This is a genomic window from Bacteroidota bacterium (assembly GCA_037133915.1).
Taxonomy (GTDB): Bacteria; Bacteroidota; Bacteroidia; order Bacteroidales; family CAIWKO01; genus JBAXND01.
Genome location: JBAXND010000010.1, coordinates 1 through 57,671, shown reverse-complemented (window position 1 = coordinate 57,671; position 57,671 = coordinate 1). Strand labels below are relative to the sequence as shown.

Genomic DNA, 57,671 nt, shown 5'->3' with positions numbered 1-57,671 from the left:
GCCAAACTGGCATTGAAAATACTGAAAGACGGCACGGATAATTTTCAGTTTCTGAAACCTTCGTCAGACACTACCGACAAATCATTTCAGTTTGACCTTACAAAACTTATTCTGAATGAAGTGGCTGTATCGTATCTGGATCAGAAGAACAGCCAGGATTACCGCGTACTTGCCCACAAGCTGATGCTGAAAGGCCATTTTTCCGAAAAGGATTATACACTGAATATCGAAGGGCGGCTTTTTGTGAACCGCATCCGTTCGCACCGCATCAATTATTTCAGCAACAAGGAAACGAGTGTTGATGTTACGCTTTATGTGAACAGCAATATGGGCCGCTACACGTTCAAGGAAGGTGGACTTGCCTTTGGTAATATGAAACTGGATGTTACGGGCGATATTATAAGCAATAAAACTGCCGACAGTCTGAATCTGAAAATTGAAGGCAAAAATCTGGAATTGCGGACGCTCATCGAAGAACTTCCATCGCAATATGGGGAATATTTTAAAGAATACAATTGTAAGGGAAAGTGCTATTTCACTGCCTCGATTATTGGTTCGGTAAAAGGGCAGGACAGACCTCAGGTAAGTGTTTTGTTTGGCGTTGAGAATGGAGATTTTTCGCAAAAAGCAAGCAATATGAGGCTGGCAGGAGTTAAATTTAATGCTTCCTATAGCAATGGCTCAAAGCGTGATGCATCTACTTCGGTACTTAAATTTTCCGATTTTTCTGCAAGCCTGAAAGAAGGTTCCGTTTCGGGTAGTTTTGCCATGACAAATTTCAATCATCCTGAAGTCCAGCTTAAAGCGGTTGCGAATCTGAATCTGGCGGATATCCAGGAATTCCTTAAGATTGATACGGTGAATTCTGCCAGTGGAAAATTGACTCTCGACGTTGATTTTAATGGAGTGATGAATAGCAGCAGCTTTACGATGGCCGATTTTGTATCGAGTAAAACCGCCGGAAAACTTACACTTGAAAACTGCACCATAGAATTCAAAGGCAGCAAACACAGTTTTTCGAATCTGAACGGCACGTTTGATTTTACAAATAACGACCTGGGAACAGAAAATTTTACCGGTAATTTTTCACAGTCGGATTTCGCAATTAAAGGATATTTCAGAAATCTGTTGCCTTTTTTAGTGTTGCAAAAGGAGCATTTGCAAATAAATGCTTCGCTGACATCCTCGAATCTGGATATGGATAATTTACTTCAGTATCGGATGTCGGAAATGGATACGGTGTATAAACTTTCATTAGCCGAACAACTGGATTTTAAACTCGATTTGAATATCCGTAAATTCAATTTCCGCAAATTTAATGCATCGAATATTTCGGGAACGGTAATTATGAAAGACAGGCAGTTTGTGGCCCAGAATTTATCGCTGAACGCGATGGATGGACGGATAAGCGCATCAGGTCTGGTGGATGCTTCTCAGCCCGAAAAACTATTGATAAGCTGTGACGCGAATATTAAGAGAGTCAACATCAGCAAGCTGTTTTATCAGTTCGGAAATTTTGGAATGACGAGCTTTAAAGATGAAAATATAAACGGTACGCTTACCGCAGACATACAGTTTGCATCGGTGTGGAGCAATACGTTTGAGGTGGATAAAAATACAATTTATGCACATGCCGGAATAAAAATCGAAAATGGCGAACTTATCGGTTATGCACCTGTGATGGGGCTTACGAAATTTCTGAAAGGCCGCGACCTTACGCACATAAAATTCGCAACACTTACCAATCAGATTGAAATAAAAGATAAAGTGATTTCCATTCCTGCGATGGAAATACAATCGGATGTGATTGATTTCAGCGCTTATGGAACGCACACATTTGATAATCACATCGACTATCATCTGAGTATGCTAATCGCCGATCTTAAAAATCCTTCCAAGAATAATAAAGATGACGGGAGTGAATATGGACAGATTATAGACGACGGTCTGCATAAGGAAAAATATTTTTTCCGCATAACGGGAACTGTTGAAAAACCTGAGTATATAGCAATCGATAAAGATGCGTACAAGCAAAACATAGCCGATAAAGTTCAACAGGAAAAACAAAATCTGAAATCTATACTGAACAAAGAATTTGGATGGTTCAAAAAGGATGCAGATTCAACCGGCAATAAGAAAAAGGATAAATACGACTTCAACATACAGTTTGATGATGAAGAAAAATCGGCCGATTCGACCGGTCTGCCCAAAAAAGAAACGGGTAAGGGAATAGAAAAGCAAAAACCAAAAAAACAAACCCGGAAGAAGGTAATCGTTACTGGCGGAATTGACTGATATTCATCACAATATCGTTTAATGCTGTATTTTTATTTTGCTTTTGGCGAAAAAAGACGACCTTTGCACGTCTTTTTTTTAATATACTAACTGATATGCAGGAAGATATCAATTCGCGGCTTACAAAAGTTTTCCATAAGGTATTCAAGGATGATACGATTGTCCTGGTTGATGAGATGACTGCCAAAGATGTTGAAAAATGGGATTCTCTTACCCATCTCGTACTTATTTCCGATACCGAAGAAGAGTTCGGTATCAAATTCAAACTCAAGGAACTTATCGCTATGAAGAATGTGGGCGATTTTTTGCGTTCTATTGAAAGCAAATTAAACGCACACTGATTTCTCTGTAAAGAATACCATGAAATACAAAGCAGTTGAAGTGCTGATGATTCTGCTCCTGGCAGAACTTCTGTTGGTTGGTTACGCCTTCCTTGGAAGCACTGACTATGTCCCCTTTCTCAAGGAGAACATTCGCTTTATGGAACCGTCGAAACTGGCTCAATTTAAATTGGCTGACGAAAATGCCGCTGCCGACAGCCTTCTTCAGAATTATCTTTCGGATACGGCATCGGGCGATATCATTAAGCGGACACAATTATCGGTTATCGGTCCGAAAAAGAAAAATCTGTTTCTTGTAAATCCTGCTGTTGGCAACGGCACGGCACTCGATAACTTTTTCAGAGCACTGATGGAAGAAAAGGACAGCACCGTGGTTCGCATAGCGCATTACGGCGATTCACAGCTTGAAGGCGACCGCATGACCTGCCTGATACGCGATAAGTTTCATCAAAAATTCGGTGGCTCCGGCATTGGCTACGTACCCTGCAAAGACCTCGAACCGATAAGTTATACACGTAAAAGCAGTGGTAACTGGTCGCGGTACACTGTGTTTCACGATAGATACAGTAACAGCTATTACGGCATTTCGGGCATGGTGTTTCGCTTTGGTAAAAAAGCCGTGTATCAGCCCGACGATTCATCGTCGGCAAAAGAAGGCGAGCCGAAATTCGAAGGCGGATCATTTTATAGCGGAAGCGTGAGCGTGAAGATGTCGCCGAAATACACATACAACAGTATTTCTGTAATGTACGGACGCACGCATGATTACACGGTTATGAATTATTACGATGTCGGGACCGGCGATCGATTTGCTTCAGATACGCTTCCTCCGGCGGAGGTTGCAACACTGCATAAACATAAATTCAGCAGTCCCGTTTTAAATGTAAAAATTGAATTCATTGCCGATAATGGGCCCGACTTTTACGGATTGTATTTTGATGCGAACACCGGGCTGCAAACAGATAATTATGCCATCCGCGGCCACAGCGGCGACGGGCTGATGCTTATCAATGATGACCATTTGGCGCGTATGATAAAAGAACTGAATACACGTTTGGTGATTTTCCAGTATGGAGCGAATGTAGTTCCGTATATTCATTCAGACGAAGCCTGTACATGGCTGACTGGCGTGTATTACGACCTGTTTATGAAATTCAAAAAAGCGGACCCGAATCTGAGTATATTGGTGATTGGCGCCGGCGATATGGCACATGGAGGCGAAGGCGGATGCAGCTCATATACCTGGCTGCCGAAAATTACGGAAGCACAGAAAGTCGCTGCACTGAAAGCCGGATGTGCTTATTGGGATTTATTTGGTATGATGGGAGGACTTAATTCTATTTTGGTCTGGACCAATAAAAAGCTTGCCGTTACGAACGGTCATTTTTCTGCAAAAGGGCAGGAGATTATCGCGAATGAGTTGGTTGACGCGCTTTTGGTCGAGTACAATACTTATTTACACAAGACACGCAACAAAAAATGAGGTCTAAAAAACGGAACCGGAAATATTTTATACTGCTGCTGATTCCTTTGGTAGTAGGGCTTCTGGCATTCCGTCATGCACTATTCCCCGTTCAGGGAAAGCCTGTTGTAGATAAAGATTCCCTCACCAGTCCAAGTTATGTGCAAACGCTTATTCGCTATCAGCGCTATTATCCGTTCATCCGTTACGACCGCAATTATATTGAATGGTCTGATTTTTCTGCAATTCAGAGTTTCTTTACAAAAATATCGCAGACGCCCAACCGTAAATTAAAAATACTGCATATAGGCGACAGCCACCTGCAGTCTGATTTTCCGACGGGGTACATCCGCGAACGCATGCAGGAACTTTTTGGATATGGTGGTCGCGGTCTGGTGTTTCCTTACAAAGCTGCAGGCACTCATCCTGCCTATGATTACAGAACATTTTGTAACGGCAACTGGGATTATACACGCAATATTCAGCGTGAAGCGGTTTTAGATATGGGTGTGATTGGTGCAACCATACGCACCTCAGATTCAACAGCCGGTTTCAAAATTGTATTCAGGGAAGGCTTTATCAGACCGGGGTTTACAGTTATTAAATTATTCTGCAAGCAGGATTCGCTGAGTTATGATATTCGCCTGAAAACAGGCGGTTCCTCATCGCCCATACTCCTTTCCTGCAACAATTATGCATCCAAAAAAGCATACATAGAAATTAAACTGTCAAAGCCGTCGGATACGCTGGAATTCATCATTAATAAAACAGAAAAGAAGCAAAACTTTTTTGAATGCTATGGTATACAGGTCGAAAGCAATGAAGATAAAGGCGTGCTGTATAATTCCATTGGTATCAATGGTGCCGGTTATAAAAGTATTCTTAAGCAGCGATTGTTTGGAAAACAGCTTCCATCGGTCGATCCCGACTTAGTAGTGATTGACCTTGGTGCCAACGATTTCTATGCAGGAGGCTTCAATGCCGCCGATCTTGAAAAAGATCTTTCTGCCATCATTGATACTATAAAAAGAGCCTGCCCCGCCGCATGCATCATTGTTTCAAACTCTCAGGATATTTTTTACAAGCGCCGCCGCAGCATCCCGCAGTGCAAGGATTTTATGGAGTTAACCAAACGTGTGGCGATGGCGAAAAAATGCGCATTCTATGATTATTATGATGTTGCAGGCGGAAGTAATTCGATGACACTTTGGTGCAAAGCGGGATTGGGACGTAATGATAAAATTCATCTTTCGGCACCCGGCTATTATGTTCGCGGAGAACTGCTGCTGAATGCCATGCTGAACTCGTATCGTCTGTCGTTGGCGCGTTTCCGAAACGATAGCCTGGATGCGCAAAAATATATAATTGATACTACGTCGCTGAAAAAGTATTTTGTTGACGAAATAAACATCAAACAGGAAAAGAACGAAAAAGAGCCAAAAGCCGTCTACAATGAGCCGGAACAGGAAACAGAAAGCGGAGACAAAATTTATTATACCATTCGCTCAGGCGATAATCTGGGCAGTATTGCCGAAAAATACGGCACTACGGTAAGTAATCTTCAATACTGGAACGGACTGCGCGGAACAAAAATTGTGGCCGGAGAAACCATTGTAATCTATAAAAAAGGGGCAGGCGCCGATAAGCTGCAAAACAAAACTACGGTAGAGCAGAAGCAGTATGTAAAGCCAAAGCAGGACGCCATTGTTCCTAATACTGTGCAGAGTTCACGTAAAGGAAATTATAAAGTTACTTCAGGTGATTCGCTTTGGTCAATTGCAAAAAAGTACGGGACAACCGTTGAAGCAATCAAGAAAGCAAATAAACTGAGCAGTGACAAACTGAGTATTGGGCAAACGCTAATTATTCCCTGATTCTTTGAAAAATATTTGTTCAGCTATTTAAGGGCGCAAAATGAAAAGTAACAAATGAATGATTTTTTAACATCTTTATTATACCATGCACAATCACCGCTCATCTTCAATTCGGTGTTGTTCATACTTTTGTTCACGCTGTTTTATGTGGGATATGTGTTCGTTTATAATGATGTCCGCAAACGCAATACGCTGTTATTGATTTTCTCGCTGTACTTTTATTATAAGATAAGTGGGCTTTATGTGATATTACTTGTGTTGATGGGCACATCCGATTTTTTTATCGGCAAAGCCATGTTCAGCAGCACAGTCGATTCTAAACGAAAACTGCTGCTATTTTTGTCGCTGTTTATAAATATCGGGTCACTGATATTTTTTAAGTATACCAACTTTTTTCTGAATTCATTGTTTGGCGCGGCAGGACAGGGCGAATCGCCCATACTGTTGAACCTTATAATGCCCCTGGGAATTTCATTTTACGTTTTCAAAACACTATCTTATATTTTAGATATTTACCGTGAACGAGCGGAAGAATATGAAAAGAGCTGGCTCAATTATCTGTTGTTTGTTTCATTTTTTCCGAATATTCTCGCAGGTCCCATTTCAAAATCGCGCGACTTACTGCCGCAGTTCAGACAGAAGAATGAACTCACCAATGAGCTCATTGGCGCCGGATTATTCCTGATACTGGTTGGAGCATTCAAAAAAATATTCATCGCCGATTTTCTGGGCGCAAACCTTGTTGACCGCGTATTTGATTCGCCGGAATATTTCACCGGTTTTGAAGGACTGATGGCAACTTATGGCTATACGGCTCAGATTTATTTTGATTTTTCCGGTTATACCGATATCGTGATAGGGCTGGCCTGCCTGATGGGATTCAGGGTAGAGCCCAACTTCAATAAACCATTTCTTGCAACCAATGTTGTGGATTTCTGGCGCCGCTGGCATATGACGCTTTCCGGATGGCTCAATGAATACGTGTTTTACCCGTTATCATACAATTTAAGAAGCTACAAAAAGCGCGGTATCGTAATCGGCGTTCTTATCACATTTTTTATTTCCGGATTGTGGCACGGACCGGCATGGACTTATATTCTGTGGGGCATCAGCCATGGCATTGCCATTGCATGGACCATGACAACCGGCGACGCTTTTGCAAAGCTTGGTAAAACAATTCCAAAATGGTTGTACCGCTTTCTGAGCATCATTATTACCTTCCATTTTCTTACGTTCTCAATGATATTATTCCGCGCACCGGATTTGAACGGTGCATGGAAAATGTACACACTCATATTCACAAAATTTGATATCAGTGTGGCGGCACAATGGGCACAACTATACATGAAGCCATTGATAATTCTGATACTTGCCTACGTGCTTCATTACCTTCCCATGAAATGGATTAACTTTTTCAAAGGCGTTTATGTGAAGATGCACTGGACCGTGAAGGCGCTCATCGTAGTACTGGCAATTCTGTTCATTTATCAGGCATACAGCTCCGATGCACAACCCTTCATTTATCTGGAGTTCTAATTTTTTTCCGAGATATAATTTTCTGACATTGAATTATTATGTCATTCATTTTTTCTCACGCAAAGGCGCAAAGGCGCAAAGAATTCTCATGTCCCTTTTTTACCCATGACAATTAACTCATGTCCGTTTTTTGCTGTTTTTTGGACATGAACCAAATTCAGTCATTGAGCCTGCCCGTCCGTTCAGGCGGGCCTGTCGAAATGCCGAATTGCTGAATTTTCAAATTGACAAATTGTTCACTGTTCACTGATTTTACGCAAAGGCGCAAAGAATCCTCATGTCCCTTTTTTACCCATGAAAGCCAATAATTCTAAAGATTGATTTGTTATTTTGCGGAAACCACCAGAATTGACGGTGCGTAGTTAATCCAGTCTTCGTTTCGTTGTTTTGCCTTATTCCAGTATTGCATGCTTACAATGATCAACTCTGTACCTTCCGGAACGGTACTATCATTGATGCTGGCTACTACGCGGCGGATGCGTGTTGCATTATGTTCATTACGGATTCCCCACAGACCGGAATCTTTTTCCAGTAAATTATGTTTATCCAGAATTACTAATTCATTTTGTGGATCGGACATGAAGTGCGCCAGAATGGCTGAGATATACTGTTCGCTCAGGTCGTCTATAATTAAACTTGCTTTATGAATATTGTTGAATCCACGGTCAATAAGAACAGCTACCGGGCATACAATATCTTCGGCCAAAAATCGCACCTTACCGCCGGTTTCTTCGTGAGAGAATAATTGTCGCGAGCTTCCTACAAGCATGAGGTTGAACTTGCCGCTGTTGGCAAACTGTATAATCTCACGACTGACATCGTTCGTTGAGCGATATTCTGTTTTTATCTCCGTATCCAGACTGCGCGCGGTTTCTACGATGGGTCGGAATCCTTCAAGTTCAAAAACGCGTGCTTCATTCATGGATATATCTGCCGACGGCGAAAGATGAAGCGCGGTGATTTTATTTTTCGGACCATTCTTCAGCCCAAGCTGAACGGCAAGTTCGAGCAGGCGGCTGCCGGAACGCGGCGACCCGAATGAAATCAGCAGGTGGTAGGCCATGCCGGCCATTTTATTCAAACGTCGTTCTTTTCTGTTCCAGAAAAATTCAATAGTATCAATAGCCGGACCGGTCATGAAGGTTGTTGTGAGCGCCATGATTACAAGCATGGTGAATATCTCGGGATTCAGAATACCGAGCTCGTAACCGATGTTCAATACCACCATTTCCATCAGTCCGCGGGTGTTCATCAGCGCTCCAATGATGAGGCTGTCTTTCCAGGGTTGCCCCGTCATCTTTGATGTAAGTGCGCTTCCGAGAAACTTCCCGACAACGGCAACAAGAATAATAATAGCGCAAACACCCCACAAATGGCCTGAGTTCAGCAATCCGACCTGTGTGCGCAAACCTGTGAACACAAAGAAAAGCGGAAGCAGCAGCACGAGGCTTACGTCTTCCAGCTTTTGAGCCAGAATGTGCCGGAATTGCGTTTTGGACGGGATAATGACACCTGCCAGAAAAGCACCGAACAGCGCATGAATGCCAATCAGTTCAGCTAAATAACTTGAAAGAAAAAGAATTCCAAATATAAGCGCAACTATCGGTTTGCTGATGGTTTCACGTGACATATAATGAATGGCGACCCTGTTCAGCAGGGGTCGTACGGCATACAGCATGAAGGCTACAAAAATTACGGAAAGTGCGATGGTCATCAGCGCACCGGTAATCACGCCCGCTTTTACGATGGCTATCACAATGGCAAGGATGCACCACGCCATAACATCGCCGGTAGCTGCGCTGGTTAGCGCCATTGTGCCAATAGAACTGCGTGCCATACCCCGTTCAAGTACTATGCGTGCAAGTACAGGAAATGCCGTAATGCTCATACTTATACCCAGAAATAGTGCGAATGCTGTAAATGAAATGTTGGCCGGCGCGAATTCTTGATAAATGAAGAGAGCCAGTCCTGTGCCCAGAAAGAAAGGTATAAGTATGCTGGCATAACTGACAATGGCAGCATCGGCGGCTCTCTTGCGAAGCACTTTTAAATCAAGTTCCATACCCACAATGAACATGAAGAGAATCAATCCTATCTGACTCAGGAACTGTAAATTTTTCAGCGACTCCAATGGAAACACAAATGACGAGAATCCCGGAATGAGTGTTCCCAGCAACGATGGCCCGAGCACAATACCTGCAATGATTTCACCAATCACGCTGGGTTGGCGTATCATTACCATAAGACGTCCCAGAGCCCTGGCAACAATCAGAATGAGCAGAATTTGTAAGATAAGAATGGAAAGGGGGTGCTGCAGATTTTCTTTGAATCCTTCAATAACGGCAGGAAAACCATGAGAGCCGGGAGAATTTTCTATTATCCGTGTACTAGTTACTTTGCCTGTTTCCTGTGCTTGTCCATGAACAAACACCTGCCACATCAGCACTCCGAAAAGTGCAATAGTAACGATGTAAAACAGCGTATTTCTGCCTGTTTTCATAACCGTGGCTTATACGCTTGCAAAAATAAACAAAAGGAAGCTTCGCACTGCAAAACTTCCTTTTAGTGTTAAATTAATGGATGTATTAAGCGCCGGGCGTCATCGGATTTACAAATACCCGGGCTTTCAGTTCGCGGTCCAGCATCAGCAAACCTTCTCCTTTACCGCCAATGAGCTTAAGCTGCTGAAGAATAGCCGTTGCATTGGCTTCTTCCTCCACCTGTTCTTTTACAAACCATTGCAGGTGATTGTTTGTTGCGTGGTCGCGTTCTTTCAAAGCAAGGTCAACCAGATTGTTGATTAATCCGGTAACTTTCAGTTCATGTTTGAGAACAGCGGCCATCACATCCAACGGGCTTTTCCATGATGAGTCAGGTTTGTCGATAGCGCCCAGAGTAATCTTAGCGCCGCGATCTTTCATATAAATATAGAACATCATCGCGTGAGCGGCTTCTTCCTGAGCCTGAATCTCCATCCAGTGCGCAAATCCCACCAGATTCGCTTCATTCAGGTAGGCGGCCATTGAGAGGTAAAGGTATGATGAATAAAATTCTGCGTTGATTTGTGTATTCAGCGCATCTTCCATTTTTTTGCTTAACATAATTCAATCTCCTTTTTTTATTGATATTTCGTGTAAAATTACGAAAATAAGCATACGAATCCCAATAAAATCATGATGATTTTGGTCAACAGAAATTATTAATATGCAAGCAACCAGGATTACTTACATTTAGCATCTGCGTTGGATTTGGCGCTGCTGCTGCCAAGCTCGGCACCTTTTTTCCAGTCGGCGCAAGCACCCGCTTTATCGCCTTGAGCTTCTTTCACCATTCCGCGATAGAACCATGCATCAGCCATATCGGCTTTAATAGAAATTGCTTTGTCGAAATTCTCGAGAGCTTTAACATAATCCTTGGCATCTTCAAAATCAATGCCCAGTTCAACGTAAGCGCTGGCATTGTTAGCATCAAGCGAAATAGCTTTATTGAAATCTTCGCTTGCCTTATCAGCCATTTTTAATAATTTATATGATTTGCCGCGATACACATACACGGGAGAATTGGACGGATTGAGTTCAATATACTTTGTGAAGTTGTCGACCGCACCCTGATAATTGGCTCCGTTATGAAAGGTAATGCCACGGTCGAGATACGCTTCTGCAAGTTTAGGATTGAGCTCAATGGCTTTTCCGAAATCGGCAATCGCATTGCTTGCTTCGTCAAGTGAGCGCTCTGCAAGACCGCGACGGTAATAAGCGTCGGCAAAATCTGCTTTGAGCGTAATTACTTTAGTAAAATCACTTTTTGCCTCAGCAAATTTAGAGAGTGCCAGATATGCCATTCCACGGTTGAACCATGCATTGTAAAAATCCGGTTTCAGCTCAATGGCTTTTGAATGATCTGTAACAGCACCTTCATAATCTTTAACATTGAATTTGCAGATACCCATATTATCGAAAGCAAGCTGACTCTTTGGGTTGAGCTCTGCGTATTTTGTATAATCGGCAATAGCTTCGGTGTATTTACTGCTGAGCTGATAGGTTACGCCTCTTTTAAAATACGCTTCTTTGTAATCGGGTTTCAATGTAATGGCCTGCGATAAATCGGCAATAGCTTCCGTGAGTTTATTCTGATCTTTTTTCACCGAACCACGCTGAAAATAAGCGCTGGCATAATCAGCTTTCCATTCAATGGCTTTGGAATAATCGTCAACGGCTCCGGCAAGGTCTTTTTTAAATACTTTACAATTGCCCCTGAAATACCATGCTTCAGCTTTGTCGGCCTTAAATTCAAGTACTTTATTGAAGTCGTTGATGGCGTTATCATAATCTTCAAGTTTGATATACGCCTGACCGCGGTTAAAGAAAACATCTGTAAAATTCGGATACAGCTCAAGCGCTTTTGTATAACTCTCAATGGCGCCTTTATAATCTTTGGCAGTGAATTTCTCATTGCCTGTCTTGGCATATTCTTCAGCTGTTTGAGCGCCTGCAAATCCAAAAAATAAGCACATAATCACCAGTGCAAAAACAAATTTTTTCATGTTTTGTATCCGTGTTATTGTTAATAATAAAGTACTCTTGTTCCGGTATTTTTCTCAGTATTTTCCGCGTGGCTTCCGGAAGCGCCAAATTACACGCAGAAACAAAATCCTTCACTGCATTCGTATCGTCAGATTCTTAACTGAACGGCAGCGAAGGCGAAATATTGCTTTCCCGCTACGGAGAAAACTGCTGCAAGATAATAATTTCTTTGAAATGAGCCCACGGCGTTTTAGTATTGTCCGATGATGCTGATTCTTATCAGCGGAGCAGTACGCACAATACATAATGTAACGAAAATATTTTTACCTTTACGAAAATTAACAGCCATGGTGTATCTCACCCGCAGGGAACATTTCAATGCCGCACACCGTCTTTTTCGTCCCGATTATTCGGATGAAAAAAATCTTGAAGTGTTTGGCAAATGCTCTAATCCAAACTGGCATGGCCACAATTATACCCTTTTTGTTACCGTAAAAGGTCCGGTTGATGCGGGTACGGGTTTCGTAATGAACCTGCACCGCCTGAGTGAGATTATTCATGAGCGCGTACTTCAACACATGGATCATAAAAATATCAATATTGAAGTGCCGTTTATGAACGGTCGCTTGGCTTCCGCCGAAAACATCGCTATTGCAATCTGGGAACAACTTGAAACCGATGTGAAAAATGAAAATGCCATACTTCACTGTGTGAAGCTTGAGGAAACCGAGAACAACAGTGTGGAATATTACGGAACACAGAACACAGTTTTGCAAGTAAATTAAACTAAAGAACTATTTAAAATGGAACTGAATAAGCAGATGGCACAGGACAACAAAATGGATGATTACGAACGCGTTGATACTTACAATCCTGAAAGTATTAAAAACCTCGCCGCTCACTATACCGAAGTTCTGAAGCTGGTGGGCGAAAATCCGGAACGGGAGGGATTACTGAAAACGCCCGAACGCGTGGCAAAAGCAATGCAGTTCCTTACGCACGGCTACGACCTGAATCCTGTTGAGATTTTACGGTCGGCCATGTTCAAAGAAGATTACCGCCAAATGGTTATTGTAAAAGATATTGAGATTTATTCCATGTGCGAGCATCATATGCTGCCATTTATAGGTAAAGCTCATGTTGCCTATATTCCCAATGGATACATTGTAGGGTTGAGCAAAATTCCGCGGGTGGTAGATGCATTCGCGCGCAGGCTTCAGGTGCAGGAAAGGCTTACCACACAAATAAAAGACTGCATTCAGGAAACCCTGAAACCCTTGGGCGTCGCCGTTGTTATTGAAGCAAACCACTTGTGTATGATGATGCGGGGTATTCAAAAACAGAACTCCGTAACCACAACTTCTGATTTTACCGGAGCATTCCTGATTGACAAAACACGGCAGGAATTCCTGCATCTGATAAGCTCAAAACTGCATTGACAGATAGTATATTGAGATTAATAATTATTCCCTAACCCCTAACCCCGATTCCCTGAATTATGATTATCGATGATTCTCTGATGAAAGATGCGCTGGCCACATTGCGGAAATGGTGCGCCATACAAGAACGCTGTCAGCAGGAATCTTTTTTTAAAATGCGTAAACTTGGCTTGACGGCAGAGCAATCGGAACAGGCAATTGGTCAGCTTATTTCTGAGGGGTTTATCAATGAAGAGCGCTTTGCGCGGACGTTTGCGCGGGGTAAGTTTCGCATAAAAAAATGGGGCAGACGCAAGATTTTGTTCGAGCTGAAAAAGAAGAAAATTTCCGAATACTGCATACGGCGGGCCTTGCAGGAGATTGATGGAGGCGACTATCAATATACACTGAATGAACTAATCCGTAAAAAATCAAAAGATATTAAAGACGGGGATTTACATGTCCGCAATCGGAAACTGGCGTCGTTCCTGATATCCAAAGGTTTCGAGTCTGAATTGGTGCGCGAAGCCTTACATGCCGATGAGGAATAGGAGAGACGATAGTAATAAACACAGACTTTTTACGCTGCCATTTTTCATTCATCCAATATTGTCTATCTTTGCCCTTTCAATAAATAACCCCCACCATGATCTATAAAGAGTCTATCAATGACCTCAACAGAAGGCTTGACGACCTGAGGAGGTTTCTTTGACGTTGATGCCAAACTGCAACAAATAGCCGAAGAAGAACTTCTTACGCAGCAACCCGGTTTCTGGGACGATTCTAAAAAAGCCGAACAGGTACTCAAAGGCCTTAACATCAAGAAAAGCTGGACTGACGGATTTACGCAGGCAAAAGCCGCATTCGACGACCTAGTGGTTATTTTCGATTTTTTAAATGAAGGCGAAGCCACCGAACAGGATGTTGAAAAACAATACAGCATCGCTCTGGCACAACTCGAAAAACTCGAGTTTCGCAAAATGCTCAGTGGCGAAGAAGACCGACTGAGTGCTATCGTAAATATCAATCCGGGAGCCGGCGGCACCGAAAGCCAGGACTGGGCGCAGATGCTTATGCGTATGTATGTGCGCTGGGGCGAACGCAACAATTATAAAGTTAATATCATCAGCGAGCAGGAAGGCGAAATTGCCGGTATTAAATCTGCTTCCATAGAATTTGAGGGCGAATTCGCCTTTGGCTATCTTAAAGGAGAAAACGGCGTTCACCGCCTTGTGCGATTGTCGCCGTTTGATTCTGCCAACAGACGGCACACATCATTCGCTTCTGTTTATGCCTATCCGGTTATTGATGACAATATCGTTATTGAAGTAAATCCTGCCGAAATTACCTGGGATACATTCCGCAGCAGCGGTCCGGGCGGGCAGAATGTAAATAAAGTGGAAACAGCTGTCCGATTGAAGCATAATCCCACCGGTATTGTTATTGAATGTCAGGAAACCCGCTCACAAATGCAGAACAAAGACAAGGCGATTCGCATGCTCAAATCGCAATTGTACGAAATAGAACTGCGTAAGAAACGCGAAAAGATAGACGAGATAGAATCCACAAAGAAAAAGATTGAATGGGGTTCGCAGATACGGTCATACGTAATGCATCCTTATAAAATGGTGAAAGACCTGCGTACAGGTGTTGAAACATCAAACGTTCAGGCGGTGATGGATGGCGACCTGGATGAGTTTACCAAAGCGTTTTTGATGGAGTTTGGAGGCTAAAAACAGACAACAGATTTCAGACATAAGACAATAGACAACAGCAGGCTGTATGTGTTTATTTGAAATAAAAAAGTCGTCCTTTTGAGACGACTTTTTATATTTTATCAAAACGGATTTCCGTAATATTATTTCCCGAAAATCATTTTGAAAAAGTCATTGAAAATGGCAAAACCCATGATGGCAAACAAAATTACCATGCCTACTACCTGAGCGCGTTCCATGAATTTATCGGAGAATTTTTTCCGCGTTACCATTTCAATCGTTGTGAAAATAACATGACCGCCGTCCAGAGCCGGTATCGGTAAAATATTCATGAATGCGAGCACCATTGAGAGCAGCCCGGTTATCATCCAGAAGCGGAACCAGTTCCAGGTGCCACCATAAATTTTGGCAATTCCGATAGGTCCCTGTATCGATTCACGGGCGCTTTCTTTGCCGCTGATTATTTTCCCCAGTCCGCGAACATTTGCCATTAAATTGCCCATCGCATCGGAAATGCCATATTTTACCGCTGCAAAAAACGAATAGTCTTTCAACGCATAAGGCATTTTGCACAAAATACCGATGTATGCGGTAGAATCCAGAGCCAGCTTGAGTGTTACCGTATCTTTACCGCGCAGTACTGAAAGCGGAATCGTGCCTCCTCTGTGATTCCAGGCCTGCTCACGCAAATTCCCGTAACAGGTAACAGGAGTAGAGTCAACGGAAAGTGCAATATCACCTTTTTTAAGACCTGCAATTTTAGCGGGACTTATTTTATATGTTTTTTCATTGGTCCAAAGGGTGTCCAGAATACTGTCAACAACGCAAGGAAAGTTTTGCGCGTCGATAAAATAATCGCGTATGCCTTTGCTGTAGGTTTTATAAAAATCGCCGGGTATTTTAATATCTACAGGTTTGCCGGCACGTTCAACGGTTATGGTAGCACCGAGCAACACATTGGTTGCCGTAACATCTTTAAACCGTTCAATTGGATCGCCGTTCACAGCAAGAATTTTATCGCCTGTTTCAAAGCCAAGTTTGCGACCGGTTTCATATGCATAAACCCCATTTGCTACATTTGCATTGGGAAGGTATTGTTTTTCGTAATGCATGATAATACCTGTGAAAATAATCATGCCTACGATAAGGTTCATTACCACACCGGCAATCATTACGATGAGCCGCTGCCATGCAGGTTTTGACCTGAATTCCCACGGCTGCGCCGGTTCACTTAGTTTTTTGGTGTCGAGTGATTCATCAACCATACCGGCAATTTTAACATAACCGCCAATAGGAAGCCATCCGATACCAAATTCTGTCCCGCCAATTTTTTTATGAAAAAGGCGAAAACCCCATGCATCAAAAAATAAATAAAATTTTTCAACCCTGATTCCAAATGCCCTGGCTGCAAGAAAATGTCCGAGTTCGTGCAAAATAATCAGTAATGAAAGGCCCAGAATTAGCTGGGCGGCCATGATTAAACCTGTCATATTCGTTATGTTATATTTTTGTTTTTATAAGGTCAGCGGCAACAAGCCTTGCTTCCCTGTCAGTATCTGAATACTCATTCATTCCCGGCTTTGCAATGAAGGTTATTTTCTGCATGCATTGTTCGATAATTCCGGGTATTTCATTAAATCCGAGTTGTCCATCAAGAAAAGCACTTACCGCAATCTCATTGGCTGCATTCATGATACAGGGCACATTGCCACCCGTATTCAGGGCTTCATACGCAAGAGCGAGGCAACGAAATGTCTCTGTGTCGGGTTTTCCAAATGTAAGCCCTGAGTGCATACCGAAATCAATGCGCGGAGTGTCTGTTTTGAGGCGTGCCGGGTACGAGAATGCGTATTGTATAGGTAATTTCATATCGGGAATGCCCATCTGTGCTTTCACGGAACCATCGCAGAACTGAACCATGGAATGAATGATAGATTGCGGATGAACAACAACTTCTATCTGCGAAGGCTTGAGATTGAAAAGCCAGCGGGCTTCGATAACCTCCAGCCCTTTATTCATAAGTGTTGCAGAGTCGATGGTAATCTTGTTCCCCATATTCCATTTGGGATGATTGAGCGCTTCGGCAGATGTTGTATTTTCAAGCTCGAGTCCGGTTTTACCATAAAATGGACCACCCGATGCTGTGAGATAGATTTTCTCTACCGGATTGTGAAATTCGCCGGCAAGGCATTGAAAAATAGCCGAATGTTCTGAGTCAACAGGGTAAATATTTACTGCTTTTTCGCGGGCAAGAGCAGTTATCAGGTCGCCGGCAACTACCAGACTTTCTTTGTTGGCGAGTGCAAGTTGCTTCCCACTTTCAATAGCATGCATAGTTGATTTTAACCCTGCAAATCCTACGATGGCAGCCAGTACAAGATCAATTGTCTCCATTTCAACAATGGAAGCAAGGGCTTCTTCCCCGGCAAAAACTTTGATATCATGAGGTTCTAACGCCTCTTTTACCATGGAATAAGCCGATTCATCAGCAATAACAACCGCATTGGGCGAAAACTCCAACGCCTGTTCTATAAGAAGCTGGGCGTTATTGTTTGCTGTAAGTACTTCGGCTTCAAAATGTTCGCCATGTGTGCGAATTACATCCAACGCCTGCCGGCCAATGGAGCCTGTCGATCCTAAAATTGCTATTCTACGTTTCACCGGGTATGAGGCTGTATTTATTATCAGAACGACATATAATCTTTGGGATTCACGGGCCTTCCGTTATACCATAATTCAAAATGCAGGTGCGGACCTGTTGACAATTCACCGCTTTCACCTACAATGGCTATCGGGTCGCCGACCTTTACATATTCACCTTCTTTTTTCAAAAGCACCGAATTGTGTTTATACACCGAAATAATATTGCTCTGATGTTGAATGGCAATAATATACCCTGTTTCTAAAGTCCAGCAGGCTAATATCACGGTACCATCCAGTGTTGCTTTTACCGCTTCATTCTTTTTAGTTACAATATCCACGGCAAAGTGTCCGGTCTTCGGATTAAACCCGCTGGTAAGTATTCCTTTAATGGGAGGGAAAAAGAAGAAGCTGTTGATGGTTCCGGCAGCAGAACTTTGATCAGAAAAAGTGAGGTTATATTGTCCGCCGTTCTCAAATTCATTACGTAATTCAGAGTCTTCCTTCGAAATGGTGAAATCCAGATCTTTATATTTATTAACGACCGTATCCGATGGTTTATCTGAATCGTTGCCCGGAATTGTTTTTCCTTCAATAATATATCGCAGATTCAGTATATACTTGTTTTTGGCCGCGATATCGCGCTCCATAGAATCAGTGCGCAACGTAAGCTGAAATATTTCTTTTTGAAGATTGACGTCGCCGTATCCCGGAATATATTCTCTGAGCGGGGTATAGGCAATAATAAACGTAGTGCCAATAACAAGAACAATTGCAACGGCTCCGACTGCAACAAACACATTGAGCCGCGTAAGACGAAACGACAGCTTGCGTTCAAACGTAGAGTCGTTCATGATTACCAGCCGGTACTTATCATGAAGCTTCTTGCGTATCCTTTGCCAGCGCGTTGGCAGTTGGTCTGTCATCCTGTGTGCATATTAATTATAGCCTGCAAATATCGTAAATAATCCCATGCCGCTTCATGAGACCTTAAAATTGACCAGGTGTTATGTACTGAAATCGTTTATATTTATGGTATATTTGCTGACAATTTCGAAAAAATAAAATATTTTTGTGAAAAATTAGTTATTGAGTAGAAAACGCCTGTAACTTGACTCGGATAAACGTATTCAGAAAGGTAATTATTGCATTGTTGTTCGTTGCAGCCGCAACGGGCTTTTCTTGTTCCACTAAGAAAAACACGTTCACACGTCGGACATACCATAACCTTACAGCCCATTATAACGCCTACTTCAATGGAAATGAATCGCTCAAAGAAGGGGTTGCCGATTTAGCGAAGGCGAACAAGGATAACTTCATTAAAGTGCTGCCCGTTTTCGAACTCGGGAAAAAAGAAGATGCGCAGGTGGTGTATCCGCAAATGGACCGAGCCATTGAAAAAGGCTCAATTGTTATTCAGCGACATTCTATATATATCAAACGCGTTGAGCACGTTAAGTGGATAGACGATGCTTATATGCTCATTGGTAAGTCGTATTACTACAAACAGGAATACGATTTAGCGCTGATGACTTTCAGTTTTATAATGGACCGTTTTAAAAATGGTCTTGTGTATTATGAAGCCGTATTATGGAAAGCCAGAACCTACAATGAACAGGGAAAATATGACTATGCCGAAGCCCTTCTCGCCTCTATTACAAATAAAATAGAGCGGAACAAGGGAACACGAAATGCTGAAAAAATGTTCCCGCTGGTATATGCCGACCTCCTTATCAAGAAAGAACAATATGGTGATGCTATTGAATACCTGCAACAGGGACTTCGCCTGAACCATTCCAAGAAAATCCGTACGCGTCTTACTTTCATTCTCGCGCAGGTATATCAGCGCACGGGCAATGGAGCCAAAGCCGCCGAATATTACCGCAAAGTGCTGGATTTGAATCCTCCATACGAAATGACCTTTGCCGCGAAAATAAATCTGGCTAAAAGTTATGATGTTACGCAGGGCGACAGCCGTATGATAAAAAAGCTGCTTAACCGCATGCTTCGCGACAGCAAAAACAAAGAGTATTTTGACCAGATATATTATGCGCTGGCTGAAATTGCCTTGAAAGAAAATGACGAGGAAGCAGGCATTAAATACTTGAAACTTTCAGCGCAAACCAGTATTTCCAATACCTATCAAAAAGCCATTTCTTATCTTAAATTGGCTGATATTTATTATGAAAAACCACAGTACAAGCCGTCACAGATTTATTATGACAGCTGTATTCAGTTGCTGCCTAAAGACTTTCCCAACTATGCTACTATAGAAGGTCGTAAAAATACCCTGACCGATTTGGTGAAAAATATCAACATTCTGGAGCTTGAAGACAGTCTGCAGGTGCTCGCCAAAATGACCGACAGTGAACGCAGGGCGAAGATTAATGACGTCATCAATAACCTCATTAAACAGGAAGAAATCAAACGGCAGGAAGAAGCCGACAGGCAACAGTCGCTGTATAGCTTACAGCAAATGAATCAGGGGCAGCAGAATTTGGGCGGTTCTCAGTGGTATTTTTACAATCCGTCGGCTATGAGCTTCGGCTATTCGGAATTTGTTAAAAAGTGGGGAAATCGCAAACTTGAAGATTTGTGGCGCCTGTCTAATAAAACGGTTGTGAATTTTGATTTCAATAATGAGGAGGCTGATGCCGACAGCGCCGGCAAAGACAGCGTGGCGAAAGCCAATAATCCAAAAGACCCGAACACTTATCTGAAGCAGATACCGCTCACACCGGAAGCTATCAATAAATCCAATGACCGCATCATGGAAGCCATGTATAATATTGGATACATTTACAAAGAAGGTCTTTCTGATTTTGACCGTTCCATTGAAGCCTATGATGCTTTTTTAAAACGCTTTAATGATTGTAAGTTCACGCTTCCGGCATATTACGATATGTATCGTATCTATGAAGAAAAGGAAGATGCGGTGAAAATGGAATATTATAAGAACCTTATTCTGACAAAATATCCAAACAGCGATTACGCGAAAATTATTTCCGATCCGGAGTATTATAAAAAGTTGGAAGCGGAACGCAATCAAGTATCGGTGTATTATAAATCAACCTATTTGCTTTATGAGCAGGGTCAGTACGATCAGGTAATACGCAATGCCGACAGTGCGCTGAAGGTGTACAAAGATAAAGTTGTGATTCCTAAATTTGAATATCTCAAAGCGCTCGCCATAGGTAAATCAAAAGATAAAAATCTATTTATCAGCGCACTTCAAAATGTAATTGCAAAATATCCCAAAAGCGAAGTCGCTCCTCCGGCACAAAATATTCTGGACTTCCTGCAGGGAAAAGTTGCGCCTGCCAATGTGAAGCAGGAGGTGAAGGCTTCTGCGGATACCGTATCTACAAATCCTGCACTGCCTGAGTTGTATAAATATGACCCAAGCGGATTCCACTTTTACATTGTAGTTATGGATGCCCGTACTATAAAAATTAACGACGTTAAAAACGCTTTTTCAGATCATAATATCAAATATTATTCAACCGCGAAACTCACTGTTAATTCACTGTTTTTGGACGACAAGCACGAAGTACTCAATGTTGGTCGGTTCGATAATAAAGAGAAGGGAATGGACTATATCAGCTCGATACTCAACGATCAGGCATTGGTTGCAAAAATAAGCCCGGGCAAATACAGGCATTTTATTATCTCGGCCAATAATTACGCGGCCTTTTATAAAAGTAAAGATGTTGATCGGTATATTGAGTTCTTTAATAAGAATTATAACAAGAAATAATCTTTTGCAATTAATTTATAACTTAGCATAAAACAATTATGGCAAAAAGTAACGAAATGGAATCTCCTGCCATAAACATCATTGGCAACGGAACAATCATCAAGGGCGATATCAAGTCGAATGGCGATATGCGGATTGACGGCACCCTGATAGGATCGGTAAACGCCAAAGGCAAAGTGGTGATTGGTCCCACGGGCAATGTTGAAGGAGAGATTATTTGCCTGAACGGCGATTTTTCGGGAAATGTAAAAGCACAAGTGAGCGTAACGGAATTGCTGCAGTTAAAAGCAACGTCCAGACTCACCGGCGATATCGTTACCGGAAAACTGGCAATTGAACCCGGCGCAAAGTTTTCGGGGTCATGCAACATGCATGAAACCATTGTTAAACCCGAAAATATTCTGCTTCGGCAAAATGAAGAAAAACCCAAAGCAACCACTTAATTCTTACGCCCGGTATTCGAGTATGGCCGTGCAGATGATTGTCGTGATTCTGGCCGGCGTTTTTGGCGGACGATGGATTGATAAATCTGTTGCCTGGCCGGTTCCCGTCTTTACACTGTTATTGTCGCTCCTTTCTGTTGCCTTTGCCATTTATTTGGTAATGAGAGATTTGAATCGAAAGAAATAAGAATATTTGCGTTTAAATGTTTTATAGAACAGCATGAGAAATACGATATTTCAATTTATTGTCAAGCTTGCACTTTTTACCATCATTATCCTCGTGCTGACTTTTAGTCTTAATTACCTGATGCCGCCGGCATGGCTTACACCCATGATGCCTTTTCTGGTGCTTTTCTTTGCAATAGTTACTGCAGTTGTTTATTACGTCATAAAAAAAGCCACAGCCAAACGATTTAATCGCTTTGTGCTTTTGTTCAACCTGTCTACACTGGTTAAGCTGATTATTTATATTGGTGTTCTCACGCTTTACATTGTACTGTTTCCTAAAGACAGAATACAATTTCTGGCAGCCTTTTTTGTATTGTACATTTGCTTCACCGTTTTTGAAATTGCATTACTGCTGCGCTCCGAGAAAAAATAACCGCGTCAAACCTATTTTAGCATACTTTTCATGCATCAATTGTATTTAGTTCAGAGACTCTTCTTACCAATAAGATTTATGCTGACTAAAAACCACTGATATGAGAGCATTGATTGTTGCATTTATGCTGAGCTTCGCTTACGTCGGAATGGCACAGACCGACACTAATAAAATAGTGATAAGCGACAAAGGTCACTCAATGGAAATGAAAATTGGTGACAGCGTTTACACATTTTCATACGACGCGCTGTACGCGGATTATCTTAAAAAAGGCGTTGCAAAAGCCGAAACGGGCGATTATACAGGCGCGATAAGCGATTTTAACACCGCATGGCTGTATAAAAATAATGATGCTCAACTCTATTTTAATCTCGGACTGGCATATTACATGACCGGTGATTATAACCAGGCTGTAAAAGATTTTACCAATTGTATCGGACTTGATTCATTGTATGAAGCTGCCTACGGACAGCGAGGTGTTAGTTTGTGCCGGCTTGAACGCACCGACGAATCATTCAAGGATTTTTTTACCGCCGTTCGGCTGGCGCCTGAAAAAGGACTTAATTATTATAATCTGGGAATAGCCTATTTGCAGGCCGGCCTAAATGAAAACGCTTGCTTCAACCTCTACAAAGCCAAAGAACTGGGCTATCCGAATGCCTCCGATGTTATTGAGCAGTATTGTAAATAATACCTGGAATTTCACATTCTTTTGTTGCTTAAAATGGAGAGATGTCATCTCCGGTATTTACGCTATTAGTAAATCTTAACAAAAATTTATACGAAAAACTTTCGCCAACATTTTAATAATGCATAAATTCGCCTCGCTTTAAAAATATATGTATAAGAGCGTGGAGATGGCCTCAAAATATTATCGTTCAGTTTTTTATTTCATCTTATGGATGACATTGTCTGTTTTTACAGGCAATCCGGCCTTGTATGCCTCGGAAAGTAAGACTCCTGATGGCGAAGGTGGCGAAAAGTTCAATGCCGGCAAAACCATCATTGAACATATTATTGATGCACATGAATGGCATATTGCCAAAGTGGGCGAAACAAATATCACGGTTCCCCTGCCTGTTATTCTGATAGACGAAGGAAAGATTGTTTGTTTTATGTCCGGCAGGTTTCACCATGGCGAAACATCATACAACGGCTATAAACTGGAAAACGAAGGTAAAAACGCCGGAAAAATTGTTAAAGTAAAAGCCGACGGCATTACTGTTGATGAAGAAGCTTCACTGCCGCTCGATTTTTCAATCACAAAAAATGTGCTAACGATTTTTATCAGCGTTTTTCTGCTTTGTGTGATTTTTATTTCAATTGCACGCAAGTATAAAAAACGTGAAGGGCACGCGCCTAAAGGTCTGCAGTCACTTGTTGAGCCTGTCATCCTCTTTATCCGCGACGATATTGCCCGTCCCGCCATCGGCGAGAAAAAGTACGAAAAATACATGCCTTACCTGCTTACCCTTTTCTTCTTCATTTTCTTCACCAATCTGCTGGGGCTTATTCCGTTTTTTCCGGGTGGCGCCAATGTTACAGGAAATGTTGCCGTAACCATGGTACTGGCATTGTTTACGTTCATCATCACCACCATCAGCAGCAAGCGCGATTACTGGCTGCACATCATCAATACTCCCGGAGTGCCCTTCTGGCTCAAGATACCTATTCCACTGATGCCACTTGTTGAGCTCATCGGCGTTTTCACCAAGCCCTTTGTACTTATGATTCGTTTGTTTGCGAACATTACCGCAGGTCACATCATCATACTCGGCTTTATGTGTCTTATATTTATTTTCGGACAGATAAGCCCCGGATTGGGTTATGGAATTTCAATCGTATCAATAATTTTTGGAATTTTCATGTCACTCATTGAATTACTGGTGGCATTTATACAAGCCTATGTATTCACACTGCTTTCGGCCATCTACTTTGGAATGGCAATGGCAGGGCATGAAGAAAGCCATGAACACGGACATTAATTTCAGATCATTTTTTTATTCACCTAAATTTTAAGTTATGTCATTATTATCAGTTTTATTGCAAGCGGCTAACGACCTTGCCCCCATAGCAAAAATGGGTGCCGGTATCGGTGCCGGTATTGCAGCGATTGGTGCAGGTATCGGCATCGGCCGTATCGGTGGTAGCGCAATGGAATCCATTGCACGTCAGCCGGAAGCCGTTGGTGATATTCGCTCAAACATGATCGTTATGGCTGCCTTTATCGAAGGGGTTGCTTTGTTTGCGGTTGTTGTTTGTGTGCTTGCCATCGTTATGTAATCGGATGTTTCATTGCCTCGCTGCGGTTGGCAGAGAGGCAATGAACATTTTTTATTTCAGAAATTAAAAGATAAATATATGGAACTCGTAACTCCGCACCTGGGTCTGATTTTTTGGATGACGCTTACGTTCTTATTACTCCTTATAATTCTGCGGAAATTTGCCTGGAAGCCTGTAATGACATCGCTGAAGGAAAGAGAAGACCGCATAGAAAACGCGCTCCACGAAGCCGAAAAAGCACGCGAAGAAATGAAGCAGCTTAAATTCAGCAACGAACAATTGCTTAAAGATGCTAAAGAAGAACGCGATGCATTGCTGCGCGAAGCACGCAAAATACGCGAAGCCATTGTTGAAGAAGCCAAGACCAAAGCCAACACCGAGGCAATGCGCATTGTTGATGCCGCCAAAGAAAGCCTGCAGTACGAGAAAATGGCTGCCCTTACCGAATTGAAAAATCAGATAGCCATTCTTTCAATAGAAATTGCCGAGAAAATATTACAGGCAGAGCTGGAAAAAGACGACAAGCAGAAAGTCTGGATTGAAAAACTGCTTAAAGACATTCACTTTAATTAAGCCGGACGCATGAAATCGGGAAGAATTCCAAATAGGTATGCGAAAGCTATTTTCGACCTTGCAGCTGAAACAAACCTCACTGCACGCGTCAATGAGGATATGCAACTGGTAGGTTCTGTATGTAAATCCAACAGGGATTTCAGGCAGATGCTTGAAAGCCCTGTAATACGGTCGGATAAAAAACTTGCCGTGGTGCGGGCGCTGTTCGGCACACTGTTTCATGAAATGACCTTGGCATACCTCGAAATTATTATTCGCAAACGCCGCGAAATGTTCTTCGAAGGCATTGCGGAAGAATTCAATAAATTATACGAAGCATCGATTGGAGTTAAAAAAGCATTTCTGAAAACGGCCGTTGAAGCCGGCTCTGAACTAAAAAAGCAAGTAATTGAGATGCTCGAAAAACAACTCAACTGCAAAATAGATTTAGTAACTGCAGTTGATAAAAAACTCCTGGGTGGGTTTGTTTTGCAGGTTGACGACCAGCAATGGGATGCCAGCGCACAGCATAAAATCAACCAGCTTATCAGAGAGTTTAATGTGAATGTTTACGAACGGAAATTGTAATTTTTAAAATATACGAACATGGCAGAGATTAAACCAGCAGAAGTATCGGCAATTTTGCGCCAACAATTGGCAGGCTATAAAAGCGATAACGAACTGGACGAAGTAGGCACTGTGTTGCAGGTGGGCGACGGTATTGCACGTATTTACGGACTGAGCAATGCTGAGTCGGGTGAAATCGTGGAATTTGAAAAAGCCAACGTAACAGGCGTTGTTCTCAATCTTGAAATGGACAATGTAGGCGTGGTAATGCTTGAAGATTCGAACAGCATTCTTGAAGGTGATGTGGTAAAACGCACTCGTCGTATTGCTTCTATAAAAGTTGGCGAAGGCATGCTTGGCAGGGTTATCAATCCGCTGGGACAGCCTATCGACGGCAAAGGTCCGCTCAAAGGCGAACTTTATGAAATGCCGATTGAACGCAAAGCTCCGGGCGTTATTTTCCGCCAACCGGTTAACCAGCCGCTACAAACGGGTATCAAAGCCATTGACGCTATGATTCCGATAGGCCGCGGTCAGCGCGAACTGATTATTGGTGACAGGCAGACCGGGAAAACCGCTATTGCTATTGACGCCATTCTGAACCAGCGCGAAAACTACGAAAAAGGCGAACCTGTATACTGCATCTATGTTGCCATAGGTCAAAAAGGTTCTTCTGTTGCCAATATCGTGAAAACACTTGAAGATAAAGGTGCATTGCCCTATACCGTTATAGTATCGGCTACTGCTTCCGACCCTGCCGCTTTGCAATTTTTTGCTCCGTTTGCAGGCGCATCTATCGGTGAGTTTTTCAGAGATACCGGACGTTCTGCACTGTGTATTTACGACGACCTTTCCAAACAGGCTGTTGCATATCGCGAAGTGTCACTGTTACTCCGCCGTCCTCCCGGACGCGAAGCTTATCCCGGTGACGTTTTCTACCTGCATAGCCGCCTGCTTGAGCGTGCCGCACGTGTTATCTCATCAGATGCCATTGCAGCAAAAATGAATGACCTGCCGGGATCTATAAAGCATATGGTTAAAGGTGGTGGTTCACTTACAGCCCTTCCAATCATTGAAACACAGGCGGGCGACGTGTCGGCATACATCCCGACGAATGTTATTTCTATTACCGACGGACAGATTTTCCTCGAAACCGGATTGTTCAACTCCGGTATCCGGCCTGCCATCAACGTGGGTATTTCAGTATCGCGTGTGGGTGGAAATGCCCAGATAAAATCAATGAAAAAGGTTGCAGGCACACTGAAACTGGATCAGGCCCTGTTCCGCGAACTGGAAGCATTTGCAAAATTCGGTTCCGACCTCGACGCCGCTACAAAAGCGGTTATTGAAAAAGGAACACGTAACGTGGAAATACTGAAACAGCTTCAGTATTCTCCTATGTCGGTCGAAAAACAGGTTGCAATTATTTACTGCGGTACCAAAGGTTTACTGCAGAAAGTGCCTGTAAAAAGCATTATTGATTTTCAGGAAGAATTCCTGCATCACCTCGAAGAATATCATCGCGGTACGCTCGATGACCTCAGAAAAGGCATCATTAATGATGAAATCATGAAATTGCTTGAAAAGACAGCATTGGATATTGCATCGAAATACGAAAAATAATCAGCACTGTTAAATCAGGGCGAAAGCTGTTTAAACGTAAGGAAACATGCCGGGATTAAAGGAAGTAAGAATACGGATAGCGTCTGTGAGTTCCACCAAGCAGATTACCAGTGCCATGAAAATGGTATCTGCATCTAAGCTGCGTAAGGCACAGACAGCCATTGTGAAACTAAGGCCGTACGCGAACAAACTCAGGGAATTATTGCAGAACCTTGGTTCCAGCATTGAGAGCGCCGACGAAGGCGCATACTTCAAAGCACGCAAAGTTCAGAACGTACTTGTGATTACTGTTTCATCAAACCGCGGTCTTTGTGGGGCATTCAATGCCAATGTAATCAAAGCTGCCGTTCATCATATAGAAGAAAACTACGCCACCCAATTCGCCAATGGCAACGTATCCCTGTTATGCATCGGTAAAAAAACAAGCGAATTTTTTTCAAAAAGAAATTATATAATTGCCGGTTCGCATCATGAATTGTTTGATGCACTAACCTACGATAACACTACCGTTGTTGCTGAAAGACTGATGAAAGAGTTCGTCACAGGCAAATGGGACCGAATCGATATTGTTTACAATCAGTTCAAAAATGCGGCCATGCAAAACCTTACGGTGGAACAGTTCCTGCCTGTACCTCCTATTACAGCCGGCAGCAGTATGCAGGCCGATTATACCTTTGAGCCCGGACGTGCTGAAATTGTTGGCGACCTTGTACCAAAATCCCTGAAAGTACAGTTTTACAAAGCTGTTCTGGATTCATATGCATCAGAACACGGCGCGCGCATGACAACCATGCACAAGGCCACCGACAACGCAGAAGAGCTGCTCAAAAATCTCAGAATTACCTACAATAAAGCCCGTCAGGCAACTATTACAAATGAAATCATAGAAATCGTTGGCGGAGCAAATGCTCTGAAAGGCTGATTCACATAGCTTGTATTTTATACGTTCTCATTGAATACTGTATTTAATAAATTTCTTTTCTGGCGGCTGAAAAACATCGGCAACCATACCTTTCTTATCATTGCGAGCATTATTGTTGGGATTATCTCAGCACTTGCCGCAGTGGTACTCAAAGTTTTTGTGCGCTACCTTCAGCATTTTGCAGACATCATTGCAGGTTATCAGTCCATAAAATTTGTGTACATAGTGCTCCCTGCGAGTGGCATTCTTATTACATTTCTGATAATAAAATACATGTTCCGCGGTCGGTTTGACAAAGGGCTTGGGAGCATCATTTATGATATCTCATGGAACTCGGGTATTGTGAAAAAGAGTAAAACGTTTTCCCATATTCTTACAAGCGGAATCACCGTGGGGCTTGGTGGTTCGGCAGGACTGGAGGCGCCTATAGCTGTAACCGGGTCCGCTATTGGTTCCAATCTGGCGCGTATGTTTAACCTCGGATATAATGAACGGGTGATACTGCTGGCTTGTGGCGCTGCTTCAGGGATATCGGCAGTATTCAACAGTCCGATAGCCGGAGTAGTCTTTGCGCTTGAAGTGCTGTTAATTAATTTTTCAACCCCTGTTTTTATTCCGCTGCTGATTGCTTCTGCATCGTCGGCCATTTTATCAAACCTGATTTATAAAGGGCAGCTGTTCTATCTTGTAACTACCCGCTGGTATTTTGAAGCAATACCGTTTTATCTGTTACTTGGCATTGTCTGCGGTCTTTTATCTGTTTACATGAGCCGCATAACACTGCTGGTTGAAGGTCGTCTCGGGAAAAATAACAGCATACTGAAACCGATATTTGGCGGCCTGTTGCTTGGCGCAATAATTTTTGTATTTCCGCCCCTTTACGGGGAAGGGTATATGAGTATTGAGCATCTCTTCAAAGGTGAACATGCGACGCTGTTACAAAACGGACTGTTTGAAGGTTATTCAGGAAATGCAAGCATTGTTCTGATTATTGTAATGGCCATTATTCTTATTAAACCATTTGCTACGGCGCTTACAATCGGTAGCGGAGGTAACGGCGGAATCTTTGCACCATCTCTGTTTACCGGTGCACTCACAGGTTTTGGTCTGGCATTTTTTGTAAACAGTACAGGCTTGATGCAGCTCAGTACGGTCAATTTTATTGCGGTCGGAATGGCGGGCATACTCAGCGGTGTTGTCCGCGCGCCGCTTACAGCCATCTTTCTTATAGCTGAGGTTACCGGGGGTTATGTCCTATTTGTGCCGCTGATGCTGGTTTCGGCAATATCGTATTTTATTTCCCGTTATCTGGAGCCACATTCTGTGTATACTAAAAAATTAGCAATGGAAGGTCGATTGATGACCGACGATAAAGACAAAAACGCACTTAACCTGCTGAATTTGTCTGACCTTATTGAAAACGATTTTATCATTCTTAATGTGGATGATAAGCTTTCTTCATTGGTTGCGGCCTTTCAAAAGAGCAACAGGAATATCTTTCCTGTTGTGGACGAACAAAAGAATTTTCAAGGAATTGTATATCTCGAAAAGGTAAAAGAAAACCTGTTCAGACCTGAGCATTTTGAAACAACACCGATTCGTGATATTATGGATACCAATGTTCCGGTTATTGCTATAAATTCAAAAATGGCCGAAGTGATGGAGAAATTTGAAGATACCAATGCCTGGAACATGGTTGTGCTGGACGGAACTGTTTATTATGGGATTATTTCAAAATCGGCGCTTATAAGCAATTACAGGCGTATCATCAAGCGTTCCGGTCAGCTCTTTTAACAGTTTACAGTTATCAGTTAACTTTGAACAATTCAACAAGCCTGTCCGCCTCCGGCAGATCAATTTGAAAATTTGTTAATTTGAAAATTGGACAACTCAGCAACTCAACAATTCAGTAACTCCGCATTTCAACGACTCAACAATTCAACATTTCAGCAATTCGGCATTTCGACAAGCCCGCCTGAACGGACGGGCAGGCTCAATGACCGAATTTGGTTCATGTCCAAAAAACAGCAAAAAACGGACATGAGTTAAGTGTTATGGGTAAAAAACGGACATGAGGATTCTTTGCGTCTCTGCGCCTTTGCGAAAATAATGGTTAAGTTGTTTAGGCGTGTAGCTGTTTAGTTATCAGTAAACAATTCAACAATTCTTAGTTCTTCACCCGTCAGATTCTGTCCATCAACCAGCGGGGCATCATTTTGAATAAAATCGCAATCAACCGCCACCGCTTTGTAACATACACCACCGTGCATTTTCTTTTTATTCCGCGCAATATTTGCTTTGCGGCTTTTTCGGGCGAAGCCACCCAAAACTGTCCGTCGCCTTTTGCCATGGCTGTTTTCACAAAACCCGGACGGATATCTGTAATCGAAATATTCAGTTTTTCATGTTTTGCCTTTTGCCTCAAGCCTTCCAGATAATTTACCTCGTATGCTTTGGATGCATTATAAGCAGGAGCAAAGCGGCTGCCGCGAAGTCCGGCAATGGATGTGATTGCCGCCAGATGCCCCGTCTTTTTGTTCTTGAAATAATTGAATGCCCAATCTGCCAAAAGAGTAAAACCTGCAATATTCGTGTCGATTGTGCGCTTTTCTGGTTCAAATTCAAGGGCTGAATTAAGATCGCCCGTTCCGGCACTTATCACCAGTAAGTCAAGTCCATCAAGTGTTTCAACAAGTTGTTCTATATCCCGAACAACGATTGACAGCTCGGAAATATCAGAACATAAAATGACAACATGATCGCCGAATTCAGATTGCATTTCCATCAGCTTCTCAGACCGCCTGCCGGTGATGCCCACTTTGTAACCGCTGTTTATTAGCAATGGTACCAGGCATTTTCCGATTCCTGATGTTGCACCGATAATAATGGCTTTTCTTTGCTGATTTATCTTATTATCAATATTTCTCATGATTCCAAAAATACAATATTCCCGCAATTTTTCGCCTCATGATTATTACGTATATTTGCAGAAATATAACCGTCCATGATTAAGCCAATAGATAAAGATAAAAAGCCTGTTGTAGGGATTACGCACGGCGATTTTAATGGCATCAGCTATGAAGTAATCATCAAAACCTTCATGGATCCTAAAATGCTGGAAATCTGCACACCGGTAGTTTATGGTTCAAGTAAAATAGCATCGTATCACCGGAAGGTACTTAATATAAATGATTTCACGTTCAATCTGGTTAAAAAGGCCGATGTTGCTACGCCCAAGCGTGCAAATATTGTAAATGTTACCGATGCGGAAATAAAAATTGAAATTGGCGAATCGTCGGAAATCGCGGGCAAACTCGCGGTGCAGGCTCTCGATATGGCTGTTGAAGACCTGAAACACCAAAACATTGATGTATTGGTTACGGCGCCCATCAATAAAAAAAATATTCAGTCGGAAGCATTCGCATTTCAGGGACATACAGAGTATCTTGCGAACAAATTCAACGTGAGCGAATACCTGATGATGATGGTGTCGGAGACTGTTCGTATCGGCTTCGTTACCGGTCATGCTCCGATTAGCGAGCTTCCAAAAATAATCACTCAGGAGCTTATTGTCCGGAAACTTATTGCGATGAATAACTCGCTGATACGTGATTTCGCATGCCGTAAACCACGTATTGCCGTTCTGAGTCTGAACCCGCATGCCGGCGACGAAGGCGTGATTGGCGAAGAAGAAAAAACGATTATTGTACCGGCACTTAAAAAAGCGCAAAACGAAAATATTCTGTGTTTTGGACCATACCCTGCCGATGGATTTTTCGGCACCATGAAACATAAACAATTTGACGGTGTATTGGCTATGTACCACGATCAGGGAATGATTGCATTCAAACTGCTCTCATTCGAAGATGGTGTGAATTACACCGCCGGGCTCCCGATTGTAAGAACATCTCCTGCTCATGGCACTGCCTATGAAATTGCCGGAAAAAATGAAGCATCACCCGAATCGTTCAGACATGCTGTTTATTTTGCCTGCGATATTTTTATTAACAGACAGAATTACGATGAACTAAAGGCAAATGCATTACGAACCAAAACTGTGCTCCCTGCCGATGACGATAAGTCTCCGGTAGAGTAACCCGATTTTTATTTCCTGTTATAACAATTATGATTACTTACCCTATAGAAGAGATTGAAGCCGTTGTAAAAGGCCGCCTCAGCGGGAATGCTGCGAATGCGCCCTTTGTCAAAGACCTTATTATTGATAGCCGTAACGTAAGCGCTCCGGCGAATGCGCTGTTTTTTGCCATTGTTGGCAAACGCAACGATGGTCATCGCTACCTCCGTGATTTGTACATTAAAGGTGTTCGGAATTTTGTTGTTTCAACGCTTCCTGAAGATATTGATACCTACGAAAATGCCTGCTTTATTCTTGTTGAAGATACACTGAAAGCATTGCAGGCCGTGGCAGCCAACCATCGCAAGAAATTCAACATCCCGGTCATCGGGATAACCGGAAGCAACGGAAAAACCATCGTGAAAGAATGGCTGTTCATGCTGCTTTCGCAGGATAAAAGAATTGTCCGCAGCCCGAAAAGTTATAACTCACAGGTTGGGGTGCCGCTTTCGGTATGGCAGATGCAGCCCGAACACGACATTGCAATTTTTGAAGCCGGCATCTCCGAACCTGATGAAATGGATAAGCTGCAGCCTGTTATACAGCCTACCATTGGTATATTTACCAATATTGGCGCTGCACACGACAAAAATTTCATCAATACTATGCAGAAGGTTGGTGAAAAACTCAAGCTTTTCACCAAAGTGAAAACGATGATTTACTGCCCTGATTATTTTGAAATTCAGGACAGAATCATCAAATCGGAAATTTTCAAAAACATCCATAATTTTTCCTGGAGCCGGAAACTTAAGTCTAACATGCTTATTACCGGCACCGAGAAAAAACAGAGCGAAACACTCATCACGGCTACGTATAATGGCGAAACAATCAGTATAGTAATTCCCTTTATTGACAATGCGTCTGTTGAAAATGCCATCCATTGCTGGGCATTGATGCTTCATCTCGGATACGAAAATTCTGTGATTGCTTCCCGCATGTTACAGCTTTCGCCGGTGGCCATGCGCCTTGAAATGAACGAAGGAATCAACAACTGCTCCGTTATTAACGACAGCTATAATTCCGACATCAATTCCATCGGCATAGCGCTCGATTTTCTGAATCAACAAAAGCAGCACAAGAAAAAAACACTCATTCTTTCCGACATCCTGCAAAGCTCGCTCGACGACGATACACTGTATTCTGAGGTAGCCAAGCTCATCAGCGAAAAAGGAGTTGCACGCCTTATCGGCATTGGTAAAGCAATCAGCCGTCAGGCTTCAAAATTTGATATTGAAAAAGTTTTTTATCCCGATACCGAAAGTTTTCTGAAAGAGCTTTCACCCTCATTTTTTCACAATGAGACCATCCTTTTAAAAGGAGCCCGTGCCTTCGAATTTGAACAGATTGGTCGTATGCTGCAGCAAAAGTCGCACGAAACGGTACTTGAAATCAATCTGAATGCACTGGTCCATAACCTGAATTATTACCGCTCGCGCCTGAAGCCCGAAACAAAGATTATGGCCATGGTAAAGGCATTTTCATACGGAAGCGGAAGTTATGAAATCGCAAGCACTTTGCAGTATAATAACGTTGATTATCTTGCCGTGGCTTATGCCGATGAAGGTGTTGAACTCCGCCGTTCGGGTATTACAGTTCCCATTATGGTGATGAGTCCCGAAGAACAAAGCCTCGATATTTTGCTGAAATACAATCTGGAGCCTGAGATATACAGCTTCAGGGTGCTGAATTTGCTGAAAGAAACCATCAGGATACAGGGGCTGAATGCAGGAATGCGAATCCCGGTACATATAAAACTGGATACCGGCATGCACCGTTTGGGATTTGATCCGGGAGAAGTGGATGAACTGATTGCTGCTTTGAAAGAAGAGCCGCTGATTCTTGTACGCTCAGTATTCTCGCATCTTGCCGCAAGCGATGAAACCAAACACGACGAATTCACCCGTAAACAAATTGATGTTTTTCGCGAAGCCGGTGAGAAAATAAAATCCGCGTTTGATGAGCCTGTGCTGATGCACCTGCTCAATTCATCGGGCATCAACCGCTTTGGCAGTGCACAGTTTGAGATGGTGCGCCTTGGTATTGGCATGTACGGTATTGCGTTTGATAAAAAAGAACAATCGGCCTTGCAGAATGTAAGCACGCTGAAATCTGTCATATCACAGATAAAAACCGTGAATACGGGCGAAAGCGTTGGCTATGGCCGAAAGTGGATAGCACAGCAGCCCACGCGCATTGCTACGGTTCCTATTGGTTATGCCGACGGACTCGACCGCAAACTAGGCGATGGCAAGGGAAAGCTCATCATCAGAGGGAAATCGGCACCCATCATCGGCAGCATCTGTATGGATATGTGTATGTGTGATATCAGCGGTATTGATGCAGCAGAAGGCGACGAAGTAACCATCTTCAACAACGAATTTTCAATCAAGGAACTGGCGGCACAACTCGAAACCATTCCTTATGAAATTCTTACAAACCTTTCGCGACGGGTGAAACGGATATATTATTACGAATAGGGGCGAACTTAATTTTTCACTTCTTTTACTATCCTAAAGCCGATTTGAGCACTGCTGTAATCAGGTTCAACCGGACTTCTGTAAACAACGTCATGACAATTTTTAAGAAAAAACCATGACGAACCGCGTATAACTTTTTGAGTACCATCTGTTGGCCCGCTTGGATTATACTGTTCTTTTGGTAAATACGCTCCGTACCGGTCGAGGCACCATTCCTGTACATTCCCGGTCATATCATAAATGCCCAGTTCATTCGGAGCCTTCTGCCCGATCGGGTGTAAAAAAAATCCGGAATTATTTCCACACCACCCGACTTTGTTTATACTGTCACTGCCGCTGTACCGGTACCCTTTACTTTTGTTTCCGCCTTTCGCGGCATATTCCCATTCTGCCTCTGTTGGCAGACGGTATTTTTCATGAGTAATACTGCTGAGCCACTCGCAATAGGCATTAGCATCATTCCAACTAATATATATAGCGGGCAGGGTATAATCCTTTTCAGGCAACTTCTGTGTTCCTGAAACATTAAAGCGCCAGTTAATATTGTTTGTTTTTTTGTAGTTCGAACTACTGCTCAGTATAGCAACTGAAGAACCCTTTTGTTCTGCTTCCGTAATATAGGCAGTGGCATTTACAAAATCTGCAAATTGCTGTACAGTAATTTCATATTTACTGATATAAAAGGAATCAACTGTTGCGTAAAAAGCCGGTTTCGCTCGGTCTTCAAAGCTTTTTTGCAGATCATCAACCTCACCGGGTGTAGATGTGAGGCAGCCCATCAGGAAGCGCCCGCCTTGTACCAATATCATTTCCGGTTTATGGATGCTTACAGGCTGTGCCTGTATTTGAGGACCGGTAATAATCACCAGAATTACCGTGATGAGAAGACAGCTCTGTTTTGATTTTTTCATAATGAGTAATATGTTATTGCCGCTTGTTTTTCAGAAAGTGTTCTCCAATCCGACCATTCCAGCGTTTCCGGGTTATAGCCGCACTTAAGCGGCTTGCTTCTGATGTCTTGCGGCTTTTCAAGAAAAGCGCGGCAATCAGTGCACATGTGACGGAATTCGCAGGCCTTGCAAACCTCAATCTCATCTTTACGAATGTTCCACATGTCTTTGAAGCCCTGTTTTTCGATGGCTTCGGCAATCGTGGAGTCTTTGATATTGCCGAAACTGCGACTCATAGAGGGGCAGTTTTTAATATCTCCTGTTGCAGCTATACATACCTTACGATTGAGGCAGGTGTTGTGGTGTTGTGATTCAGTGAAGAGAGAGATATTGACATTGAAATAATTTCGATTAATACATCCACAAAGATTTTCCGAAGTAATAGTCTGGATGCTTTTATAAATCTGACACATCCCGTTTTCGCCAATATTCAGGTATTCATTTTTATCCGCGCAGTGAAGGAATATAATTTTTATACGGCAGAATTCATCGAAGAGCTTGAGATATTCGCCGGGGTCAATGTCGATATTGTACCGCGTATAAATCTCGACAGTCGAAATCGCTGATGTATTGAATTCCTTGAACAACTTTAACCAAAAAGAAACAGGAACTTTATGCAATGTGATAATTTGTAATCTGTAACAATTTAAACCTATCAACTGCCGTAATACCTCAGAACTCGAATAGGTACTATGTTCATCAAGCATTATTATTGCATTTGAAATCATTGCCGGATAATCCCATGTATCACTTATTGGCGGAAACAAAGCTGTTTCGTCCGGTTCTGTATAAAAAATAATTTCTTTTTCTTCGAGAAACCGGAAGTATTCTTTAATTATTTCGCCGTGATCAGGGTAATCGGCAATTATAGATTCTATGGTTCTTCCGCGACAGTCCTGCAAAATTTGATACAGTGCATTGGGGATACAATAGTGATTATTACGAGGCAGGTCATAAATGATGCTGCGTGCGGCACCTTTCACGGCAATTGTTTCAGCAAAAATATTAATGACTTCCATTTTTCTTGATTTCAATGTTATCGTTAACCGTGAAGTCAATAATTTTGCTTATTGGCTTAGGCAATCCATGCAGAGGATAGCAATCCGTGTTGTGCTTTTCAGAAATTATTTTTACTGTTTTTGTTGACTTTGCCGGGCTGATGCGGATTTGCCAGACCAATGAGCCAACGGGTAGTTTTTCCGATTCAGGTAAAAGTTCAGTGAGTTCTTCCGTTTTCATCCGCATAGAGTTTTTGCTATTTCACGTTCAAGGTAATAGTTGCACGGGTATGATACCTGCCAGAATTGTCCTACAGGATTTACTTCCAGAAAAATATATTTCCCCGTTTCGGAGTAGATCATATCAATAGATCCGGAATTCAGTTCCATTTTTTGCATCAAGTCTGTGATTTTTTTCTCGATACTTTCAGGCAGCTTGAATGGAGGTGTTCTGTTCGGCTTCTCAAAATTGTAATTACGAAAATCTACTTTCGTCTTTTCATCATTTTGCGAGAATATTGCTGATGAAAAGAATTTTCCGTTTAAATAAAATATGCGGAGTTCAAACTTTTTAGGAATGGCCTCCTGAAATAAAGTGGGAAAAAAGGTTTCAGGGCATTGATCAATCTCAGCGTTTCCAAATAATGACGTGTAACCTGCGATATAAATACTATTTACATCGTCCTGCAGGCCGAAACTCTGGTTCAAGCTTTTTGTTATAATACCACTCGGGGAATGCTGATTATAGAAAGCCGTAAGTGCATTTTTTGAAGAAATAATCGCAGTATCCGGTACATCAAGCCCTGCCTTTCTGGCCATCGATAAAACCACGATTTTATTAATATGGTTGAAGCGTATGTGACCTATTTTTTGACCGTGGATGTGGTTGAATAAATAATATGTAAGGTTTTCGAGTGTAGCCGATTCGTGCGAGAAGTGTTCATTAATGGCATCCAGAAATACATTGTTCCCTTGTGTGTGCTTTGGCGTTTCGATATTTGAATATCCCCGACGATACCAATAAGCAGAGACTTGAGACAGGTCAATTTTTTGCTTATTTCCAAGTACATCTGTAAAGCAAAATGAAATATTATTTTTTACACAATTAATTTCATATAGCAGACTATTCTCATTTATTCTAAAATATTTGCAACCATAATAATTTAACCAATCAATTACTGCTGATGTTGCAATATCTTCATTACTTGACTGAATCAGGATCATACTTGTAATCTTTTGGGAGCATATCTAATTGATTATTCCATTTAAACTTTAAGTAGAGTGGGTACAGCCATACTTCAGCACGTCTTTTATCTATATTTTGTAAATCAAAAATTGGAAGTTCCTCATCGTAAAAACAGCAATAATAATTCTGACTTTTAATGTACATGTAGTATCGGTCAACACTATTTGCATAAAAACGTGGACTAATGGCTCCATTCAACATTTCCTTTTTTAACTGTGCAAAAACGGTATCTTTATTTGCATACCTTTCTGTGGCGCTGTGCATCAGGACTATACCAAGTCCTAATTGTGCTTCAGAAGTGAGATTACGCGAATTGAAATTTGGTGATTTGAGAATTTTTAGTAGTGAAAAGTAATTCGTTGAGTCACTTTTCACCACATCCTTCCATTTATATTTGTAAAATGAAGAATCTGCGTCAGAATAATCACTAAATAATGACCTTGTATGCTGGTCCATATTAAAAAGTTTTATAATCTCAATCGAGTTTTCTACGTCACACTTTGTTGTCAAATAGTGGTGATGAAAATTATCGTACTTTCTACGAAGTTTTTTATCAGAATTCAAAACACTATCCATATATGCATCTTCTGATTTAAGGATTATTGCGCCTGCTTTCGCCGCCTGTAATAAATATTTTCGACCTTTTCTCCTATTATTTAAAATGTAATAGTAATATGATGCATTCATTAAATCGGATGGGAGTGGATCAATAATTTCGAAGGCGCTTTCAAGTAAAGAAATGTTTTTAATTGCATAATCTATTTTTGCCGGGTCAAGAGTGTTATTATAAAATTCACATGTAATTTTATAATACGCTGAATAGTCTTTTTGAGCATTGCAAAAATTGTTTGAAACTAATAGAGAAAAAATTAGGAATATCGTTTTCATAAGAAGAATCTAAGGGATGTGGTGCATTATTTGTTTTCAGAAAGTCAAAAACCAAAACAGAAGGAGCTATATCATATAGCTCCCCCTGTTTTGGTATTACTACCGACAAGGTCCTCCCTGAACTTCAGCAGTATCACCAGACTTGACGGTTGTCCAGCAATTATCATTATTAACACCACGCCCAGTATCGTAGCTGTAATCGGCAGTACATTCCCTGCCTGTTTCAACTTTTTTTCCGGTTCCACCAACGATTGCTGCAAGATTGCTGATTTTGTCTTTTTTCAGACCCTCAAATTTGGGGTCGCTAATTTTTTCGAATGTCATATTTTTTCGATTTAAGTGAATAATTATAACGGCAAATTTACACGCTTATTTTATCATAAACAACGTTTAAAACCCTGAAAAACAATTATTTAAAATATATTTATTTGACATAATATGACGAACATGAATACGCTTATTTTTCAAGATCTGAGTAATCGAGGGCTGTTTTGAGGGGGCCTATTTCAGCGCAAAGGCTGTTGTCTGCGCCCGGCAAGGATTTCCAAACGTGAATGCGAAATTTATTTTTTACTCAGAAACGAATAATAAAAAAATTATATGATTTGCCTATAAGACAAACTCATATCCACGATGTTAGCTTTATATGAATTTTTTTTGCGATTTTATTTGGAAAGAGGATTCAGCAACTCTAAACGCTTAAAATATTTCCTATCCTGCCGCCACATCCCTGAAAAGTTCCAGGTATGTTGCTTTCTGAGAATTGAAAGAGTAACGTTCTTCTATGGTCTTGCGCCCTTGGGTTCCAAACTGCAGACGCAGTCCGGGCGATTCAATCAGTTGCGATAATTTCTCAACCCATTCATCAACAGACGAAGCCAGAAAACCATTGACGCCATCGCTGATGATTTCGGTATTCACACCCACCGGCGACATCACGGCAGGAATGCCGAGCGCCATATACTGTAATCCTTTGAAACCGCATTTTCCGCGTGCCCATTCGTCATCGGGCAAGGGCATAATGCCTATATCAATAGCGCACAAATCGGCCACTTCCGTTTCTTTCGACCATTTGCAAAATTCAAAATCCGGATCATCGGGCAGAAAAGGCTTGTCGGCAATTACACGGAATGAGATTTTATCGCGGAAGCGGGATTTTAATTCTTTCAAAAACGGCAATGCCGATTCCAGATGCTTGAGCGTGGTAGAAGAACCTGTCCAGCCAATACAGACGGCATCACCAATTTTAGGCGTGTCTATTCGTTTAAAAATATCCGTCACAAGTGTTGTAGGGATTACGGCAACCTGCTTTGCAAACTGCCGTGCGTAATCAGCCAGATAATTATTTCCGGTAATAACAAGCCTTGAATAGCCGCAAATATCGCCGGTTTTGGAAGGCCGTTTCAGCCACTTCAGGTTTTTATTTCCTTCGCTCACATCCATCAGCCAGATGGCGTCATCATAATCTAATATAATCTTTGCGCCATTCTTATTCAACCGTCGTTCAAAGTAGGTGCTGCCAAACATAACCGCTTCCCGGTAAATAAAAACGATATCGGCCTGCTTCGCTTTATTAATATCGCCGAAACGTTTGCGTACGCTCTTTAGCAGAATCAAGAACTTGCGAAAATACTTGCCGGGGCTGTAAAAATCCCTGTCATCCTGTTCATTCAGCAGGTATGATATTTCATATTCAAAACCATTGGCTGCGAGGTAATCAAGATACTGCTCAAAGCGGAACCGCTGACCGGGCGACCGGTCGGGTCTGTGAGCTACCAAATAAAGTATCTTCTTCAAAATGATTTGTTTAATAATTTATTGCAAAAATACAACTCATACCGCGCCCCGTTATAAAAATTTCTGAAGAATAATTGCGGTAATAAATAGCAGAAAAAGCAGTTCATTCATAAGCATTTTCCGGCTGACGATATAATTATGCGCAAGCATTATAGAAAGCGGAAGCATTGCCATAGTCGCCTTCATATCGGGTTGTTCAGCACCTATCATAAGACAGGATAATGAAAGAAAGAACATCCAGAATACGGCAAGAAAAATTTTACGAAGGTTTATGTTTTTCTCTCCCACAGTCGTAATCAGGCGCCAGACCGACATCAGCGCTATCAGCGCGAGCAAACCGAAATAAATAAAATTCCATGTGCTGAAGCCTGTTTCATAACCAAGGCGGCCTATATGCGAGAAAATCATTTTATAATCGGCAAGATGGGATGTCAGGCTGTCTGATACATAGTAATAGGTTAACAAAAAGGCAAATGGCAGCGCAAATCCGATTACAGAAATCGCCCACTCGCGCCAGCTCATAATTCGGAACACAATCAGGCAAATCCATATCAGAAAGAAAATGGGAAGAGCCGAAACACTGAACATTGTGGCGATTGCCAGGAAAAGTCCGGCATTCAGTACTTCCATGAAGGGATCTTCCTTATCATAAATACGCAGCAGCATACGCATCGACAGTATCACAAACATGGCCGAGAATAACATCGGATGCAATGTGAGATAGGCAGGCCACGAGCTCATTAATATCACAAAAATAAAGGCGGTGATATAGCTGTTACGCGGAAGCAGGCTGAGCCGTGCCAGTGCGTTGTTAAGAATGATTGCCTCGCCCAGCAACAGTAAAAAAGCGACAGCAGAAGGAATGACCTCAAATCCTTGAAAGAGTCTGTAAAGCGTTGAATACATCGGTCCGCAGGGCTCGGGAGCGGGCATGGGGCGGGGGTGTATAAGCGCGGGCATCCACAATGCAACGGCTGCAAGCAGTATTAATACAAGTTGTAAACCCGAACTTCCCCGAAATATTTTTAACATGACCGAATTTCCAGTTCCTCTTTGGCAAAGGTAACGAATCTGAATTATTTTTATGATTTTAGGCTTGGCATTCCCAATGTTTTGCTTAATTTGCAACAGAAAATAATTCAATAGAGCCATGGCACATCACGAAGAAAACCTGCATCTGTCCCCCGAGGAGATTAAATTCAACGATTTTGTAAAACGCGGCGACGACTTCTACCGTATTGAACTGTATCAGTATGCTGTGGTGTGGTACAAAAAGGCGCTGGAATGCAATATCGATACTGAGAATATTCGTCAGAAGATTGCTGACTCTGAAAGTAAATTCCGCCGCGACGGAAAAAAAATAATCATTGCCGCAACATCCGTTGCTATCGTGATTGCTGCAGTAGCCTGTATTATTAAATTCTGGGTTATGTAATTGTTCAATCATTTATAAGTTCAGATACAGACGGAGCAATGAATTTTCAACATTGGCATCTTTCCATCTATTAACTTCCGGAAAATTTAAATACTTAAAAAAAGGAGTTCAGAACTCAAAATATTGAATATTTGCCTATATTTGAGATTCCAAATACGGGATAATTAATTCAATGATGAAAATATCCGGTTGGTTTTTCAGGAGTATTATTGTTTCATTTATTGTTATACTCTCCGGTTCCGGTATTTATGCCGGCAGTCCTGATGAAAAGCATACGCCCCCCGACGAACAAAGGAAAAGCCGCTACCACATAGGTCTCAGCGCAGGAGAAACCACTTATTTTGGGGATCTTAAAAATAATAATCTCAAGGCTCCTTTTTATTACCGTTATGGTATTCAGCTAAATGCTGAACGCGATGTTTTTACTGCATCGCGTCTGTGTGTGAACCTGTTTTATGGAAATATTTTGGGTGACGAAAAGACTGAAAGCCGTGCTTTGAATTTTAAAACAACAATGGTATCACCCCAACTTGGCCTGTCGTTTAACTTTTTGCACTGGGCTAATCAGGGGAAACTGCGTGAACATTTTTCATGCTGGTTATTTGCCGGCGCAGAAGCAATCTTTTTTACAGTGACCGGCGATCTTAAAAACAATAACGGGAAAACATATTACTACTGGAACGACGGGACCATCCGTGACCTCCCTCAAAATTATGATAATACGTCTACGGCAGCAATTATTTCAAGAGATAATACTTTCGAGACCAGTTACCGCAACCTTGACATAGATAATATCGGGAAACCAAAACAATTTGCGCTCGGTATACCTCTTGGGCTGTCGGCAGAGTGCAGATTCAAAAATGGTATTGCTATTCGCATAGGCGCTGTATATCATTATACATTTTCAGATTATCTCGATAATATTACCTCCAAAAGTATTGGCGTCAGAAAAGGAAAGGCCGGAACAGATAAATTTATATACAGCAGCCTTGGCATTTTTTATTCGCTGCCGGCATACAGGAAGAAATGCTGTTTGACGAGCCGACATAACAATTGAACAATAATTACTTCGAACATTTGTAATACAGTCTTCTATGAAAAATATCCGGTATTCATCCGTTGCAGCACTTCTCTTTCTTTTAAGCAGTTCTGTCTTTTCGCAGGGAGTAATCATCCCCACGAATAATTCACAGGCGGATTTTCTGAAAGCCTATAAACTGGTTCTCCAGAAGTCAGAAGCCGATTATCGTTTTTCGGGAAATGTTGACAGTCTGCTTTTTCCTAAATTTGGAGAGTATTCGGTTTACTGGGCTACGGCAGGAACAAACAGAGGGAGTTTTATTTTGCCGGAGCAGATTCCACAGGACTATAATTCCGTAACAGCAACGAATTATCCGAACTATACATGGTCGGGGGCGGACCATTATTCCCTGCAATTTAAAAGCTGGCAGCAGCCGGTTGCATTATTTCAAAGTTCCATTAAACAAAACAATCTGAGCATTTCATGGGAGTCTATGTATTTTAAAAATTCATTCGACACATACCTTTTCAGCAATATGTATTATCCGGTTGATGAACACTCATTTGATAATAATTATCTTTCTCCGAATACCAAAATGCTTATTATTCCTTCATTTACCGTGAACGGCAATGATTACATGTCATACATGGACAGCGTGCTGGCGGCTTCACCGAATATGAAGGCAAGGATTGACACTTTTCTTTGCCGCGGTGGAACCATCTACACCGAAGGAAATGCAGTTTGCCTTATTGAAAAACTTGGATACCTGGCTCAGGGTGCCGTCGATTTCAGTAATGCCGTAAACGCTGATCCACTTACCAATCTCGTTGCTATAAATGTAAGCAGCCCTACAAATCCCATTTCGTTTACTACTACAGCTACCGGTAATTTTCTTTATGCAAGTTCAGTTCCACTGGTAAGTCCGGGTGGAGCGGAAGTGGTCGCGCGCCTGGCAACAAATGCAGCTCCTGCAATATTCGTACTTAAAGGGCCGCAACTGCACGGCGGCAGAATCATCTGTAATCTGGGTCTGCCAACTGTTGGCGGAAACAGCGATATACTCAATGGCAGCAGGCAATTGCAGTGGACATTCAATACTTTGTTGTATGCGTTGTCAAACAGCATAGATGTTACACGCTCTGTGGATAACAACCTTCCCAACGGCATTCTTGCAGGTAAAAATGCAATTCCTTATGATAAAGTGGATACGTTTGAAGTGCGTGTAAAAGTGCGCAACCTATCGTCAGTAGCATGTTCCGGTATAACTATCAAAGAAAATATTAATGCGTATTTCTCTTTTGTTGATGTGACCACAACGGGAATCACCTATTCCTTTAATGGCTCCGATCTTATAATGACCGGAGTTTCATTACAGCCATATTCCGAATCCGTGATTGTCTATCGACTGAAAACACCCTCGCTCACATCTCAGATTCACGAGGATATTGACCATTATATGTCATGGAGTACTTACATCAGCACCTCCGTCAACACTACCACATATTCAAATTCCGAGGGAAAACATGGATATAATAAAACGAACGCTTATGCTGATGTAATGTTCAGCGCCGATATTGTTGCAGATGCAGATTTGAACTGGAAAAATTTTCTTGGAATTTACTACCAGCCCTTTAAAGTTTTTATGATTATGGAGAACAAGGAGCGTACGCCTGCCCAACAAACACAGTACGTTCAGTATATTCCGAAGGATGTTCCGTTCTATTGGGTCGATCACAGCCTCAATGTTCCTGTGCTGAAAACACCGGGGGGAAAATTCGTGGATGTTCTTAAAGGCAGCGACAACCAAGGTATTCCTGATTTTGATATCAGCAATAACGGTCATCCTGATGTTTGGCTTGATACAGCCTCCATTTATCCGAAAGGATATACACTGATTGAAGATTCTGTCTATTGGCAAAATCCCTGGCACAGGCTCGCTACCGGCGACAGCGTACCCTATTATGAAGACATAGATCATGATGGGTTGAGAGCGCAGGATAACGATAACGACGGGATTCCGGAAGTTGGTGAACCGGGCGATAAAATCCGCGTGTGGAAAGTTACCTGGAATATCAATCAGGTGCCCGGACATCAGGTATATGATCCTTTCTGCTCCTACGAAATTTGGGTTGATCCTCCTGATTTGGTCGGAATGGCTGCAGGTATAGGGCATGTTAACGGTCTTCTGACCGATTCAGTTCCGGGTATGTTTTATCCCTATTCTCCCAACCTCAATAGTCCAAATCTGACGGATACATCCTGGACGCACTGGATGGACAGGGATTCCACGGGCCATATAAAATGGACACAGATGATCTATCAGAGCATAAACAATTATGAAGGCTATACGTTTATTGATACGGCTGCCTCGCATTATCATTTGTTGCCAACCGACAGTTGTGTGGGAACGGTTCCCCAGCCCCATAATGAATTTATTGCTGTGCTTTCGATGGGTGGCGAAGAAATAGACATGAACAATCCAACGCCTAAACGGTCGAATTATTCAAATATTGATTACAAGACCGTTTTCAATGAATCAAAGAAAACGCCGATCCGCACAACCTACACTTATTACGCGCCGCTGCCAAACCCGCTCCAGTTTGAATATCTCACAAACAATTTCATTATTAAGGATTCCCTGAATAATGTGCTAAAAACACTACCTGCGAAAGGCAAGGCAAATATTTCCTTTAATGTGGATGCCTCAACGGAATATTCATATTACTGGATTCGCAATGCAGGCCATGATGTGGATTATAACGACCCGTCGATGGCTATTGAAGGTATTGATAAACTTGGCGATGGCGTTTTTGGTTATATGGTTTATGATATCCCGAAAGGATTTTCTGATTATAAAATTACGCTGCCCAAAAGAAACGACGGGAGTTACGATATGAACGCCATTGTTCAGGTAGACGGGCATAATTATCAGAAATGGCTCAATAATCCAAACACACAGGATTCCATCAGCATCTGGGAAGACGATTTTCGCTATCACATTCATATCCCGCAACTGCTTATTCCGCCGGCACTCTGTGATTCGAACGGCGATGGCATTGATGACTGGATAGATGACCGCGGCGACCGTTTTCATTCCCAAACCGGATATCTGCATGATGCTTTTATGCTTGGCGATGGCGAAAGCTATCCTACGGGTACACCCAACGTTTATCCGCATAATGATGCCGGGATGGCCGGTCAGGTCGACCAGGGCTGGTCGGCAGGAAATGATAATATATATGGAAACGACGGATTTGACGATCTCGGGAAGGTTCATTTTACAATCAATGCACTCTATGAAGGTAAAGGAAAAGAAGGACCCGTTGATATCAGTAAAGGAGGATGGCTGGTTGTGGAAGAAATCTTTGGCGGGTCTCCATGGGTAATATTCTCTCATACATTGTCGGCATATGCGGAGGGCGTTGATCTTTCCATAAAATCCTCACCAAGCCCTTATGTGGTTAAATATGGAATTGATACATGCTATGTAAAACACGTGGTTGAAGACCTGAACGAACCTCACCGGTTCGATGGTAATTTTGACCCATACCACGTTTCTTATGGCTACGGCGATGTGTCTGTTTCAACGTATGCCGGAGGCAAAGATCCTTGCAGTCTTATTGACCCTGCAGTAACATTGCCTGCAATTATTGACCCGGTGGTCGATCATAAAACACTGACACTTGTTCCTCTGGCCGATCCGGGCAATCCGGACCTTACGGGCTTCCCGCTCAGCGTGAGTGGCAGTTTTATAGAAGCAATCGTTACCGTGGTCAATGGTACTGATGATAACTGGATTGATACAAAAGTCACACCGGTGATACCTCCGGAACTCGGTAACTCGCACGTGGTGATGAAGTATGTGGCCTACCCGAGACCGCTGGTGCCTGCGGTGGCAGACCCCAATACCGGTGCTATTCTGCATCTGGGAGATCAACCCGGGTCATTCACTACAGGATGGCGCTTTAATCAGCCCGATCAGGAAGTTCTGGTAAAAATGGGCGACACACTGAACCTTCTGCAGCCTACACGCAGGGCATATTTTATTTTCCTTATCAGCGTTGACGAAACCCTGGCAAAAGGCGTTTACAGCATCCCGTTCACAATTGCCGGAGATAAAGTTCATTACACGGGCATCCATAATGGTACGGTAAATTACGATGTCCCGCAACTGCAGTTCAGTATGGCCGAGAAATACCCGAACGGAAATGTTGTGCAATTTGAAAAACTGGTGATTGGCGAGGGAAATCTTAAAGATATTACTATTAATACAAAACCGGAGTTCAAAGGTCTCCAGAACGTGAAATGGTCGGTTAACGATGTAAACTGTACTGATTTTTCTGCCATGACAAACAGCCTCCCTGCCTCTTACAGTCAGGGCAGCGGACAGGAAGTGATTGACATCAGCTCCTTCCACAATTTTCCATCAGCCGACACGTCTAAAATATTTCTGCTCGAACAGGGTCAGGTAAACACGTATAACGCGCCTATCGCGCAAAATTTGCCGATAACTTCAGGTGAGCAGCTAAATTTCACCTATTCCGGCACCAATGATTCTGTCAGTTCGGGAGTTGTGCACATTATATCAAATGGCCCCCGGATGATAATCACAAAAAAGATTTATTCGGTCAACGGCAAACCTGTTGGTGACAATGATTCTGTGAGTATTAAGCCTGATACTAAACTTGATGTGGTTGCATTGATTTCGACTTACAACATGGGTAGCGATATTGCAGTGAATACCGTTTTGGATGTCCGTCACGGGCAGGCATTTTTCGTACTTCCCGACAGCCTTCCCGTGTTCTGCACATATTCCAACCCTGTTGTAAATGCGCCTATGGGAGCATTTACCCCGGGTCAGAGAAAAGACCTGTTCATCCATCTGAGGCTGAATGAGCGTACCTGCGATTCCATATTCGACCTGATGAATCTGATTTCACAAATTGATATCAGTTATAGCGGGCAGTTCTCAACACAAAGTTATTCCTATCCCGACTCATCGTTTCTGGTGTTTCCTGCTTCCGATATCAGATTAAAAAATCTGATATCCGACAAAAGCGAAGTGCAAAAGGGTGAAGTTATGAATGTGACAGTCAATGCCGAGAACGGCGCAGTGCCCGTTACAAATGTTATGCTTCGTGTATTTTCTATCATCGGAACAGATACACTGAAGATTGGCGAGATGCATTACGACGCCTTGATGGCACATCAGGCAATTACTTATACACTGCCGTACACAGTTACTCAAAACGCCTACGTTGTAACAATCTATTCAAAAATAGAATCACTCGATTCCATCTGCGAAATATGCCTTGAAAACAATAACCGACTGATGCGTATTAAAGTTCTGGAAAGCCCTTGGATAAACGATGTTCACGCCAGCCCAAACCCGTTCTCAAAAGAAACTACTTTTTATTATGAACTGGGCAGCGACCTTGCATCCGTTTTTATTGATGTATACACGGTGAACGGAAAATCAGTGGATCACATAGGCGGTTGCCCTGCTTCTATTGGTCCGCATACTGTTACCTGGGATGCCTCTGCAATTAATTCAGGCACTTATTATTTCAGGTTTAGCGGAACAGACGCGGATGGCAAAACGCATGAGTATTCCGATAAAATTATCCATTATAAACAATAACGTTTCCGGTTGAGCCGGATTTGAAGATGTTCCGTATGCACAAAATGACGTTAACATATATTCTTTTGCTTGTCCCGCTTTTTTCTGCGACGGCGCAGCATAATAATGTCATTGAAAATAAAGACAACGTAACAATAGCAAGAGCCGACAGCCTGAATTCCGGTTCGGGAGAAGCCAATATTTCCATCTCTCCCGATGGGAAAAACATCTTCTTTATGAGCAATCGGGGCGGTAAACGTTGGTCGCGTTACATTAAAACTGATGACGGCCGCACACGGGCAGACGGTGATATATATTATAGTATACGTATAAACGGAATCTGGCAAAAAGCACATTCCCTTTCCGATACGATAAACACAGGTGAAGGGCAGGATGAACCTTTAGTCTTGCCCGACGGGAAATATGTGGTTTACGAAAGCTGGGCACACGGCTGGCAGTTTAACGGTGGCCCATATTATAAGGCGGAAATGAATGGTAAAACATGGACTAATTCCGTAGGGTTGGGTGGTGGCATCAATCCGTTTTTCGTCAAACAATATAATATGACAGGCATCACCGCGACTGACGGAATGTGCATTTCACCCGACGGAACAACTTTTATTGTGGCATCCGGTACTGACTATGAGGCACCCATGGATTTATACATCAGCAAAAAAATAAATGATACGTGGGGCTGTCCTGTGAAAATGAGCATCAGCACAGATAAGAATGAGCGCTCGGTTTTTATTTCAGCCGATGGCGAAACCCTGTTTTTCGCTTCTGATGGTTATCCGGGCTTGGGCGGACTGGATATTTTCGAAGTAACGTTAAATAAGGATGGAAGCTGTGGAAAACCTGTTAATCTTGGAAAACCTTACAACAGTGAAGGCGATGATTATGGATTTTTGATGACGCCGGGTAGTGAGGAGGCCTGGTTTGTGCGCGAGGGCGATATATATGCTGCAAATTTTCCGGCTACTGACAGCGTGCTTTTTTCTGAACCGACCTCAATTAAAGATACAACTGTAGAATCAAAATCCGATACAGTCGCATCTGTCGATAAAATTTTACAAACCCCTGGCATCGTTGATTTTATGCTTATAGTTAATTTTGGGTACAGGCAAAGCAATATCGGGGAAAAATATTATGCGGGTTTGAATGAGGTTGTTGATACATTAAAAAAATACCCGCTTCTCCGTATTGAGATATTCGGTCATACCGACAGCAGGGGGCCGGCCAAAGGCAATTTGGTACTAAGCCAGAAAAGGGCAAACGCTGTGAGCGATTATTTTATCAGCCACGGCATTGCTGTCGACAGAATGGATATCCGCTCCTATGGTGATTCTAAACTGTTAGTTCCCGATGCCGGCGGTACACGAGAAGCGGAGGCCGCGAAAAACAGGCGGTGCGAGATTACCTACAAGAAATAATTTTCCGATACATCATTCTGTTTTTCCCAGCAGCTTTTTTATATTGTTGAGTTTCATCAGCGCTTCTACAGGGGTAAGTGTGTTGATGTCTATGTTCAGAATATCGGTTTTTATCTGCTCTAACAGCGGGTCGTTGAGCTGGATGAAACTCAGCTGAAATTCATCGTCGGGGCGTGGTTTCTTTTCGGGTTTGCGGCTGATTTCCTGTCCGCTGTGCGATTTCTCAAGCTGTATAAGCATTTCGTTGGCACGGTCAATAACAGGCTGCGGCATACCCGCCATTTTTGCGACATGAATTCCGAAACTATGCTCGGTGCCGCCCGGAACAAGCTTGCGCAGAAAAATAATTTTATTCCCTGCTTCCTTTACCGTGATATGAAAATTGCGGATGCCTTTCATAATCTCCGCCATCTCATTCAGCTCATGATAATGCGTAGCAAAAAGAACTTTTGGTTTGTATGTGGGATGATTGTGAAGATACTCTGCAATGGCCCATGCGATGGAAATACCGTCATAAGTGCTGGTTCCGCGCCCTATCTCATCCAGTAAAATGAGACTGCGCGTGCTTATATTATTCAGGATGCTCGCGGTCTCATTCATCTCAACCATAAACGTTGATTCTCCCGACGAAATATTATCGGAAGCACCTACACGGGTAAATATTTTATCAACAATACCAATAGATGCAGAAGTTGCCGGAACATAAGAGCCCATCTGAGCCATCAGCACTATGAGTGCCGTTTGCCTGAGCAGCGCCGATTTTCCGGCCATGTTCGGTCCCGTGATAATTATTATCTGCTGTTTTTTATCGTCGAGATAAATGTCGTTGGCAATGTATTTTTCGCCCGGCGGCAGATTTTTTTCAATCACCGGATGGCGCCCGTTCTTGATGTCGATAACGTATGATTCATTGATTTCGGGACGCACATAATTATTTTCCACCGCAAAGGTGGCAAATGATAACAGACAGTCGAGGCGCGCTATCAGCGAGGCATTCAGCTGTATCGGATTGATATAATCAGCCAGGGCCAGCACCAGTTCATTAAAAAGTCTTGTTTCAAGCGCGAATATTTTTTCTTCCGCACCCAAAATTTTTTCTTCATACTCTTTCAGCTCGTCGGTGATGTAGCGTTCGCAGTTGACAAGCGTTTGCTTGCGGTGCCATTCGGGCGGAACCTTGTCTTTATGGGTGTTTGTTACTTCAAGATAATATCCGAACACGTTGTTATACGCTATCTTCAGGGAAGGAATGCCGGTGCGCTCACTTTCACGTTGCTGTATCTGAACCAAAAAATCTTTGCCCGAATACGCCAGTTTGCGCAGTTCGTCAAGCTCATCAGAAACGCCGTCGGCAATCATATTTCCTTTGTTCGCAAGCGTTGGCGGGTTGGGATGCAATTCTTTTTTTATACGTTCGCTTATCAGATGGCAGGGATTAAGTTGCTCGCCAATCTTCTGCAAAGCGTAATTACCGGACTTTTCACAGGCTTCTTTCACGGGCTCAATGGCTTCGAGCGCACGGCGCACCTGTGCCACTTCACGCGGGCTTACCTTGCCAACCGCCACTTTTGAAATGAGACGTTCGAGGTCGCCCGTTACTTTTATATTTTTACGAATCTCATCGGCAAACTCATTTTCGTTGATTAAATATTTTACAACATCCAATCGTTCGTCAATAAGTTGTTTGTTTTTGAGTGGCATGAGCAGCCAGCGATTCATCAGGCGGGCGCCCATGGGCGAAAGCGTGCGGTCGAGTATGTCAAGCAGCGTAACGGCATTTTCGAAAGGCGAAAAAATCAGTTCAAGATTGCGAACCGTAAAACGGTCGAGCCACACATGGCGGTCTTCTTCAATGCGCGATATCTTACTGATATGTTTAACCCGGTCGTGCTGCGTTTCGGCCAGATAATGCAATGCCGCTCCGGCTGCAATAATACCGGCATCGAGGTCTTCTACACCAAATCCCTTCAGCGAAGTCGTTTCGAAATGTTTCAGCAGCAGGTCGTAGGTAAAGTCCTTTGTAAAAACCCAGTCTTCAAAGGTGTTGGTGTAAAATTTTTCACCGTGGGCCGCGGTAAATTCTTTCATTTTATTTTTCTGAACAATCACTTCGCTGGGGCGGAATGACTGCATCAGGTTATCAATATAATCTTGTGCACCTTGTGTAATATAGAATTCACCTGTTGAAATATCGAGGAATGAAATGCCGGTTATTTTACCCTGCATGTGAATACCGGCAAGAAAATTATTTTCTTTATGATTCAGAACTTTGTCGTTGTAGGCAACACCCGGGGTAACCAGTTCGGTAATGCCGCGTTTTACAATTTTTTTTGTGAGTTTGGGATCTTCGAGCTGGTCGCAGATGGCAACGCGCAAACCTGCCCGTACCAGGCGCGGAAGGTAGGTGTCAAGCGAATGATGCGGAAATCCTGCTAATTCAATGTAGGTCGCGGAGCCATTGGCGCGGCGCGTAAGTACAATGCCAAGAATAGATGAAGCCCTTACGGCATCTTCGCCAAAGGTCTCATAAAAATCGCCCACCCTGAACAGCAAAAGTGCGTCGGGGTATTTAGCTTTGATGGCATTGTATTGCTTCATCAAAGGTGTTTCCGCAATCTCTTTTTTATTCTCTGCCAATTTTTTTTGAAATGCTTGTTAACGGCAAAGTTAAAATTATAAGCCGAAATCTGCTCAAAACTTTTATTGCCGTGACGTGAAAATTGCTTCGTCGGAGGTATCTTTGCAATCTGTAAAATAATTATTCATCAAGAATTACAAAGAGAATATTTTGATTTAACGAAACAGCAATGCGAAAACTCGAGAATTCAGAACTGAACCGGATGAATGTGGAACAATTTCACGAGTCGGAAAAAGTACCCATGGTTGTGGTTCTTGATAATATAAGAAGTAGGCATAATATAGGTTCCGTATTTCGTACATCAGATGCATTCAGGCTTGAAAAAATTTGTCTTTGCGGAATAACCGCCACGCCGCCCGACCGGGAAATTCAGAAATCGGCACTTGATGCAACACTTTCTGTAAAATGGGAATATTTTCCGGACGCTGAGATTGCCATTGAGAAATTGAAAAATGCCGGATATAAAATCTATCTTGTTGAACAAACAGATGACAGCATTCCTGTGCATGAATTTATTCCTGATTTTGGGAACGGCATTGTACTGGTTTTTGGAAACGAGGTAAATGGCGTTGATGAAAAACTGCTTCAATATGCCGATGCCTGTGTTGAAATACCGCAGTATGGCACCAAGCACAGTCTGAATGTATCGGTAAGTGCCGGAATAATGATTTGGGCGCTTTTTGAGAAGTATCGCATCTCGCGCAATTTTAATAACATATAGCACCAAGGTACGGGTCGGATATAATTAATACAATGCCTTGTTAATTAGCTATATATCTTTTTCGGGAAAATGAAAGAAAAATTATTATTTCTCTTTTTTTAACAAAACCCTGACCGCATGAATTATCTTTTTATATATTTGTGTCGAAAAATAAAGAGCCAATCCAATTATTAACTTTAAAAATAGAATTATGAGAATCGTTAACTTTAAGGTATTCACTGCAGTTATCCTGGCAGTAGTAATGCTATCAGGTTGCGGACTGAGCAAGATGATTAAAAAGTACCCGACAGTGAAGTTTAAAGCTACACCCGAGGTTCTTGAATCCACTGGAGGCAGAATCACTGTTCAGATCGATGGCACGTTCCCGGCAAAATACTTTCACAAAAAAGCAAAACTGGAGATCGTTCCTGTACTTACCAATATGCAGGGAGTTGAACTTACCAAACTGAAAAGTATTACTTTAAAGGGCGAAAAAGCTGTAGGTGACGGACAAACTATCAACTACAAAACCGGCGGAACATTCACTTATACCGACGTGTTTGATTACAACCCGAACATGAATGCTTCGGAATTGTTCATCAATCCTTCTGCCTCATTGAAAAAGAAAACAGACGTTAAACTCGGTCAGATTAAACTTGCCGACGGCGTTGTATACACATCCGAAAGAGTTGTCAGAGATGAAGACCTTCAGGTAGCTGACCACGGATACGAACTCGAAACCCTCATTACTCACTCAGGCAATTTGTATTTCGAATACAACAAATCAAACCTGAATACCAACCTCGCATTGAACAAAGACAAAGCGAACGCTGATACACTCGCAGCTGTTCTTGCTTTCCTGCAGAAAAACTGGAAAGTAAAATCAATTGATATCAACGCCTGGGCATCACCCGAAGGTGAACTTACCCTCAATCAGAAACTGTCTGACGAAAGAGGAAAAGTTGGCAATACTTGGTTCATTGATCAGGTTAAGAAAATGATCAAAGCCAAAACGCTGAACATTACCAAACCCGAAGAACTGGCCGTTACTGTTGCCGCTAAAGGCGAAGATTTCGACGGATTCATGAAAGCACTGCAGGCTTCAAATATGCCGCAGAAAGAAACCATCACAAACGTGATTAAGAGCCAGGAAAACAAAGCTGCACGCGAAAAAGCAATGAAAGACATGACCGTTATCTATACTGAAGTTGAGACCATGCTCTCAGTTCTCAGAAGGTCAGAAATCAAGATTGTTTGCTACCTTCCCAAAAAATCAAAAGAAGAAATTATGCAGCTTTCAACTTCAGCACCTGAGAAATTAGATAACAAAGAGTTGCTGTATGCCGCTACCCTTACCGACAACATGGAAACTAAATATACCATCTACAAATCGGCTACCACCATTTATCCTCAGGAATGGAAAAACTTCTGCAATGCAGGTTACGCAGCCATGAGCCTTGGTAAATTGGACGAAGCAGCTACCTACCTTGATAAAGCAAACACCCTGAAAGCAAGTGAGCCTAAGGTTCTTTACAACATTGGAGTTCTGAATTTCTGGAACAAAAAGAATGAAACAGCTGACAGCTATTTCAACCAGGCCAAAGCCGGTGGCATTGACGTTAGCTACAACATGGGCCTGCTCAAAATAAGAAAAGGTGATTATACTGCAGCTCTCAACGCTTTTGGTGCTAAGAAATGCAAAAACAACATTGCTCTTGCACAACTTCTTTCCGGCAATGCTTCGGGCGCTACCACAACACTGGGTTGTGTAAAACCGATGACTGCTGCTGATTATTATCTGCTGGCAATTGCCGGAGCACGCAGTGGCAACACTTCACAGATGTATGAAAACATCCGCAAAGCAATCACCGCTGATGCAGCTTACAGGTCACAAGCCAAGGAAGACCGCGAATTCCTGAAATATTTCAAGGAAGCCGCTTTCCAGGAAGCAACGAAATAATTTCAATTCGATACAGAAAAGAGGCTGTCTGCAAAGGCAGCCTCTTTTTTTTCCTGTTTTTTTATAATTTTGCGGAAGTTTAAATTCAAAACTAAATATAAAAATAATGAAGGCATATGTATTTCCGGGGCAGGGCGCCCAGTTCGTTGGAATGGGTAAAGACCTGTATGAAAAATCGGCTCTTGCAAAAGAAATGTTCGAGAAAGCAAACGACATTCTTGGATTCAGGATTACCGATCTTATGTTTGCCGGCACCGATGAGGATTTGCGTCAGACAAAAGTAACGCAGCCTGCCATCTTTCTACACTCAGTAATATTGTCAGCGGTACTCGGCGATAGCTTTCAGCCGGAAATGGTTGCCGGACATTCACTGGGCGAATTTTCAGCTCTTGTGGCCAATAAAGCATTGACATTTGAAGATGGTCTCAGACTTGTTGCCAAGCGCGCACAAGCTATGCAGAAAGCCTGCGAAGCGAATCCTTCCACTATGGCTGCCATTATTGGGCTTGATGATAAAATTGCCGAGGACATTCTGCTTACAATAGATGATATTGTAGTGGCCGCAAACTATAACAGCCCGGGTCAGCTCGTCATTTCGGGTACCAATAGTGGTATTACCACTGCATGCGAAAAACTCAAGGCTGCAGGCGCTAAAAGAGCGCTGCCGCTAAAAGTGGGCGGAGCCTTCCATTCTCCATTAATGGAACCTGCACGTATCGAACTTGCTGAAGCCATTAATGCAACAACCATTCATGAGCCCATTTGTCCCGTTTACCAGAATGTAAATGCCGGAGCGGTTTCTGACCCCGGTCAGATAAAAACCAATCTTATTGCGCAGCTTACCTCACCGGTTCTTTGGACTCAGACGGTTAGAAATATGATTGCCGACGGGGCCACCACTTTTATTGAAGTGGGACCGGGAACCGTATTGCAGGGCCTGGTGAAAAAAATTGATTCCTCTGCTGAGGCTTCGGGCGCCGAATTTGCCGGATAATTTTTATTAAAAGACGATTGTTTTTAGCCGGAGCGAAAATGCTTCGGCTTTTTTTTTGTTCGCATGAATATTAATTCGATTAGAACTTTCGACGGAATTATGAAAAAATAGCTACCGAAAGCCAAAAAATATCGACAAAAATAAAGTATACATAAATAATGCAATAAGTTGTTTATCAGTAAATTAATTTTTGAAAAAATCCTGCTTTTAATGTTTTTTTTGTACTTTTGTAAAAAATTAACACTTAAAAATTATTGCTATGGATGACAAAATTCTTGCTGATTACTTAACAGCGAAGTACAGTTTCTGTAAATTTTCAATTCATGAGGTCTTTGCCGATTATTACAGGCAGCCGCCGATTTATTTTGCCCCAAAAGAGGCAACCGCCTCTTTTGAACATTCCATGAATGCAGGAGATCCTTTTCTGCTGATTGGTACAAGAGACTTTGCAAAATGGAAAAAGTTCGGCCCCGATGCGGTCAAGTTAATTGCCAATGATTTTATTTATCATTGCATTATGACTCGTGTGCGCCCTTATCTGAAAGGACCTATGCTCAAGGAAATGATTAAACGGATGGTGAACGGTCCCTTGCTCAAGCGCGTTGAATTTCCTTCGGCATGGGAGCGTATCATCCGCGAAGGACGGTGTCCGGTGAAATATGTTACACCGTTTGCAGTAAACAGCAAAGCACGCACTGCCGCTGATGTAAAACCCGGCGACACCTGTTATGTCTGCATCCTTAAAAAGCCGCCTTTCATTGCAAATCCTGCCCATGTTGGAGAATACGCGCAAACTGGTCCCCTAGTTCCGCGTTAAGCTGACCCCCTTT

General features: G+C 42.5%; 47 protein-coding genes (1 of these 47 running past the window's edge). 31 read left to right on the top strand and 16 right to left on the bottom strand.

Annotation, left to right across the window (positions count from 1 at the left end; all coding sequences use genetic code 11):
* The 5 genes from WCM76_05190 to WCM76_05170 all read left to right on the top strand — a co-directional run.
* On the top strand, positions 1 to 2,295 hold the 3' portion of the coding sequence (locus tag WCM76_05190; GenBank protein MEI6765015.1) for an AsmA-like C-terminal region-containing protein. It extends 396 nt beyond the left edge of the window; only the last 2,295 of its 2,691 coding nucleotides appear in the window; its start codon lies beyond the left edge, outside the window; it ends in the stop codon at positions 2,293 to 2,295.
* A gap of 95 nt (positions 2,296 to 2,390) precedes the next feature.
* Positions 2,391 to 2,636: an acyl carrier protein gene (locus WCM76_05185; GenBank protein MEI6765014.1), complete on the top strand. Its 246-nt coding sequence runs from the start codon at positions 2,391 to 2,393 to the stop codon at positions 2,634 to 2,636.
* Positions 2,637 to 2,655: 19 nt separating this feature from the next.
* Positions 2,656 to 4,119 carry a hypothetical protein gene (locus WCM76_05180; GenBank protein ID MEI6765013.1) on the top strand — a complete coding sequence of 488 codons (1,464 nt, stop codon included), beginning with the start codon at positions 2,656 to 2,658 and terminating at the stop codon, positions 4,117 to 4,119.
* Complete coding sequence (locus WCM76_05175; GenBank protein MEI6765012.1) at positions 4,116 to 5,972, top strand: LysM peptidoglycan-binding domain-containing protein; 1,857 nt, start codon at positions 4,116 to 4,118, stop codon at positions 5,970 to 5,972. Before WCM76_05180 ends, WCM76_05175 begins: the two co-directional genes overlap by 4 nt.
* A 54-nt stretch (positions 5,973 to 6,026) precedes the next feature.
* Positions 6,027 to 7,508: an MBOAT family O-acyltransferase gene (locus tag WCM76_05170; GenBank protein MEI6765011.1), complete on the top strand. Its 1,482-nt coding sequence runs from the start codon at positions 6,027 to 6,029 to the stop codon at positions 7,506 to 7,508.
* 325 nt (positions 7,509 to 7,833) lie between these two features.
* Here WCM76_05170 and WCM76_05165 read toward each other — a convergent pair whose 3' ends face one another.
* The 3 genes from WCM76_05165 to WCM76_05155 form a co-directional block, all read right to left on the bottom strand.
* A complete protein-coding gene (locus tag WCM76_05165; protein MEI6765010.1) occupies positions 7,834 to 10,008 on the bottom strand; it encodes a cation:proton antiporter in 2,175 nt (724 codons plus the stop codon).
* A gap of 85 nt (positions 10,009 to 10,093) precedes the next feature.
* Complete coding sequence (locus WCM76_05160) at positions 10,094 to 10,609, bottom strand: ferritin (protein MEI6765009.1); 516 nt, start codon at positions 10,607 to 10,609, stop codon at positions 10,094 to 10,096.
* Positions 10,610 to 10,728: 119 nt separating this feature from the next.
* Entirely contained in the window at positions 10,729 to 12,051 is a 1,323-nt protein-coding gene (locus WCM76_05155) for a tetratricopeptide repeat protein (GenBank protein MEI6765008.1), read from the bottom strand.
* A 243-nt stretch (positions 12,052 to 12,294) separates the two neighbouring features.
* Here WCM76_05155 and WCM76_05150 point away from each other — a divergent pair, with 243 nt between their 5' ends.
* From WCM76_05150 to prfB, 4 genes are all read left to right on the top strand, one after another.
* Complete coding sequence (locus WCM76_05150; GenBank protein MEI6765007.1) at positions 12,295 to 12,816, top strand: 6-carboxytetrahydropterin synthase; 522 nt, start codon at positions 12,295 to 12,297, stop codon at positions 12,814 to 12,816.
* 18 nt (positions 12,817 to 12,834) lie between these two features.
* Positions 12,835 to 13,470, top strand: a complete 636-nt coding sequence (gene folE / locus WCM76_05145; protein MEI6765006.1) for a GTP cyclohydrolase I FolE — start codon at positions 12,835 to 12,837, stop codon at positions 13,468 to 13,470.
* Positions 13,471 to 13,529: 59 nt separating this feature from the next.
* Entirely contained in the window at positions 13,530 to 14,000 is a 471-nt protein-coding gene (locus WCM76_05140; GenBank protein ID MEI6765005.1) for a regulatory protein RecX, read from the top strand.
* A gap of 95 nt (positions 14,001 to 14,095) precedes the next feature.
* Positions 14,096 to 15,182 (top strand): peptide chain release factor 2 gene (gene prfB / locus WCM76_05135; protein ID MEI6765004.1). Its coding sequence is split into 2 segments (ribosomal slippage): positions 14,096 to 14,158 and positions 14,160 to 15,182, totalling 1,086 coding nucleotides; the frame shifts between segments, so codons are not numbered across the junction.
* A gap of 125 nt (positions 15,183 to 15,307) precedes the next feature.
* Here prfB and rseP read toward each other — a convergent pair.
* Genes rseP through WCM76_05120 form a run of 3 tightly spaced genes read right to left on the bottom strand, consistent with a single transcriptional unit; the run spans position 15,308 to position 18,730 of the window.
* Positions 15,308 to 16,654 (bottom strand): RIP metalloprotease RseP, encoded by a 1,347-nt coding sequence (rseP, locus tag WCM76_05130; protein MEI6765003.1) that lies wholly within the window; start codon positions 16,652 to 16,654, stop codon positions 15,308 to 15,310.
* Positions 16,655 to 16,664: 10 nt separating this feature from the next.
* Entirely contained in the window at positions 16,665 to 17,825 is a 1,161-nt protein-coding gene (locus WCM76_05125) for a 1-deoxy-D-xylulose-5-phosphate reductoisomerase (GenBank protein ID MEI6765002.1), read from the bottom strand.
* A 23-nt stretch (positions 17,826 to 17,848) separates the two neighbouring features.
* Positions 17,849 to 18,730 carry a M23 family metallopeptidase gene (locus WCM76_05120; protein MEI6765001.1) on the bottom strand — a complete coding sequence of 294 codons (882 nt, stop codon included), beginning with the start codon at positions 18,728 to 18,730 and terminating at the stop codon, positions 17,849 to 17,851.
* A gap of 185 nt (positions 18,731 to 18,915) precedes the next feature.
* Between WCM76_05120 and WCM76_05115 the strand changes: the two genes are divergently transcribed.
* The 12 genes from WCM76_05115 (at position 18,916) to WCM76_05060 (ending at position 30,346) form a co-directional block, all read left to right on the top strand.
* Positions 18,916 to 21,561 carry a tetratricopeptide repeat protein gene (locus tag WCM76_05115; protein ID MEI6765000.1) on the top strand — a complete coding sequence of 882 codons (2,646 nt, stop codon included), beginning with the start codon at positions 18,916 to 18,918 and terminating at the stop codon, positions 21,559 to 21,561.
* Between the two features lie 38 nt (positions 21,562 to 21,599).
* Positions 21,600 to 22,004, top strand: coding sequence for a polymer-forming cytoskeletal protein (locus tag WCM76_05110; protein ID MEI6764999.1), 405 nt, complete (start codon positions 21,600 to 21,602; stop codon positions 22,002 to 22,004).
* A complete protein-coding gene (locus WCM76_05105; protein MEI6764998.1) occupies positions 21,976 to 22,191 on the top strand; it encodes an AtpZ/AtpI family protein in 216 nt (71 codons plus the stop codon). The genes WCM76_05110 and WCM76_05105 overlap by 29 nt, the downstream gene beginning before the upstream one ends.
* A 33-nt stretch (positions 22,192 to 22,224) precedes the next feature.
* On the top strand, positions 22,225 to 22,605 hold the full coding sequence (locus WCM76_05100; GenBank protein MEI6764997.1) for a hypothetical protein: 381 nt from the start codon (positions 22,225 to 22,227) through the stop codon (positions 22,603 to 22,605).
* Positions 22,606 to 22,705: 100 nt separating this feature from the next.
* Complete coding sequence (locus tag WCM76_05095) at positions 22,706 to 23,296, top strand: tetratricopeptide repeat protein (protein ID MEI6764996.1); 591 nt, start codon at positions 22,706 to 22,708, stop codon at positions 23,294 to 23,296.
* 148 nt (positions 23,297 to 23,444) lie between these two features.
* Complete coding sequence (atpB, locus tag WCM76_05090; protein ID MEI6764995.1) at positions 23,445 to 24,590, top strand: F0F1 ATP synthase subunit A; 1,146 nt, start codon at positions 23,445 to 23,447, stop codon at positions 24,588 to 24,590.
* A gap of 37 nt (positions 24,591 to 24,627) precedes the next feature.
* Complete coding sequence (gene atpE, locus WCM76_05085) at positions 24,628 to 24,888, top strand: ATP synthase F0 subunit C (protein ID MEI6764994.1); 261 nt, start codon at positions 24,628 to 24,630, stop codon at positions 24,886 to 24,888.
* A 78-nt stretch (positions 24,889 to 24,966) separates the two neighbouring features.
* A complete protein-coding gene (atpF, locus tag WCM76_05080; protein MEI6764993.1) occupies positions 24,967 to 25,461 on the top strand; it encodes a F0F1 ATP synthase subunit B in 495 nt (164 codons plus the stop codon).
* A gap of 9 nt (positions 25,462 to 25,470) precedes the next feature.
* Positions 25,471 to 26,028: an ATP synthase F1 subunit delta gene (atpH, locus tag WCM76_05075; protein MEI6764992.1), complete on the top strand. Its 558-nt coding sequence runs from the start codon at positions 25,471 to 25,473 to the stop codon at positions 26,026 to 26,028.
* Between the two features lie 18 nt (positions 26,029 to 26,046).
* The gene (gene atpA, locus WCM76_05070) at positions 26,047 to 27,630 is read left to right on the top strand and encodes a F0F1 ATP synthase subunit alpha (GenBank protein MEI6764991.1); all 1,584 of its coding nucleotides are present in this window, start codon (positions 26,047 to 26,049) and stop codon (positions 27,628 to 27,630) included.
* Between the two features lie 46 nt (positions 27,631 to 27,676).
* On the top strand, positions 27,677 to 28,552 hold the full coding sequence (gene atpG, locus WCM76_05065) for an ATP synthase F1 subunit gamma (protein ID MEI6764990.1): 876 nt from the start codon (positions 27,677 to 27,679) through the stop codon (positions 28,550 to 28,552).
* A gap of 30 nt (positions 28,553 to 28,582) precedes the next feature.
* Complete coding sequence (locus tag WCM76_05060; protein MEI6764989.1) at positions 28,583 to 30,346, top strand: chloride channel protein; 1,764 nt, start codon at positions 28,583 to 28,585, stop codon at positions 30,344 to 30,346.
* A 388-nt stretch (positions 30,347 to 30,734) separates the two neighbouring features.
* Here WCM76_05060 and WCM76_05055 read toward each other — a convergent pair whose 3' ends face one another.
* Positions 30,735 to 31,481, bottom strand: a complete 747-nt coding sequence (locus WCM76_05055) for an SDR family NAD(P)-dependent oxidoreductase (GenBank protein ID MEI6764988.1) — start codon at positions 31,479 to 31,481, stop codon at positions 30,735 to 30,737.
* Between the two features lie 75 nt (positions 31,482 to 31,556).
* Between WCM76_05055 and pdxA the strand changes: the two genes are divergently transcribed.
* On the top strand, positions 31,557 to 32,648 hold the full coding sequence (gene pdxA / locus WCM76_05050; GenBank protein ID MEI6764987.1) for a 4-hydroxythreonine-4-phosphate dehydrogenase PdxA: 1,092 nt from the start codon (positions 31,557 to 31,559) through the stop codon (positions 32,646 to 32,648).
* 29 nt (positions 32,649 to 32,677) lie between these two features.
* Positions 32,678 to 35,164 carry a bifunctional UDP-N-acetylmuramoyl-tripeptide:D-alanyl-D-alanine ligase/alanine racemase gene (locus WCM76_05045; protein ID MEI6764986.1) on the top strand — a complete coding sequence of 829 codons (2,487 nt, stop codon included), beginning with the start codon at positions 32,678 to 32,680 and terminating at the stop codon, positions 35,162 to 35,164.
* 8 nt (positions 35,165 to 35,172) lie between these two features.
* Here the strand turns inward: WCM76_05045 and WCM76_05040 are convergent, their stop codons facing one another.
* From WCM76_05040 to WCM76_05005, 8 genes are all read right to left on the bottom strand, one after another.
* Positions 35,173 to 36,075 (bottom strand): formylglycine-generating enzyme family protein, encoded by a 903-nt coding sequence (locus tag WCM76_05040; protein MEI6764985.1) that lies wholly within the window; start codon positions 36,073 to 36,075, stop codon positions 35,173 to 35,175.
* Complete coding sequence (gene gwsS, locus WCM76_05035) at positions 36,072 to 37,133, bottom strand: grasp-with-spasm system SPASM domain peptide maturase (protein MEI6764984.1); 1,062 nt, start codon at positions 37,131 to 37,133, stop codon at positions 36,072 to 36,074. Before gwsS ends, WCM76_05040 begins: the two co-directional genes overlap by 4 nt.
* On the bottom strand, positions 37,120 to 37,353 hold the full coding sequence (locus WCM76_05030) for a hypothetical protein (protein MEI6764983.1): 234 nt from the start codon (positions 37,351 to 37,353) through the stop codon (positions 37,120 to 37,122). Before WCM76_05030 ends, gwsS begins: the two co-directional genes overlap by 14 nt.
* Complete coding sequence (gwsG, locus tag WCM76_05025) at positions 37,350 to 38,336, bottom strand: grasp-with-spasm system ATP-grasp peptide maturase (GenBank protein MEI6764982.1); 987 nt, start codon at positions 38,334 to 38,336, stop codon at positions 37,350 to 37,352. The genes WCM76_05030 and gwsG overlap by 4 nt, the downstream gene beginning before the upstream one ends.
* Complete coding sequence (locus WCM76_05020) at positions 38,314 to 39,246, bottom strand: hypothetical protein (GenBank protein MEI6764981.1); 933 nt, start codon at positions 39,244 to 39,246, stop codon at positions 38,314 to 38,316. The genes gwsG and WCM76_05020 overlap by 23 nt, the downstream gene beginning before the upstream one ends.
* 99 nt (positions 39,247 to 39,345) lie before the next feature.
* On the bottom strand, positions 39,346 to 39,570 hold the full coding sequence (locus tag WCM76_05015; GenBank protein MEI6764980.1) for a hypothetical protein: 225 nt from the start codon (positions 39,568 to 39,570) through the stop codon (positions 39,346 to 39,348).
* A gap of 387 nt (positions 39,571 to 39,957) precedes the next feature.
* A complete protein-coding gene (locus WCM76_05010; GenBank protein MEI6764979.1) occupies positions 39,958 to 41,043 on the bottom strand; it encodes a glycosyltransferase family 4 protein in 1,086 nt (361 codons plus the stop codon).
* Positions 41,044 to 41,094: 51 nt separating this feature from the next.
* Positions 41,095 to 42,075 (bottom strand): DUF6427 family protein, encoded by a 981-nt coding sequence (locus WCM76_05005; protein ID MEI6764978.1) that lies wholly within the window; start codon positions 42,073 to 42,075, stop codon positions 41,095 to 41,097.
* A 118-nt stretch (positions 42,076 to 42,193) separates the two neighbouring features.
* On the opposite strand from WCM76_05005, the gene WCM76_05000 reads away from it, so the two are divergent.
* The 4 genes from WCM76_05000 to WCM76_04985 all read left to right on the top strand — a co-directional run bounded on the left by WCM76_05000 (position 42,194) and on the right by WCM76_04985 (position 50,549).
* Positions 42,194 to 42,478 carry a hypothetical protein gene (locus tag WCM76_05000; protein MEI6764977.1) on the top strand — a complete coding sequence of 95 codons (285 nt, stop codon included), beginning with the start codon at positions 42,194 to 42,196 and terminating at the stop codon, positions 42,476 to 42,478.
* 172 nt (positions 42,479 to 42,650) lie between these two features.
* On the top strand, positions 42,651 to 43,535 hold the full coding sequence (locus tag WCM76_04995) for a hypothetical protein (protein MEI6764976.1): 885 nt from the start codon (positions 42,651 to 42,653) through the stop codon (positions 43,533 to 43,535).
* A gap of 37 nt (positions 43,536 to 43,572) precedes the next feature.
* Positions 43,573 to 49,140, top strand: a complete 5,568-nt coding sequence (locus tag WCM76_04990; GenBank protein ID MEI6764975.1) for a hypothetical protein — start codon at positions 43,573 to 43,575, stop codon at positions 49,138 to 49,140.
* Positions 49,141 to 49,205: 65 nt separating this feature from the next.
* A complete protein-coding gene (locus WCM76_04985) occupies positions 49,206 to 50,549 on the top strand; it encodes an OmpA family protein (protein MEI6764974.1) in 1,344 nt (447 codons plus the stop codon).
* 12 nt (positions 50,550 to 50,561) lie between these two features.
* On the opposite strand, the gene mutS is transcribed toward WCM76_04985, so the two are convergent.
* On the bottom strand, positions 50,562 to 53,147 hold the full coding sequence (gene mutS, locus WCM76_04980; GenBank protein MEI6764973.1) for a DNA mismatch repair protein MutS: 2,586 nt from the start codon (positions 53,145 to 53,147) through the stop codon (positions 50,562 to 50,564).
* 209 nt (positions 53,148 to 53,356) lie between these two features.
* Between mutS and WCM76_04975 the strand changes: the two genes are divergently transcribed.
* The 4 genes from WCM76_04975 to WCM76_04960 all read left to right on the top strand — a co-directional run bounded on the left by WCM76_04975 (position 53,357) and on the right by WCM76_04960 (position 57,658).
* The gene (locus tag WCM76_04975) at positions 53,357 to 53,908 is read left to right on the top strand and encodes an RNA methyltransferase (protein ID MEI6764972.1); all 552 of its coding nucleotides are present in this window, start codon (positions 53,357 to 53,359) and stop codon (positions 53,906 to 53,908) included.
* 190 nt (positions 53,909 to 54,098) lie between these two features.
* Positions 54,099 to 55,847, top strand: coding sequence for a hypothetical protein (locus tag WCM76_04970; protein ID MEI6764971.1), 1,749 nt, complete (start codon positions 54,099 to 54,101; stop codon positions 55,845 to 55,847).
* 106 nt (positions 55,848 to 55,953) lie between these two features.
* Entirely contained in the window at positions 55,954 to 56,841 is an 888-nt protein-coding gene (fabD, locus tag WCM76_04965; protein MEI6764970.1) for an ACP S-malonyltransferase, read from the top strand.
* 259 nt (positions 56,842 to 57,100) lie between these two features.
* Positions 57,101 to 57,658, top strand: coding sequence for a hypothetical protein (locus WCM76_04960; GenBank protein MEI6764969.1), 558 nt, complete (start codon positions 57,101 to 57,103; stop codon positions 57,656 to 57,658).
* Positions 57,659 to 57,671 lie beyond the last annotated feature (13 nt).

What these genes read in the sequence shown, in the direction of transcription:
- WCM76_05185 (MEI6765014.1), top strand. Translation starts at nt 2,391, where the DNA reads ATGCAGGAAGATATCAATTCGCGGCTTACAAAAGTTTTCCATAAGGTA.
- WCM76_05180 (MEI6765013.1), top strand. Translation starts at nt 2,656, where the DNA reads ATGAAATACAAAGCAGTTGAAGTGCTGATGATTCTGCTCCTGGCAGAA.
- WCM76_05175 (MEI6765012.1), top strand. Translation starts at nt 4,116, where the DNA reads ATGAGGTCTAAAAAACGGAACCGGAAATATTTTATACTGCTGCTGATT.
- WCM76_05170 (MEI6765011.1), top strand. Translation starts at nt 6,027, where the DNA reads ATGAATGATTTTTTAACATCTTTATTATACCATGCACAATCACCGCTC.
- WCM76_05165 (MEI6765010.1), bottom strand. Translation starts at nt 10,008, where the DNA reads ATGAAAACAGGCAGAAATACGCTGTTTTACATCGTTACTATTGCACTT.
- WCM76_05160 (MEI6765009.1), bottom strand. Translation starts at nt 10,609, where the DNA reads ATGTTAAGCAAAAAAATGGAAGATGCGCTGAATACACAAATCAACGCA.
- WCM76_05155 (MEI6765008.1), bottom strand. Translation starts at nt 12,051, where the DNA reads ATGAAAAAATTTGTTTTTGCACTGGTGATTATGTGCTTATTTTTTGGA.
- WCM76_05150 (MEI6765007.1), top strand. Translation starts at nt 12,295, where the DNA reads ATGATGCTGATTCTTATCAGCGGAGCAGTACGCACAATACATAATGTA.
- folE (MEI6765006.1), top strand. Translation starts at nt 12,835, where the DNA reads ATGGAACTGAATAAGCAGATGGCACAGGACAACAAAATGGATGATTAC.
- WCM76_05140 (MEI6765005.1), top strand. Translation starts at nt 13,530, where the DNA reads ATGATTATCGATGATTCTCTGATGAAAGATGCGCTGGCCACATTGCGG.
- rseP (MEI6765003.1), bottom strand. Translation starts at nt 16,654, where the DNA reads ATGACAGGTTTAATCATGGCCGCCCAGCTAATTCTGGGCCTTTCATTA.
- WCM76_05120 (MEI6765001.1), bottom strand. Translation starts at nt 18,730, where the DNA reads ATGACAGACCAACTGCCAACGCGCTGGCAAAGGATACGCAAGAAGCTT.
- WCM76_05110 (MEI6764999.1), top strand. Translation starts at nt 21,600, where the DNA reads ATGGCAAAAAGTAACGAAATGGAATCTCCTGCCATAAACATCATTGGC.
- WCM76_05105 (MEI6764998.1), top strand. Translation starts at nt 21,976, where the DNA reads ATGAAGAAAAACCCAAAGCAACCACTTAATTCTTACGCCCGGTATTCG.
- WCM76_05100 (MEI6764997.1), top strand. Translation starts at nt 22,225, where the DNA reads ATGAGAAATACGATATTTCAATTTATTGTCAAGCTTGCACTTTTTACC.
- WCM76_05095 (MEI6764996.1), top strand. Translation starts at nt 22,706, where the DNA reads ATGAGAGCATTGATTGTTGCATTTATGCTGAGCTTCGCTTACGTCGGA.
- atpB (MEI6764995.1), top strand. Translation starts at nt 23,445, where the DNA reads ATGTATAAGAGCGTGGAGATGGCCTCAAAATATTATCGTTCAGTTTTT.
- atpE (MEI6764994.1), top strand. Translation starts at nt 24,628, where the DNA reads ATGTCATTATTATCAGTTTTATTGCAAGCGGCTAACGACCTTGCCCCC.
- atpF (MEI6764993.1), top strand. Translation starts at nt 24,967, where the DNA reads ATGGAACTCGTAACTCCGCACCTGGGTCTGATTTTTTGGATGACGCTT.
- atpH (MEI6764992.1), top strand. Translation starts at nt 25,471, where the DNA reads ATGAAATCGGGAAGAATTCCAAATAGGTATGCGAAAGCTATTTTCGAC.
- atpA (MEI6764991.1), top strand. Translation starts at nt 26,047, where the DNA reads ATGGCAGAGATTAAACCAGCAGAAGTATCGGCAATTTTGCGCCAACAA.
- atpG (MEI6764990.1), top strand. Translation starts at nt 27,677, where the DNA reads ATGCCGGGATTAAAGGAAGTAAGAATACGGATAGCGTCTGTGAGTTCC.
- WCM76_05055 (MEI6764988.1), bottom strand. Translation starts at nt 31,481, where the DNA reads ATGAGAAATATTGATAATAAGATAAATCAGCAAAGAAAAGCCATTATT.
- pdxA (MEI6764987.1), top strand. Translation starts at nt 31,557, where the DNA reads ATGATTAAGCCAATAGATAAAGATAAAAAGCCTGTTGTAGGGATTACG.
- WCM76_05045 (MEI6764986.1), top strand. Translation starts at nt 32,678, where the DNA reads ATGATTACTTACCCTATAGAAGAGATTGAAGCCGTTGTAAAAGGCCGC.
- WCM76_05040 (MEI6764985.1), bottom strand. Translation starts at nt 36,075, where the DNA reads ATGAAAAAATCAAAACAGAGCTGTCTTCTCATCACGGTAATTCTGGTG.
- gwsS (MEI6764984.1), bottom strand. Translation starts at nt 37,133, where the DNA reads ATGGAAGTCATTAATATTTTTGCTGAAACAATTGCCGTGAAAGGTGCC.
- WCM76_05030 (MEI6764983.1), bottom strand. Translation starts at nt 37,353, where the DNA reads ATGAAAACGGAAGAACTCACTGAACTTTTACCTGAATCGGAAAAACTA.
- gwsG (MEI6764982.1), bottom strand. Translation starts at nt 38,336, where the DNA reads ATGATCCTGATTCAGTCAAGTAATGAAGATATTGCAACATCAGCAGTA.
- WCM76_05020 (MEI6764981.1), bottom strand. Translation starts at nt 39,246, where the DNA reads ATGAAAACGATATTCCTAATTTTTTCTCTATTAGTTTCAAACAATTTT.
- WCM76_05015 (MEI6764980.1), bottom strand. Translation starts at nt 39,570, where the DNA reads ATGACATTCGAAAAAATTAGCGACCCCAAATTTGAGGGTCTGAAAAAA.
- WCM76_05005 (MEI6764978.1), bottom strand. Translation starts at nt 42,075, where the DNA reads ATGTTAAAAATATTTCGGGGAAGTTCGGGTTTACAACTTGTATTAATA.
- WCM76_05000 (MEI6764977.1), top strand. Translation starts at nt 42,194, where the DNA reads ATGGCACATCACGAAGAAAACCTGCATCTGTCCCCCGAGGAGATTAAA.
- WCM76_04995 (MEI6764976.1), top strand. Translation starts at nt 42,651, where the DNA reads ATGATGAAAATATCCGGTTGGTTTTTCAGGAGTATTATTGTTTCATTT.
- WCM76_04990 (MEI6764975.1), top strand. Translation starts at nt 43,573, where the DNA reads ATGAAAAATATCCGGTATTCATCCGTTGCAGCACTTCTCTTTCTTTTA.
- mutS (MEI6764973.1), bottom strand. Translation starts at nt 53,147, where the DNA reads ATGAAGCAATACAATGCCATCAAAGCTAAATACCCCGACGCACTTTTG.
- WCM76_04975 (MEI6764972.1), top strand. Translation starts at nt 53,357, where the DNA reads ATGCGAAAACTCGAGAATTCAGAACTGAACCGGATGAATGTGGAACAA.
- WCM76_04970 (MEI6764971.1), top strand. Translation starts at nt 54,099, where the DNA reads ATGAGAATCGTTAACTTTAAGGTATTCACTGCAGTTATCCTGGCAGTA.
- fabD (MEI6764970.1), top strand. Translation starts at nt 55,954, where the DNA reads ATGAAGGCATATGTATTTCCGGGGCAGGGCGCCCAGTTCGTTGGAATG.
- WCM76_04960 (MEI6764969.1), top strand. Translation starts at nt 57,101, where the DNA reads ATGGATGACAAAATTCTTGCTGATTACTTAACAGCGAAGTACAGTTTC.